The 57671-nt window shown below is 45.3% G+C and carries 54 protein-coding genes and 1 riboswitch (2 of these 55 cut by a window edge); of the genes, 28 read left to right on the top strand and 26 right to left on the bottom strand.

Going from position 1 to position 57671, the window contains the following annotated elements; genetic code table 11:
* The 4 genes from ACED42_RS04265 to radC all read right to left on the bottom strand — a co-directional run.
* Window positions 1–45, bottom strand: partial view of a hypothetical protein gene (locus ACED42_RS04265; RefSeq protein ID WP_371701532.1) — the beginning only. The gene continues 504 nt to the left of window position 1, outside the view; 45 of the gene's 549 nt are visible here — the first part of the coding sequence; the start codon lies at window positions 43–45; the stop codon falls past the left edge of the window.
* Between the two features lie 291 nt (window positions 46–336).
* Window positions 337–504: a 50S ribosomal protein L33 gene (gene rpmG, locus ACED42_RS04260; protein ID WP_002535344.1), complete on the bottom strand. Its 168-nt coding sequence runs from the start codon at window positions 502–504 to the stop codon at window positions 337–339.
* Window positions 505–517: 13 nt separating this feature from the next.
* Window positions 518–754, bottom strand: coding sequence for a 50S ribosomal protein L28 (gene rpmB, locus ACED42_RS04255; RefSeq protein ID WP_004728407.1), 237 nt, complete (start codon window positions 752–754; stop codon window positions 518–520).
* Window positions 755–1046: 292 nt separating this feature from the next.
* Window positions 1047–1721, bottom strand: coding sequence for a DNA repair protein RadC (radC, locus tag ACED42_RS04250; RefSeq protein WP_012603038.1), 675 nt, complete (start codon window positions 1719–1721; stop codon window positions 1047–1049).
* 223 nt (window positions 1722–1944) lie between these two features.
* Between radC and coaBC the strand changes: the two genes are divergently transcribed.
* From coaBC to lpxL, 3 genes are all read left to right on the top strand, one after another.
* Complete coding sequence (coaBC, locus tag ACED42_RS04245; protein ID WP_371701530.1) at window positions 1945–3186, top strand: bifunctional phosphopantothenoylcysteine decarboxylase/phosphopantothenate--cysteine ligase CoaBC; 1242 nt, start codon at window positions 1945–1947, stop codon at window positions 3184–3186.
* A gap of 138 nt (window positions 3187–3324) precedes the next feature.
* Entirely contained in the window at window positions 3325–3915 is a 591-nt protein-coding gene (slmA, locus tag ACED42_RS04240; protein WP_017100198.1) for a nucleoid occlusion factor SlmA, read from the top strand.
* A gap of 22 nt (window positions 3916–3937) precedes the next feature.
* A complete protein-coding gene (gene lpxL / locus ACED42_RS04235; protein ID WP_371701528.1) occupies window positions 3938–4888 on the top strand; it encodes an LpxL/LpxP family Kdo(2)-lipid IV(A) lauroyl/palmitoleoyl acyltransferase in 951 nt (316 codons plus the stop codon).
* A gap of 127 nt (window positions 4889–5015) precedes the next feature.
* Here lpxL and pyrE read toward each other — a convergent pair whose 3' ends face one another.
* Window positions 5016–5657 (bottom strand): orotate phosphoribosyltransferase, encoded by a 642-nt coding sequence (gene pyrE, locus ACED42_RS04230; protein WP_004735727.1) that lies wholly within the window; start codon window positions 5655–5657, stop codon window positions 5016–5018.
* Between the two features lie 105 nt (window positions 5658–5762).
* Window positions 5763–6479, bottom strand: coding sequence for a ribonuclease PH (rph, locus tag ACED42_RS04225; protein WP_019826449.1), 717 nt, complete (start codon window positions 6477–6479; stop codon window positions 5763–5765).
* Window positions 6480–6761: 282 nt separating this feature from the next.
* Between rph and ACED42_RS04220 the strand changes: the two genes are divergently transcribed.
* Window positions 6762–7628, top strand: a complete 867-nt coding sequence (locus ACED42_RS04220; RefSeq protein WP_009847984.1) for a YicC/YloC family endoribonuclease — start codon at window positions 6762–6764, stop codon at window positions 7626–7628.
* A 353-nt stretch (window positions 7629–7981) separates the two neighbouring features.
* Here the strand turns inward: ACED42_RS04220 and ACED42_RS04215 are convergent, their stop codons facing one another.
* Window positions 7982–8194, bottom strand: a complete 213-nt coding sequence (locus ACED42_RS04215) for a cold-shock protein (protein WP_004735656.1) — start codon at window positions 8192–8194, stop codon at window positions 7982–7984.
* A gap of 422 nt (window positions 8195–8616) precedes the next feature.
* Window positions 8617–9393, bottom strand: coding sequence for an HTH-type transcriptional regulator UlaR (ulaR, locus tag ACED42_RS04210; protein ID WP_009847985.1), 777 nt, complete (start codon window positions 9391–9393; stop codon window positions 8617–8619).
* A gap of 211 nt (window positions 9394–9604) precedes the next feature.
* Here ulaR and ACED42_RS04205 point away from each other — a divergent pair, with 211 nt between their 5' ends.
* From ACED42_RS04205 to ACED42_RS04160, 10 genes are all read left to right on the top strand, one after another.
* Complete coding sequence (locus ACED42_RS04205) at window positions 9605–10447, top strand: HAD family hydrolase (protein WP_371701526.1); 843 nt, start codon at window positions 9605–9607, stop codon at window positions 10445–10447.
* Between the two features lie 9 nt (window positions 10448–10456).
* The gene (locus tag ACED42_RS04200; protein ID WP_012603032.1) at window positions 10457–11188 is read left to right on the top strand and encodes a ribulose-phosphate 3-epimerase; all 732 of its coding nucleotides are present in this window, start codon (window positions 10457–10459) and stop codon (window positions 11186–11188) included.
* A 115-nt stretch (window positions 11189–11303) separates the two neighbouring features.
* A complete protein-coding gene (locus tag ACED42_RS04195; protein ID WP_371701524.1) occupies window positions 11304–12464 on the top strand; it encodes an iron-containing alcohol dehydrogenase in 1161 nt (386 codons plus the stop codon).
* Window positions 12465–12517: 53 nt separating this feature from the next.
* Window positions 12518–13261: an HAD family hydrolase gene (locus ACED42_RS04190; RefSeq protein WP_371701522.1), complete on the top strand. Its 744-nt coding sequence runs from the start codon at window positions 12518–12520 to the stop codon at window positions 13259–13261.
* Entirely contained in the window at window positions 13258–14211 is a 954-nt protein-coding gene (gene tal, locus ACED42_RS04185) for a transaldolase (RefSeq protein WP_017099278.1), read from the top strand. The genes ACED42_RS04190 and tal overlap by 4 nt, the downstream gene beginning before the upstream one ends.
* Window positions 14212–14220: 9 nt before the next feature.
* A complete protein-coding gene (gene tkt, locus ACED42_RS04180) occupies window positions 14221–16215 on the top strand; it encodes a transketolase (protein ID WP_371701520.1) in 1995 nt (664 codons plus the stop codon).
* Window position 16216: 1 nt separating this feature from the next.
* Window positions 16217–16930 (top strand): ribose-5-phosphate isomerase RpiA, encoded by a 714-nt coding sequence (gene rpiA, locus ACED42_RS04175; RefSeq protein ID WP_371701518.1) that lies wholly within the window; start codon window positions 16217–16219, stop codon window positions 16928–16930.
* Between the two features lie 80 nt (window positions 16931–17010).
* Window positions 17011–18441: a Sapep family Mn(2+)-dependent dipeptidase gene (locus ACED42_RS04170; protein ID WP_371701516.1), complete on the top strand. Its 1431-nt coding sequence runs from the start codon at window positions 17011–17013 to the stop codon at window positions 18439–18441.
* Window positions 18442–18450: 9 nt separating this feature from the next.
* Complete coding sequence (locus ACED42_RS04165) at window positions 18451–20034, top strand: PTS transporter subunit EIIC (protein WP_009847994.1); 1584 nt, start codon at window positions 18451–18453, stop codon at window positions 20032–20034.
* Between the two features lie 121 nt (window positions 20035–20155).
* Window positions 20156–21574, top strand: a complete 1419-nt coding sequence (locus tag ACED42_RS04160) for an alginate export family protein (protein ID WP_029222821.1) — start codon at window positions 20156–20158, stop codon at window positions 21572–21574.
* A gap of 89 nt (window positions 21575–21663) precedes the next feature.
* On the opposite strand, the gene ACED42_RS04155 is transcribed toward ACED42_RS04160, so the two are convergent.
* Together ACED42_RS04155 and ACED42_RS04150 are read right to left on the bottom strand one after the other, a co-directional pair.
* On the bottom strand, window positions 21664–22089 hold the full coding sequence (locus ACED42_RS04155) for a phosphate-starvation-inducible protein PsiE (RefSeq protein ID WP_009848000.1): 426 nt from the start codon (window positions 22087–22089) through the stop codon (window positions 21664–21666).
* A gap of 141 nt (window positions 22090–22230) precedes the next feature.
* Window positions 22231–23601 (bottom strand): NCS2 family permease, encoded by a 1371-nt coding sequence (locus ACED42_RS04150; RefSeq protein WP_135385224.1) that lies wholly within the window; start codon window positions 23599–23601, stop codon window positions 22231–22233.
* Between the two features lie 58 nt (window positions 23602–23659).
* Window positions 23660–23759, bottom strand: a riboswitch (purine riboswitch).
* Window positions 23760–24083: 324 nt separating this feature from the next.
* Between ACED42_RS04150 and gmk the strand changes: the two genes are divergently transcribed.
* From gmk to recG, 4 genes are all read left to right on the top strand, one after another.
* Complete coding sequence (gmk, locus tag ACED42_RS04145) at window positions 24084–24707, top strand: guanylate kinase (protein WP_009848002.1); 624 nt, start codon at window positions 24084–24086, stop codon at window positions 24705–24707.
* 279 nt (window positions 24708–24986) lie between these two features.
* A complete protein-coding gene (rpoZ, locus tag ACED42_RS04140; protein WP_009848003.1) occupies window positions 24987–25259 on the top strand; it encodes a DNA-directed RNA polymerase subunit omega in 273 nt (90 codons plus the stop codon).
* A 59-nt stretch (window positions 25260–25318) separates the two neighbouring features.
* A complete protein-coding gene (spoT, locus tag ACED42_RS04135; RefSeq protein WP_012603022.1) occupies window positions 25319–27445 on the top strand; it encodes a bifunctional GTP diphosphokinase/guanosine-3',5'-bis pyrophosphate 3'-pyrophosphohydrolase in 2127 nt (708 codons plus the stop codon).
* A gap of 276 nt (window positions 27446–27721) precedes the next feature.
* Complete coding sequence (recG, locus tag ACED42_RS04130) at window positions 27722–29800, top strand: ATP-dependent DNA helicase RecG (RefSeq protein ID WP_269336522.1); 2079 nt, start codon at window positions 27722–27724, stop codon at window positions 29798–29800.
* A gap of 67 nt (window positions 29801–29867) precedes the next feature.
* Here recG and envZ read toward each other — a convergent pair whose 3' ends face one another.
* On the bottom strand, window positions 29868–31163 hold the full coding sequence (gene envZ / locus ACED42_RS04125) for a two-component system sensor histidine kinase EnvZ (protein WP_012603020.1): 1296 nt from the start codon (window positions 31161–31163) through the stop codon (window positions 29868–29870).
* Between the two features lie 308 nt (window positions 31164–31471).
* Complete coding sequence (gene ompR, locus ACED42_RS04120; RefSeq protein WP_009848007.1) at window positions 31472–32191, bottom strand: two-component system response regulator OmpR; 720 nt, start codon at window positions 32189–32191, stop codon at window positions 31472–31474.
* 178 nt (window positions 32192–32369) lie between these two features.
* Here ompR and greB point away from each other — a divergent pair, with 178 nt between their 5' ends.
* Both greB and ACED42_RS04110 read left to right on the top strand, forming a co-directional pair.
* Window positions 32370–32852 (top strand): transcription elongation factor GreB, encoded by a 483-nt coding sequence (gene greB, locus ACED42_RS04115; protein ID WP_012603019.1) that lies wholly within the window; start codon window positions 32370–32372, stop codon window positions 32850–32852.
* Window positions 32853–33516: 664 nt separating this feature from the next.
* The gene (locus ACED42_RS04110) at window positions 33517–35847 is read left to right on the top strand and encodes a Tex family protein (protein ID WP_371701513.1); all 2331 of its coding nucleotides are present in this window, start codon (window positions 33517–33519) and stop codon (window positions 35845–35847) included.
* Window positions 35848–36114: 267 nt separating this feature from the next.
* On the opposite strand, the gene ACED42_RS04105 is transcribed toward ACED42_RS04110, so the two are convergent.
* Both ACED42_RS04105 and bioH read right to left on the bottom strand, forming a co-directional pair.
* Window positions 36115–36588: an ATP-dependent Lon protease gene (locus ACED42_RS04105; protein WP_371701511.1), complete on the bottom strand. Its 474-nt coding sequence runs from the start codon at window positions 36586–36588 to the stop codon at window positions 36115–36117.
* 354 nt (window positions 36589–36942) lie between these two features.
* On the bottom strand, window positions 36943–37719 hold the full coding sequence (gene bioH / locus ACED42_RS04100; protein ID WP_371701509.1) for a pimeloyl-ACP methyl ester esterase BioH: 777 nt from the start codon (window positions 37717–37719) through the stop codon (window positions 36943–36945).
* A gap of 93 nt (window positions 37720–37812) precedes the next feature.
* Here bioH and ACED42_RS04095 point away from each other — a divergent pair, with 93 nt between their 5' ends.
* The 4 genes from ACED42_RS04095 (at window position 37813) to cysQ (ending at window position 40981) form a co-directional block, all read left to right on the top strand.
* The gene (locus tag ACED42_RS04095) at window positions 37813–38526 is read left to right on the top strand and encodes a ComF family protein (RefSeq protein ID WP_371701507.1); all 714 of its coding nucleotides are present in this window, start codon (window positions 37813–37815) and stop codon (window positions 38524–38526) included.
* 109 nt (window positions 38527–38635) lie between these two features.
* On the top strand, window positions 38636–39220 hold the full coding sequence (nfuA, locus tag ACED42_RS04090) for a Fe-S biogenesis protein NfuA (RefSeq protein ID WP_004735612.1): 585 nt from the start codon (window positions 38636–38638) through the stop codon (window positions 39218–39220).
* Between the two features lie 345 nt (window positions 39221–39565).
* Window positions 39566–40117, top strand: coding sequence for an ADP compounds hydrolase NudE (gene nudE / locus ACED42_RS04085; RefSeq protein ID WP_009848014.1), 552 nt, complete (start codon window positions 39566–39568; stop codon window positions 40115–40117).
* Between the two features lie 36 nt (window positions 40118–40153).
* Entirely contained in the window at window positions 40154–40981 is an 828-nt protein-coding gene (gene cysQ, locus ACED42_RS04080; protein ID WP_009848015.1) for a 3'(2'),5'-bisphosphate nucleotidase CysQ, read from the top strand.
* 137 nt (window positions 40982–41118) lie between these two features.
* Here cysQ and ACED42_RS04075 read toward each other — a convergent pair whose 3' ends face one another.
* From ACED42_RS04075 to gspC, 12 genes are all read right to left on the bottom strand, one after another.
* Window positions 41119–41898 (bottom strand): type II secretion system protein N, encoded by a 780-nt coding sequence (locus tag ACED42_RS04075; protein ID WP_371701505.1) that lies wholly within the window; start codon window positions 41896–41898, stop codon window positions 41119–41121.
* A 7-nt stretch (window positions 41899–41905) separates the two neighbouring features.
* The gene (locus ACED42_RS04070; protein ID WP_009848017.1) at window positions 41906–42388 is read right to left on the bottom strand and encodes a type II secretion system protein M; all 483 of its coding nucleotides are present in this window, start codon (window positions 42386–42388) and stop codon (window positions 41906–41908) included.
* A 19-nt stretch (window positions 42389–42407) separates the two neighbouring features.
* Window positions 42408–43655, bottom strand: a complete 1248-nt coding sequence (gene gspL, locus ACED42_RS04065) for a type II secretion system protein GspL (RefSeq protein WP_371701504.1) — start codon at window positions 43653–43655, stop codon at window positions 42408–42410.
* Window positions 43624–44673 (bottom strand): type II secretion system minor pseudopilin GspK, encoded by a 1050-nt coding sequence (gene gspK, locus ACED42_RS04060; RefSeq protein ID WP_371701502.1) that lies wholly within the window; start codon window positions 44671–44673, stop codon window positions 43624–43626. Before gspK ends, gspL begins: the two co-directional genes overlap by 32 nt.
* Window positions 44657–45424: a type II secretion system minor pseudopilin GspJ gene (gspJ, locus tag ACED42_RS04055; protein WP_371701500.1), complete on the bottom strand. Its 768-nt coding sequence runs from the start codon at window positions 45422–45424 to the stop codon at window positions 44657–44659. The genes gspK and gspJ overlap by 17 nt, the downstream gene beginning before the upstream one ends.
* Complete coding sequence (gene gspI / locus ACED42_RS04050) at window positions 45411–45806, bottom strand: type II secretion system minor pseudopilin GspI (RefSeq protein ID WP_017099560.1); 396 nt, start codon at window positions 45804–45806, stop codon at window positions 45411–45413. Before gspI ends, gspJ begins: the two co-directional genes overlap by 14 nt.
* Window positions 45793–46386, bottom strand: a complete 594-nt coding sequence (gspH, locus tag ACED42_RS04045) for a type II secretion system minor pseudopilin GspH (RefSeq protein WP_009848022.1) — start codon at window positions 46384–46386, stop codon at window positions 45793–45795. The genes gspI and gspH overlap by 14 nt, the downstream gene beginning before the upstream one ends.
* A gap of 99 nt (window positions 46387–46485) precedes the next feature.
* The gene (gene gspG, locus ACED42_RS04040) at window positions 46486–46929 is read right to left on the bottom strand and encodes a type II secretion system major pseudopilin GspG (protein ID WP_009848023.1); all 444 of its coding nucleotides are present in this window, start codon (window positions 46927–46929) and stop codon (window positions 46486–46488) included.
* Between the two features lie 88 nt (window positions 46930–47017).
* Entirely contained in the window at window positions 47018–48238 is a 1221-nt protein-coding gene (gene gspF / locus ACED42_RS04035) for a type II secretion system inner membrane protein GspF (RefSeq protein WP_371701499.1), read from the bottom strand.
* Window position 48239: 1 nt separating this feature from the next.
* The gene (gene gspE / locus ACED42_RS04030; RefSeq protein ID WP_009848025.1) at window positions 48240–49742 is read right to left on the bottom strand and encodes a type II secretion system ATPase GspE; all 1503 of its coding nucleotides are present in this window, start codon (window positions 49740–49742) and stop codon (window positions 48240–48242) included.
* Entirely contained in the window at window positions 49742–51766 is a 2025-nt protein-coding gene (gene gspD / locus ACED42_RS04025) for a type II secretion system secretin GspD (protein WP_009848026.1), read from the bottom strand. Before gspD ends, gspE begins: the two co-directional genes overlap by 1 nt.
* Before the next feature lie 41 nt (window positions 51767–51807).
* Window positions 51808–52731, bottom strand: coding sequence for a type II secretion system protein GspC (gene gspC / locus ACED42_RS04020; protein ID WP_135445087.1), 924 nt, complete (start codon window positions 52729–52731; stop codon window positions 51808–51810).
* Between the two features lie 279 nt (window positions 52732–53010).
* Here gspC and hslR point away from each other — a divergent pair, with 279 nt between their 5' ends.
* The 4 genes from hslR to ACED42_RS04000 form a co-directional block, all read left to right on the top strand.
* Complete coding sequence (hslR, locus tag ACED42_RS04015) at window positions 53011–53397, top strand: ribosome-associated heat shock protein Hsp15 (RefSeq protein WP_012603005.1); 387 nt, start codon at window positions 53011–53013, stop codon at window positions 53395–53397.
* A gap of 18 nt (window positions 53398–53415) precedes the next feature.
* On the top strand, window positions 53416–54309 hold the full coding sequence (hslO, locus tag ACED42_RS04010; protein ID WP_009848029.1) for an Hsp33 family molecular chaperone HslO: 894 nt from the start codon (window positions 53416–53418) through the stop codon (window positions 54307–54309).
* A gap of 337 nt (window positions 54310–54646) precedes the next feature.
* On the top strand, window positions 54647–56272 hold the full coding sequence (pckA, locus tag ACED42_RS04005) for a phosphoenolpyruvate carboxykinase (ATP) (RefSeq protein WP_009848030.1): 1626 nt from the start codon (window positions 54647–54649) through the stop codon (window positions 56270–56272).
* A 154-nt stretch (window positions 56273–56426) separates the two neighbouring features.
* Window positions 56427–57671: the 5' portion of an AsmA family protein gene (locus tag ACED42_RS04000; protein ID WP_371701497.1), read on the top strand. 726 nt of this gene lie beyond the right edge of the window; the window shows 1245 of its 1971 coding nt (coding positions 1–1245); it begins with the start codon at window positions 56427–56429; its stop codon lies beyond the right edge, outside the window.

Here is a 57671-nt window from a genome sequence, read left to right as displayed (position 1 = left end):
TGTTGGAAGGTTTAGCACCCCAATAAAAGCGATCACGCTTAACATGAGTATGTTGTTCCATCGACGTCCACGATATCTCATCTGATTCTGCTCATCTAACCTATTGAGTGTTCAGTATATCGTGAAAATGGCGACACATTCTATCCTGAGTAATTTTCTATCACATAAGCTCATCGGCAAGTGTAACGTCTGTACGGTAGGTGCCAAATTGAGCCAATAATGCTTACCCTTATCAAAAACACTGGGGCTTCTCAAATTTTGGGCATAAAAAAACCCAGCTATAAGCTGGGTTTTTAATTTATTCTTCTATAAAAGAAGAGACAAAGGGGCTATCAATTACTTGATTTTAGCTTCTTTGTACATAACGTGCTGGCGAACTACTGGATCAAACTTTTTGATCTCAAATTTGCCTGGCATGTTACGCTTGTTCTTGTCAGTTGTGTAGAAGTGACCAGTTCCAGCAGAAGATACTAGACGGATTTTCTCACGAATGCCTTTAGCCATTGCTTAATTCCTCTTAAACGTTTTCGCCACGTGCACGGATATCAACAAGAACAGCATCGATGCCTTTCTTATCAATAATACGCATGCCTTTAGCAGTTAGACGTAGTTTAACAAAACGTTTTTCGCTCTCTACCCAGAAACGGTGAGTTTGTAGGTTCGGCAGAAAACGACGCTTGGTAGCATTGCGTGCGTGTGAACGGTTGTTACCCGTTACTGGACGCTTACCAGTTACTTGACATACTCGGGACATGAATGTCTCTCCAAATCGTTTCAGCTCGATATCAACCTTGGTGGCCGAACCTCTCTATCAATTCTGAAAATAGAGGTAAAAACCATAATGGAAAATCCATTCAAGGCTATCAAAGGTCGCGTATTATACTAACTTGACATGCATTGCTCAAGACCCGAACAGATCCTTTTTAAGGATTTCGTGATCTTTTTTTGAACAGGGCAGCTATTTGAGTAATCAGAGCTGATTTAAGGTTCTAAAATGTGGGCGGAATGATAGCAGATTTAACGCAACTAACAACCTAAAATGTGATTCAAATCCATCCGCGCTCTGCAAAAGAGATAACTTCGCCATCTCCAACGACAAAATGGTCGAGAATTCGGATGTCCACTAGTGCCAATGCGTCGGTTAATCTGCGTGTAATTCGCCTATCTGCTTGGCTTGGCTCTGCGACACCGGAAGGATGGTTGTGCGCTAGGATTAAAGCGGCAGCATTATGATGAAGTGCCCGTTTAACCACTTCTCTCGGGTAAACAGATGCTGCATCGATGGTTCCTTCAAACATCACTTCATCCTTTATGACTCTGTTTTGGTTATCTAGGAACAATATGTAGAAGGCTTCTCGCTGGCGATCACGCAATATACTCGAAAGATACAACTTGGTGTGACTTGGGCTAGTTAGTGCATCCCCTCGAGATAAAGTCTCGGCCAAATAACGTTGCGTCATCTCCAAAACAGCCTGCAACTGGACATATTTCGCCTGCCCCATCCCTTTATGGGCACAAAACTCAGCCTCCGTTGCAGAAAAAAGATGGCGAAGCGAACCAAAATCTTTGATCAACTTGTCTGATAGCTCTAAAACATTCATTCCTTGTGTGCCCGTTCGAAGAAATATAGCTAACAACTCCGCATCACTTAAGGAGTCGGGGCCTCTACTCAGTAACTTTTCTCTTGGCATCGACTCAACAGGCATTTTACTTATAGGCATATAAAGGCTATCTAGGGTGATGAATACGATCCATCAGCCTAATCCGTTTGTCTACGGAGAGCTTCCACAGCGTTATAAAGAAGACTAATGCCTAGCAAAACCGTGTAATTGATAAGTTTGATAACATCAACTTGATGAGTGTCAAACCTGTTCCAATTCTGCTTCTAGGCACTAATCCTTTGTTCTGATATCGTTAGTCTCAGAGAAATTAAGGAACAGAATCATGCAAACATTGGTTAATCAACTGGATAACGCTGACCAACAAGGCCTAGCTGGAAAAAAAATCCTACTTGGCATTAGTGGTGGTATCGCAGCTTATAAATGTGCCGAACTGACTCGACGCTTAATCGAACGTGGTGCGCAGGTACAAGTCGTCATGACTAATGCGGCTAAGGAGTTCATTACTCCTCTCACCATGCAAGCTGTCTCTGGAAGGCCAGTGTCTGATAGTTTGCTTGATCCTGCTGCTGAAGCTTCCATGGGGCACATCGAACTGGCGAAATGGGCTGACCTAGTCTTATTAGCACCCGCAACCGCAGACCTTATTGCGCGTATGACCGCAGGCATGGGTAACGACCTACTGACCACTTTGGTTTTAGCAACCGATGCGCCAGTTGCGGTATCCCCAGCAATGAACCAACAAATGTACAGCCACCCTGCAACTCAAGAGAACATCGCAACGCTAAAACGTCGTGGATGTGAAATCTGGGGTCCGGCAGCTGGTGAACAGGCCTGTGGCGATGTTGGTATGGGGCGTATGTTAGAGCCAATGCAACTGGTCCATCGTTGTGAAGACTTCTTCCAACCTAAACCTCTGACTGGCCGTTCGGTGTTAATTACTGCGGGTCCAACTCGCGAAGCGATCGACCCAGTTCGTTACATTACCAATCATAGCTCGGGCAAGATGGGCTATGCACTGGCTGAAGCGGCCGCGAAACAAGGTGCTACGGTAACTCTAATTAGTGGCCCTGTATCACTCGCGACACCAAATCAGGTTAATCGCATTGATGTAGACAGCGCACAACAGATGTTTGATGCCGTGAATGCCAATGCTGCTCAGCATGATATTTTCATCAGCTGCGCTGCGGTTGCTGATTACCGCCCAGAGACCATTGCAGACCAGAAGCTTAAAAAAGTCGATGGTAAAGATGACATGACCATTCAAATGGTTAAGAACCCAGACATTGTGGCTTCCGTTGCCTCAATGATCGAAGATCGTCCATTTACTGTCGGCTTCGCAGCAGAAACTCAAGATGTCGAGAAGTATGCGCGCGGAAAATTGGAAAGAAAGAACCTCGATATGATTTGCGCTAACGATGTCTCTGTCGAAGGCCAAGGCTTTAATAGTAGTAGTAATGAGTTGCACCTTTATTGGAAAGGTGGCGATAAATCTCTACCTCTAGACAGCAAAGACTCTCTTGGTTTCCAGATCCTTAATCAGATCCAACAGCTTATTGACGTATAAACGCACAATTTTACCCTGACAATACGCTGACACCTCTCGATTCTGTTGACCTAGGTCTTACAAAACTAGGAACAGAATTGAATGGTGTTTATAATCCTTCTTCACTCAATCCTCATCTTTAGGAAAGGAAGTAAATAGATGGCCGGTACTCGAAAATCAAACCGTCGTGAAGAAATCCTGCAAGCTCTAGCACAAATGTTGGAATCGACCGAAGGTGCTTCTCGTATCACAACGGTAAAGTTGGCCAAGCAAGTTGGTGTTTCTGAAGCTGCGTTATACCGCCACTTCCCAAGCAAAGCTCGCATGTTTGAAGGCTTGATCGAGTTCATTGAAGAAGCGTTGATGTCTCGAATCAACCGTATTCTAGATGAAGAGAAAGACACACTAGAGCGCATACGCCTAGTGCTACAACTTATCTTGGTTTTCTCAGAACGTAACCCAGGCCTGACTCGAATTTTATCTGGTCATGCTCTAATGTTTGAAAATGAACGCCTACGCGATCGCATCAATCAGCTTTTCGAACGTATTGAGACGCAACTTCGTCAAATTCTACGAGAAAGAAAGCTTCGCGAAGGGAAGTCATTCCCGGTTGATGAAAAAATCTTAGCGGCTCAATTGTTAGGTCAGGTTGAAGGAAGTTTAAATCGATTTGTTCGCTCGGACTTCAAATATCAACCGACAGCGAACTTTGAAGAGTATTGGGCACTTCTGAGTGCACAAATCGAATAGTAATCAGCATTAAGCCAAATATATGAACAAAACCACATATGATAAGCCTGAATTTTCACTCTTACTGCTTCACCCTAAATACTGGCCCGTATGGCTAGGCTTTGGGTTGTTGGCTCTAATTGTTAACCTGCTACCTTACCGTGTGTTGCTCTCCTTAGGGCAGCGACTTGGCTTACTAGGCGTGCGTTTTGGTAAAAAGCGGGTTGATATTGCAACTCGTAATATGGAGCTAGCCTTTCCTGAAAAGCCCATAGAAGAAATAAATCAATTAGTTAAAGAAAACTTCAAAAATACTGGATTAGCGTTGATTGAAACCGGCATTACTTGGTTTTGGCCTACGTGGCGATTTAAAATGTTGCTGGTTGATAAAGATACTGCAGTAATGAGATCGCATAGCAAAAACGGTAAAGGCGTTCTACTTTGTTGTGTGCACGCTCTCAACCTTGAAATTACCGCTCGCGCTTTTGCCGTACTCGGGCAGCATGGATATGGCGTGTATCGCCCACACAACAACGCTGTATATAACCTTATTCAGTTTTGGGGCCGAACCCACAATGGTAATCTGACTATTGATCGTAAAGATGTGAAAAAGATGATACGCGTTCTGCGTAACGGAGATCGCCTATTCTATCTCCCTGATCATGACTACGGTCGCAATAAATCTGTATTCGTGCCTTTCTTTGCAGTAGAGGATGCAAGTACCACCACAGGAACCAGCATTTTGGCTTACACCAGCCGATGCGCGATCGTTATTGGGTCTGGCTTTAGAAATGCCGACGGAAAATATGAAATCATGGCCGACGAATCAATCGAAGATAACTATCCGCAGAAAGATGAAAAAGCGGCAGCAGCGTATATGAACCGCTATCTTGAGAAGATTATCTTAAGAGCCCCAGAGCAATGGATGTGGCTACACAAACGCTTCAAAACCATGGAAGACCCAGAAATGGAGCGCGGTATTCGTTATAAATAGATAAGAAAGCAGCTCATCTCAATAGAAAAGTAAAAGGCCCGAAAGAGTTATCTCTCGGGCCTTTTTCTTTTTTAAGCTCTAAACCTAAGGCACTAAACCATTAGGTTCAACTTCTTCAGTTTACGAATTAGATTCCGTATTGAGCTCGGTACGCTTTTACTGACTCAAGATGTGCTGCGTCTGTGCCTTTCTCTTCAAGAAAAGTCACTAAGTCAGTCAGGCTAACGATTGAGATAATTGCACAACCGAAGTCACGCTCTACTTCCTGAATCGCAGACAACTCGCCTTTGCCCTTCTCTTGACGGTCGATAGCAACAAGCACACCCGCTAAGTCAGCGCCGTTTGCTTGGATGATTTCCATCGACTCACGAATCGCAGTACCTGCAGTGATCACGTCATCCACTAACATGATGCGACCTTCAAGTTCGCTACCGACTAGGTTGCCACCTTCACCGTGGTTCTTTGCTTCTTTACGGTTGAAGCAGTAAGGCGTGTCCACATCGTGGTGATCAGCAAGTGCAACCGCTGTTGTTGTTGCGATTGGGATACCTTTGTATGCAGGGCCAAATAGTACATCGAACTCAATACCTGAATCAGCCAATGCTGCTGCGTAGAAGCGACCTAAGCGTGCTAGGTCACGACCTGTATTAAACAATCCAGCATTGAAGAAGTAAGGGCTCTTACGGCCAGACTTTAAAGTAAACTCACCAAACTTAAGTACTTCTTTCTCTAGTGCAAATTCAATAAATTCACGTTGATATGCTTTCATGTTCTTCCTCTACGTTTATTCAATAAAACTTAACTTACGCTCTGCACTACCCTTTCGGGTTTTACAGACAAAAAAATAGCTCCTGTGAAAGGAGCTATCTAAAAACTATTCTGCTAACGCCGACTTCTGCGCTTCAACAATATCGGCAATGCCCTTATTCGCCAGGGCTAAAAGCTGCATCAGCTCTTCGTGGCTGAACGGTTCGCCTTCTGCGGTGCCTTGAATCTCAATCATCTTACCGTCTTCCGTCATTACAACGTTCATATCGGTATCGGCTGCTGAGTCTTCAACGTACTCAAGGTCACACAGTGCTTGTGCACCAACGATGCCCACTGAAACTGCCGCTACGTGGCCTTTCATTGGGTTCTTTTTCAATTTACCGCTTGCTAGTAAGCTGTTGATAGCATCAGCCATTGCAACGCTTGCACCTGAAATAGAAGCAGTACGAGTACCGCCGTCAGCTTGGATAACATCACAATCGACAGTGATCATGATTTCACCCATTACTTTTAAATCAACAACAGCACGTAGGCTACGCGCGATCAGACGTTGGATTTCCATCGTACGACCACCTTGCTTACCGCTCGCCGCTTCACGACGGTTACGAGTGTGCGTCGCACGTGGAAGCATGCCGTATTCAGCCGTTACCCAACCCTTTCCTTGGCCTTTCAACCAACGCGGTACGTTTTCTTCTACCGTCGCATTACATAGAACTTTAGTGTTGCCGAACTCAACTAATACAGAACCTTCAGCATAAGCAGTGTAGTTACGAGTAATTTTAATTGGACGAATTTGATCTACAGCGCGGTCATTTGGACGCATTGGTATCTACCTTATTAACAGTCTGAAGTGATTTACTATCGAAAGAGTGCATCACCTAAGAAAGGGGTGAGACAGTTTTGATTGGGGCAAGATTATATAGCAGTTTATCTTTCAAATCTATTTACCATTCAAAGTGGCCTACTACTTAAGGCGACTTACGACTCAAAGATACTTACCGTGAAGGCTATTTATAACGGAAAATCGACAAGCTTCGGGAGCACACCATATCGTGATACTATGCGTGCGCGTTATTTTCAGAATGATAAAAGACAGGAAAATTCGATGATTTATAGTATGACCGCGTACGCGCGCAAAGAAGTAAAAGGCGATTGGGGTACAGCAGTATGGGAAATCCGTAGTGTAAACCAACGCTACCTAGAAACTTACTTCCGTATGCCTGAACAGTTCCGTGGTTTAGAGCCAATCCTACGCGAGCGTTTCCGTAAGCGTCTAGCTCGCGGCAAGGTTGAATGCAACCTACGTTTTGAAGCAAACCCAGCAGCGAAAGGCGAGCTAAGCATTAACGAAGGTTTGGCTCAGCAAGTAATCAATGCTGCTAACCAAGTAATGACGATGACAGGTGAAGACAGCCGTTTGAACCCATTCCAAATCATGAACTGGCCTGGCGTAATGGAAACGCCAGAGCAAGACATGGATGCCATCAACAAAGATCTACTTGAAGCATTCAACGATGCAATCGCAGAGTTCATTGACGCTCGTGCTCGTGAAGGCGAAAACATGAAAGCGCTCATCGTTCAGCGTCTAGATGCAATCACTGAAGAAGTCGTTAAAGTTCGTGCACGCATGCCTGAGATCCTAGAATGGCAACGTGAGCGTCTTCTTACCAAATTTGAAGATGCGAAGATTGAACTTGAAGGTTCTCGCGTTGAGCAAGAGCTTATCCTACTGGCTCAGAAGTCAGACGTAGCAGAAGAACTAGACCGCCTAGACTCTCACGTGAAAGAAGCGAATGTAGTATTGAAGAAAGGTGGCGCTTGTGGCCGTAAACTTGACTTCATGATGCAAGAGTTCAACCGTGAATCAAACACGCTAGCATCTAAGTCTATCAGCACAGACATCACAGCATCGGGCGTTGAGCTTAAAGTTCTTATCGAACAGATGCGTGAGCAGATCCAGAACATTGAATAACAGTTCGTCAGTAACACACTGTGGGTAGCCACTAGCTGAATCAGTGTTGATTAGATCAAGATAAGCTCCTAGTTTTAGGGGCTTTTTTTTTATGGATACAATAATGACAATCAGGATGACTAAGTGAGCAGATTATTACGCCGGAGATGTACTTAGCACAAAAAATAGATACAGCGATAGATAGAACTGAGCAGGTGTACAAAAGGATTTTTAATATTAAGAGGAGGTGTTGCAAGTGGAGAAGAATGTTACGGTAAAACTGAGGGTAAAACTGAGGGTAAAACTGAGGGTAAAACTGATTTGAGAGAGAAAGTGACGCAAGTTGCTATTGCAACCTGCGCCGACTTAAAATCTTATAGAGCTACAACGTTTGCAGCTTGAAGACCTTTTTGGCCTTGCTCTACTTCGAAAGACACTTGTTGGCCTTCTTTAAGAGTCTTGAAACCTTCAGAAGCGATTGCACGGAAGTGTACGAATACGTCAGCGCCGCCGTTGTCTTGAGTTAGGAAACCGAAGCCTTTCTCTTCGTTAAACCATTTTACTACGCCGTTTGTTTTGTTAGACATGATGTGTCCCTTATATAAAAATAAAAAATTAATCGCCAAAAGTGCGATGCGCTGAAAGCTTGAATTATTTAATGTATCTATGAAGCCAAGGGAAACACTGAGAATAACAATGAAGCAATACTAAGGGTTTTACTTTACAACTGGATGTTTCATTTAATAACCCTGAAAACAGAGCAAGCACATTCTTGGTGATCCTGACCAGGTTGTAAAGCGTTATTTGAATAAAATGACTATTTTTTGTTCAATTAACTTCTATTCAGCCCCACAACATCACTGAACTTCATTTACAAAGCTATGATCTGAAGAAATTTACTCTTCCGCGGTTTGGTTCGGACAACACACACGGCCAGTAATAATGTTCTACTAGAATCAAGAGTACGACAAAAGCAAAAACAAACGCCGCAACAGCACTCTCCACGTAACTAAACTACCAGTATCTTCACACCAAGTTCTCGTAAAGCATCAAGCACCTTAGGGTCAGCGCCGTCATCTGTAATCAATGTGTCAATCTGAGAAGCGGTAGCGAGTAACTTCCCACCATGCTTACCTACTTTGCTGCTATCTATCAGAGCCACAATACGATCACCATACTCCAGCAGCTTTTTCTCTGCCATATAGACCAATAGATCAGAGGTATGCACACCAGCTGTCGTAACACCCGTACCCGTAAAGAAGACAAAACGACTTTTATGGTCATCTGCTGCTTCTTCATCTGGAGAAATAGTGATCTGACGTTCGGGTAGATATTGGCCACCAAGTATGATGATACTTTGATGATCTTGACTAATCAGCTGATAAGCCAATGGCATAAAATTCGTCACAACTTGCACATCACGATGCGCTAAATGCTCTCCCATCAAAAAAGTCGTATTGCTACCACTCACAATAATACTGTCGTGTTCTTCACACATATCTGCCGCAGCTTTAGCAATTCGCTTTTTCGCTACATAGCTTTCTATATCTGTTTCGCAGGGGATAAAGCTGCTTGGTGCATGAGTTGCGGCTAGGGACGAGTCAAAATTGATTACCTCTGCCCCATTACGGATTTTTTTCAGCCTCCCTTCTTCCGCCAACTTTGTAATGTCCCGACGAGCTGTAGATAAAGAGATATCTAACATCTTCACATAGTCATTTGTCGTTATAAACGTATGACTCGTTAGATGATCTAACAAGCTTCTATGACGCTGAGCTTCATTCATTGTTCATACCATTAAGTTCTTTTGAATTATTTTGACGCATTATGAACTTTTGAGCAATTAGATTCTCAAAATGAACTCTTTTGAATTAACCTGACTCAAAATATGTGATCAAAACCATTACTTTGTTCATAATAAATCAAAAATGACTTTACGTGACCGCATTTGACCACTTATAGTCAATTTGCGTCATGAGAAGTCACTGGAGAGTAAAATGAAATACCAAGCAGTAATGATTGATTTAGATGGAACACTGTTAAGTGATGCTGAGCAGATCTGCGTGACTAACAAACAAGCGATTTGTCTTGCCGTTAATAATGGATATCAGGTGAGCTTGGCGAGTGGTAGACCGCACCAGCTGATGATGCCATATGTTGACCAGCTTCAATTATCGCTACCAATCATCTGCTGCAATGGTGCCTATATTTATGACCCTAAAACACAACGTGTTCAACATCAGCACACAATTAGTCATGAATCACTAACGGGTCTGTTGAGCTTACTGAATGATGGACATTTCGCCTTCACCATCTATTCAAGTAAGGGCATCTTTGCTCAAAAAGAATCAACTCATACAAAGGGTTTAGAAAAAAAGGCTGAGGTTATTAATGCCGCAATGGAGCTGCAGATTATCCCAACGCTGACCGAACTCATCGCTCGCAGTGGCGATGTCTACAAAGTATTAGTGTCTAGCCAAGACAAAGAATCTCTAAACCAGTTACGAGATTCCTTAAGAATGCACTTCCAAGCTGACTTATCAACACCGAATAAATTGGACATTACGTCTAAAGCAGCCACCAAAGGCCACGCTCTTCAGCAGTGGCTAAATGACCAAAGAATTTCATCTCATAACACCATTGCTTTTGGGGATGGGGACAACGATGCCTCTATGTTCCGACTTGTCGGAGAACCTGTCGCAATGGCTAATGCCAGCCCTGCTTTAAAAGGCATGGCTAATCTAATTGTTACCAATAACAACGGCTGTGGAATTGGCCAGTACCTTCGCTTGATAGTGCAAGAAGGCCAACACACATGCCAAAACACTTTTAGTTACTAAGGATAAATCATGAAAAAAGTAAAAATTGCCGCAGGATTAGCACACGTAGATTACGGCCACATTGCAGACGTAGTGAAAGAAGTATCTGATGCTGGTGCCGATTACATCCACTGTGATGCAGCAGATATGCATGACCTGAAAAACCTGCAATTGATGGGGGGGCATCAAATTGTTGAAGGCATTCGTCCTTACACTGAAAAGCCAATTGAAGTTCACGCTTACTTCAAAGATTGCGACAAATTATTTATCGATAAAATCGCAGCTGCTGGTGCAGACATGCTGATTCTACCAGCTGAGCATTTTATCGGTGCTCCTCTGTGTTACATCATTAAGTACTGTCAAAACCACGGTATGAAATTTGGTTTAACCGTTGGTGCATTAACGCCAGTGTCATTTGTTAAAGAATCTATCTACTACCTAGACCGTTTACACATTGTTATTCACGGCATTACTGATGGCGATGATGAATGGTTATGGCGCAAATCTGCGATTGCAATGATCCGCGAAGCACGTGAACTCATCAACGAACGCAACCCTAACTGTGAGCTATGTGTAGATGGCGGTATCCGTAACCACAACATCGAAGAACTGCTTAATGAAGATATTGATGTGATGGTTGCATCGACAAATATCTTTGGCCACAAAGACGGCATCACAGCAGGCGTTCGTGACTTCCGCGCAGCAATCGACCAACTGGAAGATAAAGCAGCGGCAGACACAAAAGAAGTCGAAACCGTTTAAGTAATTGCCTAGCGCAGTTTCTATCGAATCGATGCGCCACAGCAATCTAGAAATAACGGTGCTAAACCTACCCCCCTCTATGCTCGGGTTTGGCACCACTACCAAGGATTAAACCATGACACAGTTTCAACACTATCAACCGACCAAGCTAACCTTTGGTGCGGGTGAGATTCAGAAAATAGGTCAACTTATCGCTCAATATGGCACACGTTGCCTAGTAGTATCCGAACCTATTTTTGATGCAGTAAAGCCAGCCTATGACCGTATTTTTACTTTGCTTTCAGAGCAAGGAATTGAAGTGACTCATTTTGATGGTGTCGTACCGAATCCGCCTACAACCGTCGTTGAACTTGGCCGCCAAGTGGCCATCGGAAATAACTGTGATGTGGTTTTGGCCATTGGTGGTGGTTCATCGATTGATACAGCAAAAATCATTTCGGCAACGATCAATACAGAGTCTCTAGATTGGGCTCATTGGTTTGCCACTTATGATTCACCGTTTGGGGACGTCAACCCACTACCCGCGAAAGTCGTACCTTTAATCGCAGTACCTACAACATCGGGAACTGGCTCTCAAGTGACGCAAGCGGCAGTGATTACCGACCTTGAGCAACATGCAAAGCTAACACTGTTTCACCCTGAATTTTTCCCTTGTGAAGCGTTAATCGATCCAGAGCTCATGCTGACACTGCCTCCACGTATGACAGCTATGACAGGGTTTGATGCTTTTTCACATGCGTTTGAATCATTTACGGGTACTCGACCATCTCCATTTGTTGATGGTATGGCGTTAGAAGCAATGAAGCTTGTCATTGATCACCTACCGAGTGTTGTCGACAACGGCGCAGATTTACATGGCCGTTGCCAACTCGCGAAAGCAGACACACTTGGCGGGATCTCGCTAGCTAATGGCGGTGCGGGGGCACCACACCCTTTAGGCGAAATCTTAGGTAGTAGCAAAACAAACCTACCACATGGGTTAACACTCGCAGTGGTTTATCCAGCTTATGTACAACTTCAATGGCGCAAGCAACCAGAGAGATTTGCTCAAGTGGCTGAATTATTTGGTGCTGTGGGAAGTACCGAAGAAAAAGCTCAATCATTAGCGGCTGCTCTTGTGAAATTCCTTGAACGTATCGGTCTTGAATCGAACTTAACTCAAGTAGGTGTCACCAAAGAAGATGTTCAAAAGTTGGAGCCGGCTTTTTGCTTTGATCTACCACTAACCAGTGGTGAAGAAATGAAAAAAGTATTGCAGGCCAGTTTGGTTGAATAAGCGACAGTCACGAATTCACGTTTGTCATAATTAAAGAAAATGGAGATTGAAACATGGAATGCAAGAACAACACTTTAGGTCATACAGCTTTGAAATTGGAAAGAGAGGAATTCATTGCCAGTAACCTAAAAGCGTTGGTCTTTGACTTCGATGGCCTTCTCGTCGATACCGAAACCTGTATGTTCAAAGCCTGGGAAGCTTTGTTAAAACCATACGGAGTTGAAGTTTCGCCACTCCAGGTTGCTGGCCTAGTTGGGAGCTCAGCGCCAGCAACCTACCTTTATCAACTATTCAACAAAGCGTCGAATCAAAAGCTGTCCGATTCACAAATTCGCGATCGAGTGATCGCTCATGCCTACCAATTAATTGCTTCAATAACAGAACGAGAAGGTGTCCGTCAGTATCTAGACTTTGCTAAATCACACTCATTGAGCATTGCACTGGCCACCAGCTCAGAGGCTGATCATTACATGCCAATTCTGAATCGTTTGAACCTTACACACTATTTCGACTGCTTTATCGGAGCAGAAGACATTGTCTCGGATAGACGGAAACCACATCCCGATGTGTATTTAGCGGCATTAGCACAACTCGGTGTATCTGCCCATCAAGCCATCGCTTTCGAAGATTCCCCTCCTGGAATTATGGCGGCTCGATCGGCAGGAATACCAACAGTTGCAGTCACCAATTTGCTCACTCATCACCTCGATGTCTCGCTAGCCAACGTGGTGCTGAGTTCGATGAATGATCAAACGCTACTGCAATTGATAAACCAACTTACCGAGAATGAACAATGAATAAATTAGAACAACTGAAAAAGCACACCACTGTCGTTGCCGACACAGGTGATATTGATGCTATTGCAGCATTTCAACCTGAAGACGCCACAACTAACCCATCTCTAGTACTAAAAGCCGCAGAAATGCCGCAATACGATCACTTAATCGCCGATGCGATCACTTGGGCAAAAGCACAAAGCAACGACAAATCACAACAGTTGATCGACGCTGGAGACAAACTGGCGGTCAACATTGGTTTAGAAATTCTGAAAACGGTACCGGGGCGCATCTCAACAGAAGTCGACGCTCGTATGTCATTCGACAGAGTCGCAAGCTTGGCAAAAGCTCGTAAGCTTATCGGCATGTATAACGAAGCTGGCATCAGTAACGACCGAATCCTAATTAAGTTAGCGTCAACTTGGGAAGGCATTCGAGCAGCTCAAGAGCTAGAGAAAGAAGGCATCAATTGCAACCTAACGCTGCTGTTCAACTTTGCACAAGCCAAAGCCTGTGCAGAAGCTGGTGTATTCTTAATCTCACCTTTTGTCGGTCGTATCCTAGATTGGTACAAAACCAATACCGATAAAAAAGAGTACCTTCCTCATGAAGATCCTGGTGTCGTTTCAGTCTCTGAAATTTACAACTACTACAAAGATCATGGCTACAACACGGTTGTGATGGGCGCGAGCTTCCGCAATGCCGATGAAGTCCTAGCATTAGCGGGCTGTGACCGTTTGACCATAGGCCCTGCAATTTTAGACCAACTTGCAGCACAAGAAGGCTCTGTTGAGCGCCTACTCTTTGCCGACCGTGACACCATCAAAGAGACACCAACAGCCATGACTGAAGCACAGTTCCGCTGGGAGATGAACCAAGACCCGATGGCAACAGAAAAGCTCGCCGAAGGCATCCGTAACTTTGCCGTCGATCAAGGCAAGTTAGAAACCATGATCGAAGCACGCCTGTAGGAGAAGATGATGATTACACGAACTAAATTAGCCGACGCTATTCGCGTTCTAAGCATGGACGCAGTACAAAAAGCAGGCTCGGGCCACCCCGGAGCACCGATGGGCATGGCCGATATCGCTGAAGTTCTATGGCGTGATTTTCTAAAACACAATCCGAGCAACCCTAACTGGGCCGACCGCGACCGTTTTATCTTGTCGAATGGCCATGGCTCAATGCTTATCTATAGCTTGTTACACCTATCTGGTTACGAGCTATCAATGGATGACATCAAATCTTTTCGTCAATTACACAGTAAAACCGCAGGTCACCCTGAATACGGTTACGCTCCAGGTATTGAAACCACTACCGGCCCATTAGGACAAGGCATCACCAACGGTGTCGGCATGGCTTTGGCTGAAAAAGTGCTGGCTGAACAGTTCAACCGTGAAGGCCACGACATTGTTGATCACCGCACCTACGTGTTCATGGGCGACGGCTGCATGATGGAAGGTATTTCTCATGAAGCATGTTCACTTGCCGGTACGCTTGGACTAGGGAAACTGGTCGCTTTTTGGGATGACAATGGCATTTCGATTGATGGCGAAGTCGACGGCTGGTTCTCTGATGACACACCAAAACGTTTTGAAGCCTACGGTTGGCATGTTATTGCTGATGTTGATGGTCATAACGCTGATGATATTCACAAAGCGATTACTGAAGCTAAAGCCGTAACAGATAAACCAACCTTAATTTGCTGCAAAACCGTGATTGGTTTTGGCTCACCAAACAAGTCAGCCAGTCATGACTGTCACGGTGCTCCGTTAGGTGCTGATGAAGTCGCATTGGTTCGACTCAACCTCGGCTGGGACCATCCTGAATTTGAAATTCCTCAAGATGTATACCAAGCATGGGATGGGAAAGAGAAAGGACAAAGCAATGAAGATGATTGGCAAACACGTTTCAATGCTTATCAAGAGGCGCATCCAGAATTAGCCGCTGAGTTTTTACGTCGTAGCCAGAACCTATTACCTGAAAATTGGGATCAGCACACTCAAGACCTAATCCAGACTTTGCAAGCGAATCCACAAACCATCGCGACTCGCAAAGCATCACAAAATACTATTGAAGCATTCGGACCATTACTGCCAGAGTTTTTGGGAGGTTCTGCCGATTTAACCCCTTCAAACTTAACTAACTGGTCAGGCTCAAAAGCAATTACCGCTCAAGATGCGTCAGGAAACTACTTGAGTTACGGCGTTCGTGAATTTGCGATGTCTGCAATGATGAATGGCGTGGCGTTGCATGGAGGCTTTATCCCATACGGCGGTACGTTCTTGATGTTCATGGAGTACGCTCGTAACGCGCTTCGTATGGCAGCACTAATGAAGCAACGCAGTATCTTCGTTTATACCCATGACTCTATCGGTTTGGGGGAAGATGGTCCGACACACCAACCGGTTGAACAAATCGCATCGCTTCGACTTACCCCAAACATGAGCACTTGGCGTCCTTGCGACCAAGTAGAAACCGCGGTGGCTTGGAAGTCTGCTATCGAACGTTTTGATGGCCCAACGTCATTGATTTTCTCTCGCCAGAACCTTGTTCAATTCAAACGTGATCAAGACACGCTTTCCAATGTAGCGAAAGGTGGATACATCCTTTCTGACTGTGAAGGCGAACCACAACTTATTTTGATTGCAACCGGCTCTGAAGTGGCACTTGCCATGGAAGCAAAAGCACAACTCAGCCATGTTCGCTGCCGCGTAGTTTCAATGCCGGCCACCGATATTTTTGACGCACAAAGCGCGGAATACAAGGAACAGGTTTTACCAAGCCATGTTACAGCACGAGTTGCCATAGAGGCTGGTATCCGTGACTACTGGTTCAAGTATGTCGGGCTACACGGCGACATTGTGGGAATGACAAGCTTTGGTGAATCAGCACCAGCAGAACAACTCTTCGAAATGTTTGGATTTACGGTTGAAAATATCGTTGAAAAATCCCTATCGGTTCTGGAGAAGTAATATGAGCATGGCACAACGCTTTATTGAAAACCAAAGCCAAGACTGCCTGCGAACTAAGGCTGCAAAAGTAGCCTTAGAGCAAGTCCTAAAAACGCTAACACCTTCTAGCGTGATTGGTATCGGCACTGGTGCAACAGTTGAAGTTTTCATTCAACTATTGAAAGAAAGTGGCGCTGAGTTTGCTCATTGCGTATCCAGTTCGGTTCGCTCAAGTCGAGCTTTATCCTCTGCAGGGCTGAATGAGATATCCATATCTGAATGTGGCCGTGTTGATTTCTACATTGATGGCATTGATGAAGGTCTTACAACCGGCATGACCGTGAAAGGTGGTGGTGCAGCACTGGCTCGTGAAAAAGTACTCGCGACGCTTGCTCTAAGCTTCATCACCATCGCAGATAGCGGTCGATTGGTCACTCAACTCGGAAAGTTTCCACTCCCTGTAGAGGTTTTACCTGCCGCACAAACCGCTGTGTTTAATGCCTTACAAAGCCTTGGTGGACACCCGACGTTGCGCCAAGACTGCACCACTGATAACGGCAATATCATTCTCGATGTTGCTCATTTGGACATCGCTGAACCAAAGCAATTAGAACTCCAAATTAACGCTATTCCTGGCGTCGTCGAGAACGGTATTTTCGCGCAAAGAACGGCCGATTTCATGGCTTTTTCGAATGCAGAAGGTACGTATTTATTATCAAAGCAACACGTTCAATAGCTGGGATTTATAATCAAAATGAGACCTCGCTTGCAAGTCTATTTACAAGCATGTCAGTAAGGATAATTTAGGAATAAAACATGACGGAAAGCAATTTTTTAGCTCAAACACTGCGCTATTTTGATTCAAATATTGAAACGTTTACGCGTGATCTATCTGAGCTAATTGCTATTCCGTCTGTACGAGATATCAGCAGCTGTTCACCCAATGCTCCTTTTGGTTTACCGATTAGAAACGCATTCGACTTTCTCATTAACTGGGCGAAACGAGAAGGGTTTGAAGCCCGTGATCATGATGGTTATGCCTTGGACATCAGCTTTGGCGAAGGCTTACAAGAAATCGGCATATTGCATCATGTAGATGTGGTAGAAGCAGGTAATTTGGACTCATGGTTAACCCCTGCATTTGAGATGCACCAACAAGGTGATGACTTATTGGGGCGAGGCGTTACCGACAACAAAGGCCCGTTAATGGCCAGTCTGTATATTCTCAAGATGTTTAAAGCGCTTGATGTAACACTCGACAAAAAAATAAGAGTGATCATCGGCGGCGCAGAAGAGACAACTTGGGAATGTGTAGAGCATTATTTTAATCATAACCCTCAACCGGATTATGGTTTCTCTCCAGATGGCGACTTCCCAATCGTTAATGGAGAAAAAGGCATCCTATATGCGTCATTGCAACGAGAATTCCCAACTCACAATGGCCTAGGAACTTGTCAGATCGTAAGCATTGAAAGTGAGCGTGACAGAACATCCACCTGCTATCAATTATCGATTTATCTGACAGGAGAAAAAGCGGCTGAAGTAGCAGCAACATTTGAAACTTCAGCAACGGTCACTCTTGCCAATGTGGCACAAAGTGACAACCACCAACAAAAGGAGTTGTACTGCGTTGAGTTGTCAACGCCGTGGGAGAAATCTCGCAACCCGCATAAGGTCGATAACTGTATGGATCAGTTTGTTCGTCACATGCGACATGTTGAAGGGTTAGACACTAACTCTCGAAATTTAATTGATTTACTAGACGCATGTTTTAGTGATTCCAATGATGCTTCGAAATTAGGGCTAGCACACCAAGATAATGAAATGGGGCCGACTACATGCTGTGTCTCCTCCATCAATTTGAATCAACATGGCTACAACTTGGATTTTGATTTTCGGTTTCCTAAAGGACTGACTATCGATCAAGCTCGTACCCAACTCCAGTATGTATCCCAACAATACGGAGTGAGATTGATTGAACACCAGTACTTACCTCTATCTTACCTCTCACCCGAAAGTGAACTTATCCAAGCAATGGGAAAAGCTTATTCCGAAGTTACCAAAATGGACGCTCAGTGCTTTAGTAAAAGTGCGGCTTCTTACGCGCGCGCGCTAAACAATGGTGTGGCATTCGGACCTACTTTTCCTGGTGATGTGACTCGTGTCCATGAGCCTAATGAAAGGCTCAGCCTCGAGTCATTAAAAAGAGCAATAACAATATACGTGAAAGTTCTCATATCACTTTAGGAGTAAATTATGAGAGATAAGGTTCAAGCACTTGCTGGAGGTATGATGGTATCCATCATCGTACTGGTTATCGCAGGTATATTTATTGGTGTAGGCGCTGGTGTTGTAAACCAAATGTCTGCTACCGACTCTGTTATTTGGGCATTCTTTAAGCTGATGTTAGATCTTGGCTTGATGGTCATGCGCAATCTACCGCCTTTCTTTGCGATTGGTCTAGCGTTCGCGCTGGCGAAATCTGAAAAAGGTTGGGCAGCCTTCACTGGCTTTACCATGTTCATGTGTTTCAACGTCGCTATCGGATCGATCGCTGCATTTCACGGATGGACTCAAGAAACTACAAGCGTTGCGTCATTAATGAATGATGCTGGCTACGACAAAGTAGCAGCGCAAAACTTCAACTCTTTATGGGGTGAGTCTTTAGGTATCTTCGCTTACAACATGGGGATCTTTAGCGGTATTCTTGTTGGTTGTATTACGGCTTGGATCCACAACCGTTACTACAAATTCGAAATGCCTGCACTCTTGAGCTTCTTCTCTGGCCCTCGTGCCGTAGTGATTTTTGCTTACTTCGCTATCATGCCTATCGCGCTGTTTGTTTACTACGCTTGGCCGCCGATCGCTGGGGCACTGCAGTCCATCACTACCTTGATTACTAGCTCAGGTATTTTTGGCTCTTTCCTATTTGGCGTATTTGACAAAGGCTTATTGCCATTTGGCTTACATCACCTTATCGCCTTCCCTATTGAATACACTCGTGTTGGTGGCGTAATGGAGATTGATGGTGTTGTTTACGAAGGTGTTCGTAACATCATGAATGGCCAAATGAGTTCACCAGAGGCAACGAGCTACATTACACATAACTTTACCAGCGGTCGTATTCCAATCCAAATTGGTGGCCTAACGGGTGCTGCTTATGCAATGTACGTAACAGCAAAAACAGCCAATCGTAAGAAGGTAGCCGCTATCATGGTGCCTGCGGTATTTACGGCTGCTGTTATCGGTATTACCGAGCCACTAGAATATACCTTCCTATTCGTCCAACCATTCCTATTCTTTGCAGTGCATGTTCCGCTAAATGGTCTTGCTTATGTGATCACCGAAATGATGGGTGTTTCAATTCACGGAAATCAGCTGCTATTTATGGTGCCTAACCTACTACAACCTGAAAAGGTTCATGCTTGGGCTCTATTGTGGATTATCCCACTATACTTCGCGATTTACTTCTACACATTCAAGTTCTTCATCCTAAAGTTTGATTCAAAAACTCCAGGTCGCGAAGAAGAAGATGGTGATATCGCCCTGTATTCAAAAGAAGACTTTAAAAAGAAAAAGGATCAGACCTCAAAAGGACTGCCTGTTGAAATCATTAAGGCGCTGGGTGGAGCTGACAACATTGAGAACGTGACAAACTGTGCAACTCGACTGCGTGTTTCGCTGCATGACGAATCACTAACGGCAAGCGATAAAGTTTGGAAACAACAGCTCAACGCAATTGGTGTCGTCAGAATGAATAAAGGCATTCAAGTGATATATGGAGCCAACGTTATTACGATTGCCTCTGGTATCAAAGAAGCCCTTGGTGTCGACTCTTAGCTAAGCGCAACTTCCGTAACCCTACTGTTACGAATCTATAGAAACCAATAACTGACAATTCCTCCTGTGACTACAAGTCACAGGAAGGGATTCGTGCACCTGAAATATGGGAAATATAAAAATGAAAGCAATGACAAAACATGCAGTTACTTTACTTGCTCTTTGTGTTTCTGGCGTCCTACACGCAAACGAAAATACAACATCAAGCTGGTCTGAGCGCAACCCTATCGTCTTCTGGGGAGATAGAGCCAATGAGGACTGGAGCTATGTCGATGGTCTAGACGAAAGTCAAAAAAGCTTTTCAGAAAAACTCAAACGCTTGGATATTGATGACAGTGGTGACTGGAAAGTCTCATTTAGCGGTAATGTAAAAGCCGCAGTCGATAACCGTTGGAATCACATGTACGACGGAGAAAACCGCAAGAAAAATGAACTGCGTACTCGCATGCAATTCTCCACCGATGTGACTTACCAAGACTGGATGCGTGTATTTGGTGAAATTCGAACCAATTACACTAACCTCGATAGTCCGGGTCCAGTAGACGATGCCGGTACTGACTTCCACCAGTTGTTTACCGAATTCAAATTACTCGATGACGGTGAGCAATACCTAAGTACCCGCCTTGGTCGCCAAGAAATATACTTAAATGAATGGCAAATGATGAACCGTGAACCAACGCCAGTTCAATCAAGTTGGAATGCAGCCAGCGCAAAATACAGCGTAGCAGGCATCAATTTTGACGCATACTACGGCGAGGAAGTATTCCCTCTCTACAAAGATGGCAGCTTCGGTGGCAACTGGGATGATAAAACCAATGGCAAAAAATCGACCGGCTTATTCGCTAATTGGAGAACTGACTTCGGGGCAATGCAAGCCTACATAATGAGTAATAAACTCACCAATGAAAGCTTTGTTAATGCACCAGACGGTGACGTCGACATTCAAGTTTTAGGCTTACATGCCCATGACTTTGTGAGTGAAGGGTTTGGTTACATGCTCGACGGTGTTTATCAATTTGGTGATCATGCAGGTAAAGATATCTCAGCCTACATGGCTTATGCCGATTTGAACTACAACTGGAAAGCAGACTGGAACTATCGCTTAGGTCTGAACCTACATTACGCATCAGGTTCAGATAAAAACAGCGACAAAGTGAACACGTTTAACCCTTTGTGGACAGGTGACCCACTGGGTTTCGCGCATGATGGCGCTTACGGTAACGCAATGCAGGTCGGTTCTTACACTGTGATTGAGTATCAGCCGAAACAATCCATCATCGCTGGCTTTATGTCGACATGGCGTGCCAACACAGATGATGCAATCTACACACTCAACCAAGATGTATTATTTGGTGCAGAGTCTGACGAAAAATACGCTTACACCCAGTTCTATCTGCAATTCCATAATTACATCACAGGCAACTTAAAGTCTGAGTTAAATATGTACTACGCATTAGATAGCGACTACACACGTGACGTAGTCGGCAGTAGCAGTGATGACATTTCCCGTGTTGAAATCGCACTGATCTATAACTTCTAACACTGCTTATCAGGTTAGTATGTTACTAAATGAATTCGCCCAGCAGTGCTGGGCGAATTTTTTAGATCATCATATTTCAGTTAATTGAATTACTCATCCGGCTGCTTGGTTCGAAGATCCACATATGGCCAGTAATGGTGCCCTACTCGAATCAAAAGTGTTGCTGCTGCTAAGATAAACGCTGCAACAGACAACCAAACGATGAGTACTGCATCCAACTCTTTCATGCCCAGAGTAATGTAACGAGCAATCGCCATCATCGCGATGTAAATCGGATATCGAACCGGGATCTTACCGTTCATCACAAACTGCTGAACCATCGCCAACACTTCTAAATAGATGAACATCAGTAGAATATCGGTCAATTGCACTCGACGTTCAGCAAAAACATGCATGAACTCTTCGACCATCGCAAACAAGGTCGCGAGCGTGATCGCTACCAGTAATACCGCTTCCATAATGTGAAATACTTTTAAAAACGGCTTACTAAAAGATTTAGGTAAGTGAGAAGGCATAGTCACTCTTCAAAAAATAATTAATCCAGTCTCTACATTAGCATGCGCTCTAGAGAAGCGACGAATACAAAAATGGCCCCACATTCACTGCAGAGCCATTTGTTTGTCTTTTACTTAACGACTTCTAGTGACTAATTAGCCTTACAACAGAATCAGGTACGTTAAGAACACCACACACAGCCCGTAGATCAATGGGTGCACTTCTTTGCGCTTACCTGCAACAACCATTGTGAATGCGTAGCTGATGAAACCCATCGCCATACCGTTCGCTGGTGAGAAGCTTAGCACTGTGAACATGATGGTGAAGAAAGCTGCAATGCGTGACTCTTTCTTTTCCCAGTTAATCTGACCAAGACGACCCACCATGTAGATGCCTACCACAACCATCGCAGGCGCGACCATTGCCGCTGAGAAGATAGAGAAGATTGGGTATAGGAATAGAGACACTAGGAATAGGCCAGCCACCATGACTGCCGCTAAACCTGTTTTCGCACCTTGAGAAGAGGCAATACCCGATTCAGAGAAAGCAGTAATCGATGTGGTACCTAGAATTGAACCAATCACAGTACCGCCCGCATCAGCCACTAGCGCCGATTTTGCATTCGGCACTTTGCCGTCTTTGTCGATGATACCTGCATCACGGCCAACACCCACAATCGTGCTCAATCCATCGAAGAAATCGACAATCAAGAAGATAAGTACGATGAACAACAAATCGAACATTTTCTCAGGCGTAAAAGCTGAGAAGTCAAAGATAGCGCCAAAGCTGCCTGCCATACTTGGTGGCATTGAAAAGAATTGGTCAGGGATTGGGGCGTTTGATGTGCCCATGAATACATCAGCAAGAATGGTCAACACGATAGCGGAAACAAACGAGATAAACGTGGCCAACTTAATGTCACGAACCATACAGCCCAATGCAATGAAGATACTCACATAAGCGATAATCACTTTCGGATCGGAAATGTCACCTAAGCCAACCAGTACGAACGGGTTAGAAACGATGATACCCGCATTCTTAAGGCCTAAGAAAGCAATGAACAAGCCGAGAGAGACAGTAATCGCCAACTTCAAATCTTCAGGAATCGATTCAATCATCGACTTACGGATATTGGTCAATGAGAAAGCAAGATAAAGAATACCCGATAGGAAGATGCCAAATAATGCTTCATTCCAAAGTACCGCCACTGAACCACTTAACAATAAACCTTTGAAGAAGCCATTCATGCTCATGCCAGGTGCTAGCATGACTGGATAGTTACCCCAAATGCCCATGATAAGCGTTGCAATAGCAGCAGAAAGAGCGGTCGCCGTAAAGACTGCACCTTTGTCCATTCCCGGAATGCCACCCAAAATTGCTGGATTAACCGCCAAGATATAACTCATCGCTAAGAAGGTAATAAAACCTGCGTATAGCTCAGTGCTGATCGTGGTCTTTCTCTCTGAGAGTTTGAACATGGTGTCAAGTGAGCCAGATGTCTTCTGGGCTTTCAGGGTGGAGTCGGTATTCACAACAAAACCTATGTATTAAATTAAGAAATTTGAGATTCAAATGCTGTGAGAATAGAGGGATCTCTACACTAAAAACTGTAGTCACCAAGGTAGGCTCGGTAGTAGAAACATCCAGTCCATATCACTAGATATATACAGCATTTAATCGTTTGCGCGGATTGTAAGGATTGAGATTAAAACTTCAACAAATTTTGTTCAGATCACATAAAAAACTGAACATGATCAGTCATTACATTTATAGGAAGATCAGACAAAGGATCATTTAAGAATAAATAACGATCAAGCCAGTTGTTCTCAATCATCTAAATATGCTACTCTTCGCCTCCATTTTTCTGACCTAATTTTCACCAGTTGTCTCTATTAGTTTTACTTGTTATCCCTTTATAGATGCAACCATCGGAACAAAAATTAGAGTCAGTGCTATCTTTTATAGTGTCGGTTTATCACCCTCACTCAATCCAACCAACAGTGGAAATATACAGATGGGCAAAGGTACTCTTTACATCGTATCTGCACCTAGTGGCGCAGGTAAGTCGAGCTTGATCTCAGCAATGCTAGAAACCAATCCAACCTACGCAATGAAGGTATCTGTTTCACACACCACTCGCGGTATGCGCCCTGGTGAAGAAAATGGTGTTCACTACCACTTCGTAGAGAAGCATCATTTTGAAGACCTTATTAATAAAGGTGAATTCCTAGAGTACGCTGAAGTTTTCGGCAACTACTACGGTACTTCACGCGTTTGGATTGAAGAAAACCTAGACCGCGGTATCGATGTATTCCTAGATATCGACTGGCAAGGTGCTCGTCAGATCCGTGAACAAATGCCTCAAGCGAAGAGTGTATTCATTCTTCCACCATCAAATGGTGAGCTAGAGCGTCGTTTGAATGTTCGCGGCCAAGATAGCGACGAAGTTATTGCGAAACGCATGAGCGAAGCAAAATCAGAAATTTCTCACTATGCAGAATACGATTATGTGATCGTGAATGATGACTTTGATGCAGCCCTAATGGACTTCAGAGCTATCATTCGTGCGGAGCGCTTAAAAGAAGATAAGCAAGCAGCTAAATACAGCGGCATGCTTACAGCACTACTAGCGGAATAATCTCTGATACCAATCGTAGTAAACAACTGGTCATTCTAGCTTGTGAAAAAGCCTGATAACGTCGTTAGAATTTTTGATTGTAGGGTCACTGCTTATCGAAAAATCCTGCCTTGTTCTCAAACTTTTGTTCGGCGCTATCTCTGAACACTTATTTACTGTGATTGGTATAACTGGATTTTCCATTGAGATAAGTATACGGTGAACTAGAAAGTCTCTAGTTAAACTTGTATACTTTCTCGTCATCAAAAATTTATTAGTTAATTACTATTTGGAGTCCTCATGGCACGCGTAACTGTTCAAGACGCTGTTGAAAAAGTTGGCAACCGTTTCGACCTAGTTCTTATTGCGGCTCGCCGCGCACGTCAAATGCAAACTGGCGGCAAAGATTCACTAGTGCCTGAAGAAAACGATAAGCCAACGGTTATCGCTCTTCGCGAAATCGAAGAAGGTCTTATCACTAAAGACGTACTAGATGCTCGTGAGCGTCAAGAGCAACAAGAGCAAGAAGCGGCTGAGCTTGCAGCAGTAAGCAGCATCGCTCACACTCGATAGCTCATATTCGCTGATAGAATCAACGTCATTCGAACTAATTAACCTTCCGGGCCTTTAATTTGTATCTATTCGATAGCCTCAAAGACGTTGCCCAAGAATACCTAACAGAGCCTCAAGTTGAGGCTCTGCGTCAATCTTATGTGGTAGCGAGAGACGCCCATGAAGGGCAAACCCGTTCAACGGGTGAACCATACATTATCCACCCTGTAGCTGTTTCAAGAATCCTGGCAGAAATGCGTCTGGATATCGAAACTCTGCAAGCAGCCTTACTCCACGATGTAATTGAAGATACTGAAGTTACAAAAGAGGAGCTAGAAGCTCAATTCGGCAATACCGTTGCTGAACTGGTTGATGGTGTATCTAAGCTGGATAAGCTTAAATTTCGTGATCGCAAAGAAGCGCAAGCAGAGAACTTCCGTAAGATGGTTCTCGCGATGGTGCAAGACATCCGCGTTATCTTGATCAAATTAGCTGACCGTACTCACAACATGCGTACGCTTGGGGCACTTCGTCCTGATAAGAAGCGTCGTATTGCTCGTGAAACCCTAGAGATTTATTCTCCGCTAGCTCACCGTCTTGGTATTCATAACATCAAGACAGAACTAGAAGAACTGGGCTTCGAAGCCCTTTATCCTAACCGTTATCGCGTCCTGAAAAACGTAGTGAAAGCTGCGCGTGGTAACCGTAAGGAGATGATTCAACGTATCCATAGCGAAATCGAAGGCCGCCTTGAAGAAGTCGGTTTGCCTGCTCGCGTACTTGGTCGTGAAAAGAACCTGTTCTCCATCTATAACAAGATGAAAACCAAAGAACAGCGCTTCCACACCATTATGGACATCTACGCTTTCCGCGTGGTGGTTGATACACCAGATACTTGCTATCGCGTACTTGGTCAGGCCCACAGCCTGTACAAGCCTCGTCCTGGCCGCATGAAAGACTATATTGCGGTACCGAAAGCCAACGGCTACCAATCTCTGCACACGTCAATGATCGGCCCTCACGGGGTGCCAGTTGAGGTCCAGATCCGTACTGAAGATATGGAGCAGATGGCAGATAAAGGTGTCGCGGCGCACTGGTCTTACAAAGGCAATGGCTCACGCAGTAGCAACGGAACAACCGCACAGGTTAAAGCACAACGTTGGATGCAGAGCTTACTTGAGCTGCAACAAAGCGCAGGTAACTCATTCGAATTCATTGAAAATGTTAAATCTGATCTGTTCCCAGATGAGATCTTCGTATTCACGCCGAAAGGTCGCATTGTCGAACTTCCAGCAGGCGCAACAGCAGTCGATTTTGCTTACGCGGTACATACCGACGTCGGCAACATGTGTGTCGGTGCTCGTGTAGACATGAACCCTTACCCACTCAGCAAATCGCTGAAGAATGGCCAAACTATTGAGATCATCAGTGCTCCGGGCGCACGTCCGAATGCAGCATGGCTCAACTACGTAGTGACCTCACGTGCGCGTACGAAGATCCGTCAGGTCCTGAAAACGATGCGTCGTGAAGAGTCGATTACCCTTGGCCGTCGCCTACTGAACCATGCACTTGGTGAACACTCTATTGCCGATGTCGGTCAAGAGAATATCGAACATGTATTGTCTGATCTACGTCTCGATAACATTGAAGACTTGCTAGCATCGATTGGTCTTGGTGAACTGATGAGTATCGTTATTGCTCGTCGTTTATTGGGCGATGCTGACGAACTGACTGAAGTGGCAAACAACAGCGATACGCCTAGGAAGAAATTACCTATCCGTGGTGCTGAAGGCCTATTACTGACGTTCGCTAACTGTTGTCACCCGATTCCAGATGATCACATTATTGCTCATGTATCTCCAGGTCGTGGTCTTGTGGTACACCGAGAAACGTGTCCAAACGTTCGTGGTTACCAGAAAGAACCGGATAAATACATGGCGGTTGAATGGTCTGACGATTACAACCAAGAGTTCACAGCTGAACTTCAGGTCGAATTGCAGAACCATCAAGGTGCGCTGGCTGAGCTAACTAACGTTATCTCGAAAACAGGCTCGAACATTCACGGTATCTCAACCGAAGAACGTGACGGACGCTTGTACACAGTGACTATCTTGTTGACCACGAAAGATCGTGTTCATTTAGCGAGTATTATGAAGAAGCTACGTGTGATGCCACACGCGCTCAAAGTAAGACGTCGCAAGAACTAGATCTAAAAGCAGACAAATAAAGCAGATGAGAGATACGAGTCTCGAGATACGAAGAGCAAAAGCTTTTCACCACTCAACCTTTCGTATTTCGAGTCTGCTTTAATTTTTTGTACTGCCCTATTCTTTCACCCCCCGATAAATCCAAGCTCCTATTTACTCTTAATCTCTTCGAATTTCGTTTACCCGCATCACGAATCTGCTCTTGAGCTTTATCCTGTACAAAAATCCAGTAAAATGCTTGAATAGATTATCTCTCTTACGTTTATGAGCCTTGTTATGTCACAGCTTTTATCTGCTATCCCTCTCAACTCTTTATCTGGAGTCGGCGCAAAAGTCGCAGAGAAACTGGAAAAGGTTGGGCTTAACAATGTACAAGACCTGCTATTTCACCTACCTCTGCGCTATGAAGATAGAACTCGTATCTATCCCATCGTAAAGCTGCATGCCGGGCTGTGGGCTGCTGTACAAGGCAAGGTGATGCATGTTGATACCATTTTCGGTAAACGTAAGATGCTCGCAGTAAAGATCAGCGATGGTAACGGCACGATTACTCTGCGCTTTTTCAACTTTACTGCAGGAATGAAGAATAACTTTGCCGAAGGCAAACAAGTGCATGCTTATGGTGAGATCAAGCGCGGCAATATGGGGCTTGAGATTGTCCATCCGGATTACAAATTCTTTGCTCCTAGGCAACAACCAGACGTTGAAGCCAACCTGACTCCGGTGTATCCAACCACTGAAGGGCTAAGACAAGTCACGCTACGTAACCTCACAGACCAAGCTCTAGAGTTAATCGATAAAGCAGCCGTCAATGAGCTGCTACCGTCTGGTCTATACGACCACCAAATTACCCTCGCACAAGCACTGCATACCATTCACAGGCCGCCCCCGGGCATTGACCTAGAGCTGTTTGATGAAGGCAAGCACCCTGCGCAACTGCGTCTGATTATGGAAGAGTTGCTGGCTCAAAACCTGTCGATGTTGTCTGTTCGTAGCAAAGGGCAGCAAGACAAGGCAATGCCTTTTCCTCCGGTGAACACCCTCAAAGATAAGCTGTTAGATCAGCTACCGTTCTCGCCAACTAATGCACAGGCACGAGTGACCAAAGAGATCGAAGCTGACTTGGAAAAGCCGCACCCTATGATGCGTTTAGTGCAAGGTGATGTGGGCTCTGGTAAAACCTTAGTCGCTGCACTCGCGGCTGTTCGCGCATTGGAACATGGTCAGCAAGTGGCATTGATGGCACCAACCGAACTATTGGCAGAACAGCACGCGATTAACTTTGCTAACTGGTTTGAGGCAATGGGTATTCAAGTTGGATGGCTAGCAGGTAAACTCAAAGGCAAGGCTCGTGAAACTGAACTAACACGAATTGCCAGCGGCGAAGCGCAAATGGTGGTCGGTACTCATGCGCTATTTCAAGAGCATGTCGAGTTCAACAACCTTGGTTTAGTGATCATTGATGAGCAGCACCGATTTGGCGTCCACCAGCGACTAGAGCTACGTGAAAAAGGCGCGAAGCAAGGTTATTACCCTCACCAACTGGTGATGACGGCAACACCAATTCCACGAACGCTGGCGATGACGGCCTATGCCGATCTCGAAACCTCGATTATTGATGAGTTACCACCGGGGCGAACCCCAATTCAAACCGTCGCGATTCCTGATACCAAGCGCGATGACATTGTTGAACGTGTGAAAAATGCGTGTCTCAATGAAGGCAAACAAGCTTACTGGGTGTGTACGTTGATCGATGAATCAGAAGTACTGGAAGCTCAAGCTGCAGCGGATACGGCAGAAGAGCTGCAACGCAAACTGCCCGACGTAAAAATTGGTTTGGTTCATGGCCGAATGAAACCCGCAGAGAAACAAGCGGTGATGCAGGAATTCAAAGAGAACAAACTGCACCTGTTAGTTGCTACAACCGTGATTGAAGTCGGTGTAGATGTACCGAATTCAAGCTTAATGATCATCGAGAACCCAGAGCGTCTTGGTCTAGCGCAACTGCACCAACTGCGTGGCCGTGTTGGCCGTGGTTCGGTCGCAAGCCATTGTGTACTGTTGTACCACTCCCCACTATCTAAAACCGCTCAGAAACGCTTAGGGGTACTTCGTGAAAGTAACGATGGCTTTGTGATAGCTCAGCGCGACTTAGAGATTCGTGGGCCCGGTGAGTTACTTGGTACCAAGCAGACAGGCTTGGCTGATTTTAAGATTGCCGACTTAGTCCGTGACCAACGTTTGATACCTGAAGTGCAGCGTATCGCGCGTCATATTCACGATAGCTACCCAGACAACGCCAAGGCGATCATCAACCGCTGGCTGGGTGAACGCGATGTGTATTCTAAGGCGTAATTCGCCCTCATATCTTGCTTAAAACGTAAAAAGGCTTCTACAAGGAAGCCTTTTTCGTGCGTATAGCCTAAGGTTTCACAGGGAAACTGATCTGCGCTTTCAAACCGCCTTCACTGCGGTTATTCACCACCACCGCACCTTGATGCTGACTAACAATACGTTTCACGATCGCTAAACCTAAACCTGTCCCTTCACTACCACGAGCCGTGTCACCACGAGTAAACGGTTCAAACAACTTACCAATTTGGTCTTGTGGAATACCCGGACCATTGTCTTCTACCGTTACCCAAGCTAGCTTGTTATCTGCCGTCATGCCAGTCGATACTTTGACCCAGCCATTACCGTAGCGCAGCGCATTTACCACCAAATTACTCACTGCACGCTTCATCGCGATCGGGTTACCCAACGCAGGTTTCATGGTTTCTGGAATATCGGTTTCAATCTGAACCTCATAGCCTCCTTCAGAGCTAGAGACCTCGCGCGCAATATCATCGACAAATACCGCCTGGAATGAGTCTCGGTCAACAGGCTTTAGGTAATCCATAAACTGACTGATGATCTCATTACACTCTTCAGTATCACTGATGATCCCTTCCGCTAGATAACTGTCTTCTGGCGACATCATCTCAGTCGCCAAGCGAATACGCGTGAGTGGTGTACGCAGATCATGGCTGATACCCGCCATCAGCAGGGCTCTATCTTCTTCGAGTTCTTGAATGCCTTTCGACATCTGATTAAAGGCTCGAGTTACCGAGCGAATCTCTTGCGCCCCTTGCACTGGAAGTGGAGGTGGAATATCACCACGCCCAACACCTTGCGCGGCTTTCTCTAGGGCTATCAACGGCCGATTTTGCAAGCGGATAAACAGCCACCCACCAGCAACAATCAACAACGCCATGATCAGACTGTTACGAAATAGAGGCGCAAAGTCTTCTTCTTGCAGCTCAGACAGGGGAATACGAATCAAGGAGTTAGGCAACTGGGCAATGTCCATCCACAACACGTAACTTTCTTTGCCCAAAACCAATCGCACTTCGGTCTCAGAGCCGAGCTCTTTGGTCATCTCCTCACTCATCAGGTCTATCGCGACCGCATGGTAGTACTCGCCCGACGCTTCACTGTCCTTGGCATGAACCGTAACCCCGAGCTGCTCAAGTACACGCTGACGCAGTGGCGCATCAATCTCGATATCACTGCCTTGGTCCAATACTAGGTTTAGTTCGTGAGCCAAAATCTTATTAAACTGCTGCAAACTCGGCATCAATGCATAATTGAACACCGCGTAATAAGAAAAGATTTGGCTAGCAACCAACAGGGTTAAGAAGAGCACTATCGACTGAGTAAAGGAGCTACGTATGCGCATAGAAGACCTAAAGTGAGGGATGATAAAGGAATATAGTGGGAACTATAGCTGTAATACCAATCACAGTAAGTAAATGATCATAAATAGCGCCGGAAAAAGGCTTGAGAACAAGGCTGCAATTTTTGATAAGTAGTTATTCTACAATCAAAATTTCTAACGAAGTTATCGAGCGTTTTAACAAGCTAGGATGAGCAGTTATTTACTACGATTGGTATCTCTCATTGTGCTGAATACAAAACGGGCCATCGCATATTAATGAGATGACCCGTAAATAAAGAATTCTGAATCACAGAACGAGCAAAGCTAGATTACACAGCTTTGCCATCTGGAACGAATACATAACCCAAGCCCCACACCGTTTGGATATAACGAGGTTTACTTGGATCTTCTTCTACTAGACGACGCAAACGCGAAATCTGGACATCGATAGAACGTTCCATCGCTGAATACTCACGGCCACGCGCCATGTTCATCAGCTTATCGCGAGACATTGGCTCACGAGCGTTAGTGACCAGCGACTTCAGAACCGCAAATTCACCTGAGGTAAGAGGCATAGGCTCTTCACCGCGGAACATTTCACGTGTACCTAGGTTTAGGCGGAACTCACCAAACTCAACCACAGACTCTTCTGTGCTTGGCGCGCCCGGTGCTTCAATCACTTGGCGACGCATTACCGCTTTGATACGAGCAAGCAGTTCACGTGGGTTAAATGGTTTTGGCAGGTAATCATCAGCACCCACTTCCAAACCCACAATGCGATCCACTTCGTCACCCTTTGCTGTAAGCATCAGGATTGGTAGCGAGTTGTTTGCGTTTCGTAGACGACGACAGATCGAAAGACCGTCTTCGCCCGGCAACATTAAATCCAATACCATCAAGTGAAAGTTTTCACGGGTTAACAGGCGGTCCATCTGCTCACTGTTTGCCACGCTACGCACTTGAAAGCCTTGCTCTGACAGATAGCGTTCTAGCAGTGCACGTAAACGAGCATCGTCATCGACCACTAAAATTTTGTAGTTTTCTTGCATGTAATGGTTCCACCTATTAAAGCTTAAACCTAAGGTTAAGCATTCTTGGTAAATTGTATATTGGTATAAGACATTAAAAATGTAACATTATTGGGGAAAAAGTCGCCTAAATAATTGTTAACGTATGTTGCCTTTCTATATATTCTATCTTAGATCATCATTTCATTAAGTCAGATTTATGAAAACCAAACTTATCACCCGCGAAGGTTATAACAAGCTCAAAGCAGAACATGACCACTTATGGCACGAGAAGCGTCCAGAAATAACCAAAATAGTCACATGGGCTGCAAGCCTTGGAGATCGTTCAGAAAACGCAGATTACACCTTCAATAAGCGTTTGCTTCGTCAGATTGATCGCCGAGTGCGTTTCTTAAGAAAGTTCCTACCGGATGTCACAATCGTTGATTACTCGCCACAACAAGAAGGTAAGGTATTTTTCGGTGCTTGGGTCGAAATTGAGAATGATGATGGGGAAATTAAGAAGTTTCGAATTGTCGGCCCAGAAGAGATCTACGGCGATGCTAAAGGCTATATCTCTATCGACTCACCCATGGCTAGAGCTCTGCTCAAGAAAGAAGTGGATGACGAGTTTACGGTAACCACACCGGAAGGCGACAAAGAGTGGTTCATTAACTCGATTCGCTACGCAGACGACGAATAATCAAACCTAATAAACACTTAGCGATGAGCTGAGTGTTCAAGCAAACCCAAACGCCAGATAAAAGAAAACCCCGCTAGGCTTTCGCCTGACGGGGTTAAGTCTCTATCGCAGCAATCCGGCTACTGTTTATCTCTTCGAGATAAGGTGCTCCCTGCATCTGTCCTTGATAGTGGCTAAATCCTTTAACCAATTTCCTTTTTGTTCATCGCCATCCTAGCGGTGTCCATTCTAGCCTGTCATCCTGACTGGCGAATCTCATCCAGAGATTATCACTTCCTTGCTGACCACTCATCCTAAGTAATCAAATCTTCATCCTGAAGATACCTAATCCGTTAGGCTTTTTCCTGTTCCTGCCAACTCCCTGTCGACAAGTTAAATATTACGGTATTTGGGCAAGTTTCCTAGACAGTCCCAAAAAACATTTCAGGTGAGAAATACGCCCACAAACACACAAACAAATAAAATCAGTAACTTAGATTTATTTTAAGACGATTTCATCGATTTAAAATGACTTAGTCGCACACCACGTGTGAGAGATCTCGCACAAAGTGGGTATCAGAAACGGAAATTGGACTTCTGACAGGATAATTACACAGTCAAAGCTAGAAAAAGCGTACGCTCACCCCCATGTATTTGTCATGATATTAAATAAGAGATTCATCGGATGAGCCAAGCTATCTGTCGACTGATCGCTGAAGAACTGAATGTTCGTTCAGAGCAAGTCATCGCCGCAGTAAACCTAATTGACGACGGTAACACCGTTCCCTTTATTGCCCGCTACCGTAAAGAAGTCACGGGTGGCTTAGACGATACCCAACTACGTAACCTTGATAGCCGCCTTTCATACCTTCGCGAACTTGACGATCGTCGCCAAACGATTCTTAAGTCGATTCAAGACCAAGGTAAACTCACGCCAGAATTAGAGCGTGATATCACTCAAGCCGACAGCAAGACTCGCCTAGAAGATTTATATCTGCCATACAAACCTAAGCGTCGTACCAAAGGTCAAATCGCGATTGAAGCAGGCTTAGAGCCACTTGCTGATACTCTTTGGAATGAACCACAGCACGATCCTGAAACCGAAGCCGCTAACTTCATCAGTAGCGATAAAGGCATTGCTGATACCAAAGCGGCACTGGATGGTGCACGAGCGATCATCATGGAGCGCATTGCTGAAGACGCCAACCTACTTGAAAAGATTCGCCAACATCTCACGCGTAACTCTGAGCTCGTTTCACGTGTCGTGGCAGGCAAAGAGCAAGCCGGCGAGAAATTCAAAGACTACTTCGAACACAACGAAACACTCAACAAAGTACCTTCACACCGTGCGCTTGCGATGTTGCGAGGCCGAAATGAAGGCTTCCTAACGCTGGCAATGAATGCTGACCCTGAGCAAGAAGAAGGTGTACGCGGTTCATACTGCGAAAACATCATCTCTGATCACTACGGTATTACCCTAAGCAGCGCACCTGCAGATGCATGGCGTAAGCAAGTGATTAGCTGGGCGTGGCGTATCAAGGTTTCTATGCACATGGAAACTGAGCTGATGGGCGCGATGAAAGAACGCGGTGAAATTGAAGCGATTGAAGTGTTCGCAACCAACCTTAAAGACTTGTTGATGGCGGCGCCTGCTGGCCCTCGAGCAACTTTGGGCTTAGATCCGGGTTTACGTACTGGTTCGAAAATCGCCGTGGTGGATTCAACCGGTAAGGTTCTAGCAACAGAAACCATTTACCCTCACCCACCACAGAAGCAATACGACAAATCTGCACACGTGGTTGAGCAGATGGTTCGCCAGTTCAATGTTGATTTGATTGCGATTGGTAATGGTACCGCTTCACGCGAAACAGACAGCTTTGTTGCTGATGTGATTAAGCGTGGCAACCTAACAGCACAGAAAATCATTGTTAGCGAAGCGGGTGCGTCGGTTTATTCTGCTTCTGAGCTAGCGGCAAAAGAATTCCCGAATATGGATGTATCGATTCGTGGTGCGGTATCTATTGCTCGTCGTCTACAAGATCCATTGGCAGAGCTAGTGAAGATTGACCCAAAATCGATCGGTGTGGGCCAATACCAACACGACGTTAGCCAAACTCTGCTCGCTAAGCGCCTAGATGCGATTGTCGAAGACTGTGTAAACGCGGTTGGTGTTGATGTGAATACCGCTTCTGCAGCGCTTCTGACTCGTGTCGCTGGTCTTTCTAGCACCATCGCTCAAAACATCGTCGACTTCCGTGATGAGAATGGTCGTTTCGAAGCGCGTACTACCTTGAAAAAAGTCGCTCGTTTAGGGCCAAAAGCCTTTGAACAATGTGCTGGCTTCCTGCGTATCATGGATGGTAAGAACCCGCTAGATGCATCATCGGTTCACCCAGAAGCTTACCCATTGGTGAAAACCATCGCCGAGAAAAACCACAAAGACATCAAATCTCTGGTAGGTAACACAGACTTCTTACGTGGCTTACATGCGGTTGATTACACGAATGAAAATTTTGGTGTACCGACAGTAACCGACATCATCAAAGAGCTGGATAAACCGGGTCGAGATCCTCGTCCTGAGTTCAAGACGGCAACGTTCGCCGATGGCGTAAATAGCATGTCTGACTTAGAACCCGGTATGATCTTAGAAGGCGTGGTTTCAAACGTGGCTAACTTCGGTGCGTTCGTAGATATTGGTGTTCACCAAGACGGCTTGGTACACATTTCAGCACTGACCGATCGCTTTGTCTCTGACCCACGAGAAGTGGTGAAAGCGGGTGATATCGTGAAAGTGAAGGTGATGGAGGTGGATGTTCAGCGTAAACGTATTGCACTAAGCATGCGCATGAAAGATGAGCCTGGACAAGATAACCGCGCACAACGTTCAAGTGCACCTCGCACACAAAACCGCCCGAACCAAAACTCACAAGGTGGACAACGCCGTCGTGAGGAACCGCAACAAAACGCTGCGATGGGCGGTGCTTTCGCCGCTGCCTTCGCTAAAGCGAAAAAGTAATCCGTTAGCTCGTCTGTAAAACGGATGTGTTTAAAACAGAAAACCTGCATCCCTTAGGGTATGCAGGTTTTTTTATTATGTGTTCAAAAAAGACATCGAAGCTTGGTTGTATTCTTCGTGCTTATACTCAAAATAATTGGAGTTGCAGCTAGGCAACCTTTTCCCTACAAAGGAATGAAGTTCATCCCTATGAGCATAGAGGTTCTATGTGATTAGGGTGAACTTACGCAGTTAACAACGCTGCAGCTTCAAGTATGAAGAGTATAACTATAATACGACTAACATCTCTGACGGAGCATGAGGCGCAACAGCATGACCATAATGATATTTTATGACCTTACGTCGTTTCTCCATCTGTCCCTCCTGAATCGCCGCATCTAAAATATGCTTTGGCAGGCGGAAACGCATGGTATAGCCCTTTCCTTGATCAGCACTGTATGTTCTCAGAGCCAATAAGCTGAACAGCCTGTCAAAAGGATCTTGTGGCTTTTCATGGCTAACCGAATTGGCCTCTGACTCGTTCTCCATTTCATAACCTGGATGGTCTGAAGGATCCCAAGCCGACTGCTGCCTTCGTTTATCGTCCGGTTTTACCTTACGCTCTGCATTGGTTCTCGCCAATGCTACTGCGGGAGCAACAGGTTCTCGGACTCTATTATCACGCGCAACTTGCTCTGTTTGCACATTAACGGACGGGGCGATTAGTGGCACACTTACTGCAGTTGCAGGTGACACAATCATCGCGAACTCTCCTCAAGAATCGCCCATCACTGTTGCCATAACGCTGTCGTACTGACTCAGCACAACAGGCATAGCCCAACTTACCGCAATCAACTCATGAGAGAGTTAGGTCTGAGTATCATGCAATGCCTTGGTGTTATACCAATCGTAGTAAATAACTGCTCATCCTAGCTTGTTAAAATGCTTGATAACGGAGTTAGAAATTTTGATTGTAGAATAACTACTTATCAAAACTACTTGTCAAAAAAAAAGCAGCCTTGTTCTCAAGCCTTTTTCCTACGCTATTTTTGAACACTTACTTACTGTGATTGGTATTAGGTTATATATCGACCAATCCAGCAATAAATTTAGTGATTATTTTTGCGCGAAGCTAACTAGTTCACTGCAAAAGGCATCGGCTTCTGTCATAAACGGCGCATGTGAAGACTGCGTGAATATATATTGCTCGGTATGAGGCAGCGCTCTACCCAGATCTTTTGCTACCTTGATTGGCACTAATCCATCCAGTCGCCCGTATAAACGCAGCATAGGCACTGAAATCTCCGGCAGTTGTTCTCGCAAGTCAACATCCGACAGCATCTTTAAGCCGGCCAATAAAGAATTAGGATTCGGAAGCGGACGAGACAGTACCGCTTGCTTGAGTTGTTTTACATCTTGCCTTGCAGAAGGGCTGCCCATGGCTTGCAGTGCCATAAAGCGTTCGATAGTAGTTTGGAAATCTTCAACCAGCTGTTCGGTAAATGCGCTTAATACGTTTGGCTGAATGCCTCGCCATAACACGGGTTCTTTTGCAGCGGCGAATTTAGGAGAGCTGGCAACAGTTACCAATTTGCTTACGTAATCTGAGTGATACAAAGCCATGTGTGTTGCGACCAAGCCACCCAGTGACCAACCGACCCAAATAGCCTGCTTTGGAGCTTCGGCCAACAATTGCTGAGCTATCTCTTCAAGATCTTGAGCGTGGCAATGCGCGCTGTGTCCATACCCAGGAAGGTCAACAACATGCACTCGAAAATCAGCTTCTAACGCATCAACGGTTTGTTGCCATACCGCACCGTTCATTCCCCAGCCATGAACCAACACTAAATCAGGCCCTTGCCCAGAAACATGCCAATATAACGTGTCACTCATTCTCGATATTCCCTACTTTTTCCATCAGCGATAATCCGCGCTTTTCAGTATTGTGAGTAAAAGGAACACCATAACCCAAAAGCATCACGAGCTATGTTATCCGATTGGCTACAAAAACACACACCACGTCTGGTCACACCTCAATGCGACCTGTGTAAGCTAGATAAGTCGCACAGCGATACTCACCCGAGATGGTGTAATTCTTGTCTCAAACTCTTTGATCCAGTTCCTCGCTGCCAACGATGTGGTTTAAAAACGCTGCTCACAGTAGAGCAGTGCGGGCAATGTTTATCACAGCCTCCACCTTGGCATCGTCTCTATTGTGTTGGGGACTACACCTTTCCAACAGCACGTTACATTCAGCAAATGAAGTACGCCGATAAGTTTTGGTTTGCACGCGATCTGTCAAAGCTATTAGCTTCACGTATCGAACATCCTGCTTCGATGATCACCAGTGTCCCTCTGCATTGGCGTCGATATATTCATCGTGGCTTTAATCAAAGTCAGCTGCTCGCTAATTACACAGCTCAAGAACTTGGCGTTAAAGATGAGGTGCTGTTCCGTCGAATTCGCTCAACAGCTTCTCAGCAAGGGCTAACTAAATCCGCGCGATTACACAATCTAAAGAATGCTTTTACGCTTAGAAAACAAGACTTTCATGGAAATATCCCCTCTCACGTCGCGATAATTGATGATGTTGTAACCACCGGCAGTACTGTGTATCAATTATGCCAATTACTACTTGAAGTAGGTGTGAAAAGGATTGATATTTACTGCATCTGCCGCACTCCTGAGCCCTCTGGATAGAAGCTGTGAATCGCTACTTGTACAGCAATCCAACAAAAAAGGGCTGAATTACAAGTCTGACAGGAGTAGAATGGCGCTAATAACCTACAAATCTACTCAGGTATTCGTCGTGTCAAATATTACTATTACAGAAACAGCTCAAACTCACTTTGCCAATCTGCTGTCACAGCAGCCTGAAGGTACAAACATTCGTGTGTTCGTGGTAAACCCAGGCACACAAAACGCTGAGTGTGGTGTTTCTTACTGCCCAACAGATGCTATCGAAGCGTCTGACACTAAGCTTTCTTTCGACGCTTTCTCGGCATACGTCGATGAGTTAAGCCTACCATTCCTAGACGAAGCTGAGATTGACTTCGTGACTGACAAAATGGGATCTCAACTAACGCTTAAAGCACCAAACGCTAAAATGCGTAAAGTATCAGACGACGCAACTCTGATAGAGCGTGTTGAGTATGCAATCCAAACCCAAGTGAACCCACAGCTTGCTGGCCACGGCGGTCACGTTAGCCTAGTAGAGATCACTGAAGAAGGTGCTGCTATCGTTGCATTCGGCGGTGGTTGTAACGGTTGTTCAATGGTTGATGTAACGCTAAAAGAAGGCATCGAGAAAGAACTTCTTCAACAATTCGAAGGTGAATTGACAGCTGTTCGTGATGCAACTGAACACGATCGTGGTGAGCACTCTTACTACTAATCATTTTTACTACTAGGCACTTTACAACTAAGTGCTCCTACAACTAAGCACTCATACAGTCTTAGCCAGTAGATAGTTAAAGATTCAATCAAAAGGTTGATGCGCAAGCATCAACCTTTTTTTGTGTTTAAAACAGCAGAAGCACTCCTGAACCGTATATTTCTCGTTCAATGCTAACAATAGTGAGGCGTTACCATTTGCAGTAAGGTATTCAAGTGATCGCAATCGGTTCCTGCTCCAATAATTCTAGGATATGAAAGCTAGGATCTAGGAACTCACCGTCATTTCCCCTATATTAGAATGACTTTATAAGAAAGAATTCCAATGAGTTAAGGAGTGAGCGCAATGACAAAAAGGACCAAACCAGAAATTTTGGCTCAGCAAACTGTCGCTCAATCAAAACTGTTCTCTATCGAGTCTCTCGATTTACGCTTTTCAAACGGTGAAGAGCGCACTTACGAACGTATGAAGCCCAGCGGCCGAAACGCAGTCATGATGGTTCCGATTACTGAACAAGGCGATATTCTGTTAGTACGTGAATACGCTGCGGGCACAGAGCGCTATGAACTCGGCTTCCCAAAAGGTCTAATTGATCCAGGCGAACAACCAAATGAAGCCGCCGTTCGTGAACTAAAAGAAGAGATTGGCTTTGGTGCCAACAAGCTTACTCCTCTAAAAGAAGTGATCCTTGCACCCTCTTATTTCTCTAGCAAAATGACGCTGTTTATCGCAGAAGAGCTCTACCCAGAGAAACTAGAAGGTGATGAACCAGAGCCACTAGACATTGTGCGCTGGCCACTTGCTCAAGCCGAAGAACTGTTAACGCATCTCGACTTCTGTGAGGCTCGCAGTATTACCGCCCTACTATTAGCCCTTCGCGTATTAAACAATAATTAAAACAGTCAGAATCACTCGAAGAGTAAGAGAATATTTATGCCAATAACAAAAGATTTGTCTCACCTGCTGCCCTCTGTCATTGAGATTGCTCGCTCTGCTGGGCAACTGATCTTAGAGATCTACGAGAAAAAAGATTACGAAGAGTTTACCAAGAGTGATGATACGCCCGTCACTAGTGCTGATCTCGCCGCTCATAAACTGATCTCGAAAAAACTTAGCGAACTGACACCTGATATTCCGGTGTTATCGGAAGAAGCCGCTGATATCAGCCTAGAGCAACGTTCTCAATGGGATCGCTACTGGTTGGTTGACCCGCTGGACGGTACACAGGAGTTCATCGCACGAAGTGGCGATTTCGCGACAATCATTGCCCTAATCGAACACAACAAGCCGGTAATGGGCGTCGTGTACGCACCGGTTTCAGGTGTGAGCTATTACGCTTACAGTGGTAAAGGCGCTTGGAAAATTCCAGACCTTAATGACAGCGTTAAAATCAAAACGCATCGTCACGAGCTACCAAACCAATCGATCGCGATGGCAATCAGTCGTCGCCAAGACATCAATCGAATCACTAACCGTATGAGCTCTGCTTGGAACTACGACTTAGTTCCTCTTGGCTCTGCTGCGCTTAAGGCATGTTTAGTCGCAGAAGGTGCTGTGGACTGTTATCTACGTATTGGACCAACCGGAGAGTGGGATACCGCAGCAACCCAGTGCATTGTTGAAGAAGCTGGCGGACGAATCTTAAGTACCCAGTTAGAGCCGCTTTCGTACAATGAAAGAGAGACGCTTGAGAACCCGAACTTCATTGTGCTTGGTGATGCTGACTTACCGTGGGCAGAAATCTTACAAGGTAAAGACTAGGCTTGTTTGCTCTCTTTAACCGTCAGATATCCTCTAGATTCTCAGAACAAATAAAATGGGCACCTCATTGAGGTGCCCATTTTTTATATCTCGTTATTTGATAACCAACGGATGCTAGTTCAGAAGTAGATACCGGATTAAAAACGACCTTGGTAGGTAAACTGGTACTTACCTTGGCTGTCAGGGTTGCCCAACCACTTAAGCTGACTCTGCATCGCAGGTGGGAATTCAGCGCCCGGCTTAAACCATGCGGCCGAGGTGTAGCTTTGATTTGGCGTTACGCTCGCAGAAAACTCACTATCAACTTGAGCACTCTCCTGATTACCTTTCGCTGAAACAGTGCTGTTTTCACAACTGATGTCAGCAATCACAGGGCCAAAATCTAACGAGCCAACCGGAGAATCAACCGCAGCGCCCGACCAAGCAAGCGTACCTTCACCCGATTGGCACCAAGGTTGAGCATGAACCGCATGTTTGATAGTCAGTTCAACTTGTCCTGCAATAGACACTGGCTCTGGGATAGCAGGCGCATACTTCATCACGTTACTAGCTGGCATTGATGCCACTAAGTTTTCCGCGTAAGCACCGCTCATGCTATACCCGACAAGCCCTTTACCAGATAAGTTCATGTCGCTGTTACGTCCAAAGCGAACCGCAAGTTCTGCTTTGGCTTGGAATAGCTTAGAGAACTGGAAGTCCCACTGCACTGAGCCGTAATTGACACGCTGCCACGCAATATTGTTAGCGCGACCTTGCCAAACCGTGCCCTCAACACCTTCAATGCTTAAACCACGTACAACGGGCGCATGTTTGAGAACAAAAGAAGCCGGCAAGTGCAGCAACAAACTTACCGAGAAAAAAACGATAAAGATGCTGCTAAATAACAAACCATACTTAAAAGATAAACCGCGTTTCACATTAACCTCATTTAAACTGTAGTCGGTTGACGTCAATAACCCCAAGGCTATCAGAGCGATCAATATCCATAAACTCAACCTCAACACCCTGCTTTTCTTTCAGGTATGTCAGCCAATCAACAAATTGATTAAATGGCAAAGGTTTAATCCACACTTGCAGCATCTCGCCACGTGGTTGCACTCGTATCAATTCAATCTTGAAGCGACGCATAGATGCAGGCACGGATTGATTCAAAGGCTGACTAGCACTAATGCCACCATTGCCTCTTAGTTCAACCACTTCATTGGCTTTATTGGTAACCCAAGCCAGTAGTTGCTTTTCACTTTGAATGCGACTCTGTGCCAGTTCAGCTCGCTGACTGAGGGGCTGTATTAGCCCCCAATAAATGATACCTACTACCAATAAAATTGAGCAACCAACGACTAATCGTTGCTCTCTTTGACTTATTGAAGTCCACCACGCTTGGAGTGGCTCAATTATATTTCTCATCACTGATCTCCTTGCGCAGTTACTGACGGGGCTTAAGGGTAAAACTACCAAATACGGCATCGCCATTACGGTTCAATGGCCCTTGTTCAACGGAAAACTTCTCTTCAAGTTTCACTTTAGCCGTCTCAAAATGTTGAAAATCAGCGCTTTTAGCTTGTAATCGAACTTCAGAGCGATTGCCATCATAGCGAATGCTTTCGACTTCGATCGATTTCACTTGTCCTAACGTTTCTGGCAGCAATGCTAACCAACCAAGTAAGGAGTCACCATCGCCTGAGCCACCGTATTTCTTAGCTTCATCATTCATCTGACGCTTAAGGTAGCTTACTGTAGGAATTCGTTGTTTGCCTGGCAGAACGGCTCTAAAGATACGCTCACTCTCCATGCGATAGGCTTGTGCTTGTGCTTCGTATTGCTGCACCTTCAACACTTGTTGAGTCACAATCACGGCCACCAACAAGCAAGCAGCGATCGCCACCTTCTGCCATACACGCCAATATTTACTGAAAGAAGATTTGGTTTTAAAGGTGCCCGTCAGTAAATTTACGCCGCTTGTGATCGCTTGTTGGCTCAATAAGGACATCACCAATTCCGCAGGCTTTGCTTGCCATTCCATACCGCTTTGCTGCTGTACATCATCGCTCGGCATTGTGGTGTAGCTGAAGATAGTCGTAGGTTGCTCTTCGTCGTCAGCTACAACCCAATCACTTTGCAAAAACATCGCTAACCATGCTTCGCTGATTGATACGGCTTGATAGTTACCTTGACGTTGAGAGTGACCTTGGCGCAATAGCCAATGCTGGTCGATTTGCAACGCACTGATGCCTTGTTCTTCAACAGGCACGGATAGTGTATCTGGGAGCACCTTACGGAAAATAATATTGGCTTTGCGAAACTGGTCTAAAGCTTGTTTTAACCATTCGCGATCTACACCACACACAGTAGCGTGCGTTGCATCTTTATCTAAAATGGTTAGATGTAAGTCTTCGATATCTTGTGCCACTTCGTCTTCTAACAAAAATGGCAGCATAGAGTCGAACTGGCGAGCAGCACCTTTCGGAATTTCAACACGCTTAATTAAGCACTCATTTCCCGGCAATAAAGCGATACAGCTACGCTTTTCAGCGTAAGGCGTTAACTCATCAAGCTGATCCCAGCTAGACAGCTCACCACTTGCTATCACTTCTTGTTGGCTTGTCGACCAAACCAACCACTGCACTGGGCTTTGTGGCTCGCTACTCAGTCGAACGGTCAGAAACTCGCTCACGGATTCCTCCAAAACGACGGCGTACTACCGTCACTGTTTCTCTATTACTACTATAGAAAAGCGTTCGTATACGTACACGAGACTGCTCAACTAATACCTCTGCATCTAGCTCAAAATAGGCGCTATCTACAGTTAAATATGCTTTCGCTTGTTTGCTGACTTCTGCACTCACACCAACAATAGCAGGCTCAGCCATAAACGCATCCACCGAATCCCAGCCATCAAATGGGCGCTTGTCTATCAGCTGTTTGGCGTCCGATTCACTTAGACCGGGTGCAAACATTGCTTCCAGTAAAGATGCCTGCTTTTCCGAGATGGTATTCACGTTTAATCGGAAATCATCAGTGGGCAAAGCGCAAATAAATGGATGTACCTTTTCCATTGCCTCACCAGAGACCTGATAAACGGCTCGCAGCTCCGATTCATCTGCTATTAAGCCATTCGCCGCCAAATAAGCTGGCTTCATCGCCTCATAAGTGCTGTCTTCTACACCCGTAGAAGAGGTGGCTCGAGTATCAGAGTCCAGAAATTCCCAACTTGAATTTGCGATAACCTCAGCCTGATAAGGATCCACATCTTGGTTTTCCAGTAAGGTTTGCCAAACCTTCACTAAATAAGGGGTTTGGTTACTTGATGTCGTCGTAATCCCAGCGAGCGCATTAAGATTGAAACAAGCCTGCGCATCAACGATACGCCCTTTAACTTGGCCATAATCCAATGGGTATACCTGCTCTTCTAACGCCCATGGCTGGCTTAAGTTCACCGTATCACTATCTTTATAACTTTGCCTAATACCGTCTTGGACAAGCGCTTCTACACCAATGCTATACCAGTAAGCCTGTTGGTAATTCAGTTGATTGCCAACGCGCTTGAATTGCGTAAACAGACGCTCCGACATACTGCCAGCTATGGTTGCCATGATCGCCAAAAGCATCAGAATAATGATCAGCGCGACACCACGCTGCTTACGCCCCACAGCAGATCTTGTCAGTGCAGGCTTATTAGTTTGATGAATCATTATTCCCCTCATTACTGCCTGAAGAGTCACTATTTGCAGAATCATCGACCTGATCTAAGGCGCCACTTGGTGTGAGATAAACACGTTCTATCTCACCGTAATCTTTCAGTATCAGCTTAAGTCTCACCGCTTTAGGCAGTGATTTATCGGTTTGCCACTCTTTGCCCCAGCGGCTTTCGTCATAAAACTCGAACTCCAGGTTCTCAACATCATCAAGCAGAGGAGTAATCACACCTTGTTGGCCGGCAGGTGTATCGGGGTAACGCCACCATACACGCTCAAGCGTTTCCTCTTTTATGCGGTAGCCTACTTTGGTGACTTCTCCGCGAGGGAACTGCTGCTGTGGGTTGTGCCAACCAAGGCGAGTAAACATGATGCCAACACTGTCGGAATCCAGTAAATACTCTTTCATTAGGATCAGCTTAGATGATGCTTCTTCACCATTGGTACGAAATTGTCGTACCGCCATCTGGCGAAAATCATTATCTAAAATGACTAAACTGCGTTGCAGTTGATTTAAACGAGCACTGCGCTCAATAGAGAGTTCATTGCTTCGTTGGACCTGATTTACCACCTGATAAGCCGCCATGCTTAACGTGGAAAAGATGGCAATCGAGACCAAAACTTCGATTAAAGTAAAGCCTCTCCCTTTTGAAGATAGACCTTGTTTACGAGGCTCTCGCTTATTGGCGGACATGCTCTCGCTTGGCGACTTGCTCTTAGCTAACGACACGCTTTTAATTGACCACATAACTGCGCACCGTGACCACTGGAGACGCTTTCTTACTGGTTGCTGCACTCACATCAAACGCCTTTAATAAATTATCGCTGGTATCGATGGGAGTCACCTTCCAGAACCACTCTCTTCCCGCTAACTCTTGCGTGCCCTGCGCTTTTTTAAGCTTCTCAGGATGCAGCATGACTAAGGCCATCTGGTTATCAACAACCATCGCCGCGAAGGTTTTTTCTTCTAAATAACTGAGGGTATTAATGTGTTGGGTGACAGCACGAATCACACTGATCGCCGCCGTAGCGAAGATAGCGAGCGCAACTAATACTTCAAGCAGAGTCATTCCTCTAGAACCAAAAGGCATACCACGAGAACGATAAGGAGAACGGTTATTCCTCTTCATCTTCTTCTCCCGGCTCTAGCAGTCGAATCACACCATTATCCAACACCCGAATACGCCAACCATCTTGTATGGTGTCTCCGGTATTTGGATAAAACGACAATACAAATGGCGTCATTTCAGCACTCGACAAAATGTATATCTGAGGTGGCTTGGGCTTTTTTTCCTCTTCAAGATCCGCAAACATATCTTCATCAAACAAGCTTCCGGGATTGAACAAACGATCATCGTCTTCCCATGCGCCACCACCTAAAGTCAGTGACAACGCGAGTTCTTCCGGTAATTCAGTTGAAGAGGGGATTTTTTCAAATTCGACTTCTTGCCAACCTTCTGACTTAAGCGCCATCAAAACGTAAGTCGATTTCTTTTCATCGACACGAACGCCAAAATCCAAGCCACTCAAAATAGCCTCTTCATTGAGTAATTGAACTCGTTGATAGAAGCTTTGAGCGTATTTTTTAGCGACATCTTTGCTATTGGTCGGAATGGTCGCGATCACCGCGACCGCAGTTACTGACAGTAATACCAACACCAAAAGAATCTCAATCAAGGTGAAACCTGGCTGTGTTTGCTTAGTTTTCACCTTGGAGACTCCATCTGTATACGTCTTACCATCAATAACGTATCAACTAACACGAACTGTTCACCAACAGGAACTTATCAAGCGACAATAAACCGAAGCTTATTGGAAATCTTGCATGTTCCAGTTACCGATATCCGCAGCGATACCTTCACCGCCTTCTTGGCCGTCAGCACCAAGCGTAAAGATATCGATAGTACCGTTATCACCTGGGCTTAGGTATTGATACTCATTGCCCCATGGGTCGTTAGGCAGACGCTTAATGTAGCCACCGTCACGGTAGTTACGAGGCTCTGGACTGCTTGGCTTAGAAACCAATCCATCAAGGCCTTGATCCGTTGTTGGGTAAACACTGTTATCCAGTTTGTACATATCTAGCGCGTTCTCTAGCGCCACGATATCCGTGATGGCTTTCTGTTGATCCGCCTTCTCTTTGTTACCCAAAAGGTTAGGAACAACAAAGCTGGCTAAAACACCAAGAATAACCACAACAACCATCACTTCCAATAGAGTAAAGCCTGACTGTTTTTTCATTTTATTTTTCATTATTTTCTCCAAATTACAGATAGCGAGTTAAGGGGAATGGTGTCCTTCTTCTCGATAATCCAAAAACTAACGTCTGATGAGCAGTAGGTTATCCACTCATTAAATTGTTCATTTCAAGCATCGGCATCAGTGTCGCCATCACGATAAACAGCACCAAACCGGCCATCAACGCGATAAGCGCTGGGGTGAAAATGCCTAACGCGATATTGACCGTCGACTCAAAGCTTTGGTCTTGGTTGTCTGCCGCTCTTGTCAGCATCTGTTCCAACTGACCACTCTGCTCACCACTGGCAATCATATGCAGCATCATCGGTGGAAAGAGTTTGGTTTGATCCAACGCTTTACGTAGGCTTGCGCCTTCTCTAACACTGTCTGAAGCCTGTAATACTTGTTGTTTCACATGTTGATTCGACATCACATCAACCGCGACCTTCATCCCTTCAAGGATTGGAATCGCACTCGAGGTACAAATTGAGAGTGTTCGTGCAAAACGAGAGGTATTGATCCCTTTCGCAATCTTGCCGATCAGCGGAATACTCAATAGTTTGCGATCCCAACTCATGCGAACACCCGGCTTTTTTAGCGCGGTCTTAATCAACACAATCACACCAATGATCAACAACAGTAATTGGATGCCCCAATTCTGGATAAATTCACTCGATGCCAATAAAAATTGTGTCGACTGAGGAAGCTCTTGGCCCATTTGGATAATAGGCTCGACGATCTTAGGTACCACGGTTGCCAACAGGAACGAAACAATCGTCACCGCAAACACCACCAGCACCACAGGGTAGATCATCGCTTGTAGCAGCTTAGAGCGCATCTTCTGACGATTTTCTGCGTAATCGGCCAGTCGCTCCAATACCGCATCTAAGTGACCAGACTTCTCACCCGCCGCAACCATGGCCCTAAACAGTTCATCGAAGATGTGTGGATAATCAGACAAGCTATCCGCTAGCGAATAACCTTCTGTCACTTTAGATCGGACTGCCAGTAACATAGTTCGAATACGTGGCTTTTCAGACTGCTCAGCTACCGCTTTCAAGCACTCTTCTAGCGGCATACCTGATTGAACGAGCGTGGATATTTGACGAGTAGTCAACGCAAGATCTGGCGTACTGATACCACGCTTAAAGCTGGTCGAAGGCTGAGTACCTTTCGCATTTTTCGCCTTAGCTTCGGTCATCTCAACCGGCATTAAACCTTGTTCTTTTAAACGTTGGCGAGCCTGACGAGCATTATCCGCTTCAATCGAACCCTTTTTGCTCTTACCTTTGGCATCCAGCGCTTTGTATTCAAATGCCGCCATACTAGACTTCCTTAGTCACTCGCATCACTTCTTCTAAGGAAGTTACCCCTTTCAGAACTTTGCTCAAGCCATCATCTCGAATACTTGGTGTTGTGCCACGAATTGCTTTTTCAATCGCCTGTTCACCCGCTTCACTGTGAATCAGCTCTTGTACCGAATCGTCAATCATCAGTAGCTCATGAATACCGGTACGACCTCGATAACCTTTATGGCCACACTCTTCACAACCTTTTGCATGGTAAAGTGTGAGGCTCTCTTTCTTCTTCATACCAAACAGCTTTTTCTGTTCTTTATCGGCTTCGTAAGGTTCTTTACAGTCGTTACACAGAGTACGAACCAAGCGCTGAGCCAAAACACCCAGCAGAGAAGAAGAGATCAAGAAAGGTTCAATGCCCATATCACGCAGACGCGTGATCGCACCGATTGCCGTATTGGTGTGAAGAGTCGACATGACTAAGTGACCCGTCAAAGAGGCTTGAACAGCGATCTCAGCAGTCTCTAAATCACGGATCTCACCAATCATTACCACATCCGGGTCTTGACGAAGAATCGCACGTAAGCCGCGCGCAAAGGTCATATCAACCTTAGGGTTTACCTGTGTTTGACCAATACCATCAATATCAAATTCGATTGGATCTTCAACGGTAAGGATGTTGCGTTCGTTACTGTTGAGTTCTTGCAGGCCAGCGTACAAGGTCGTTGATTTACCCGAACCCGTAGGACCGGTAACCAAGATAATACCGTGTGGGCGCTGAATAAGTTTACGGAAGTTCTCGTGGTTCTCTGCCGTCATACCCAAACTGTGTAGATCTAGACGAGTGGCGTTTTTATCCAACAGACGCATTACCACACGTTCACCGTGTGAAGAAGGCATGGTAGATACACGCACATCAACCGCTCGGCCACCGATACGCAGAGAAATACGACCATCTTGTGGCACGCGTTTTTCCGCAATATCCAATTTAGCCATAACCTTTACACGCGAAACCAACAGCGGAGCCAGTTTACGGCTCGGCGCCAACACATCACGTAACACGCCATCAATACGGAAACGGATAGACAGTGATTTCTCAAAGGTTTCGATATGAATATCCGAAGCGCCTTCTTTAATCGCCTCACCCAACATCGCATTAATTAACTTGATGATCGGTGCGTCGTCTTCTGATTCAAGCAAGTCTTCGTCTTGTGGCAACTCTTCCGCTAACGAGAAAAAGTCGTCATTGTCGGCACCAATATCTTCCATTAACTGTCGAGCTTCCGACGAGTCACGCTGATACGCGTCCGTCAGTTTTTTATCAAATTCGTCTGCGCTGATCGCTTGTGGCGTGAAGCCATTTTTCACAACACGGCTCACTTCAATGATCGCCGCCGATTTCAGAGGTTCAACATAATAAAGCACCGGCGCGCGCTCCGGGTGCTGATATTCCAACACCATCTTGTAGCGATTCGCAAAGCTAAACGGCAAGCGCTGATAAGTACGTGCCGCCCCTACCAATTCAGCCATTATTCTGCTTCCATTTGATCGATGAAGGCTTGGATTTCAGCAGGATGATTCATGCTATCGCCAAACTTAGGAAGTACTGGAATATTATCGTTATCCATCAGTTTCAAGCCTTGCTCTGCCTTGTACAGTTGCTCAGCACGAATAAAGTTGTATTTGCGCTGCGTGATACCATCTGCAGTCATGCCATCACGAATAATGGTTGGCTTGATGAATACCATTAGGTTCTTTTTCTCAACCTGAGTACTGGTTGATTTGAACAGGTGTCCAAGGACAGGAATATCACCCAAGAATGGGACCTTAGACTCACTCTCCAATGCGCGCTCATCAATCAGGCCACCCAACACCAGCATTTGACCATCTTGAACAATCACTGACGTATTTAGCTGACGCTTAGCAAAACGAACATCTACTGCTCCGTTTGCCCCTAATACGTTCGATACTTCTTGTTCTATTTGCAGTTGAACCGAGTCACCTTCATTGATTTGCGGCACGACTTTTAGCTTAATACCCACTTCTTTACGTTCAACCGTTTGGAATGGATTATCGTTGCTTGAACCTGCTGTAGAACCGGTTAGAACGGGCACCTCTTCACCCACAATGAATGAAGCCTCGCCGTTATCCATTACCGTAATACTTGGAGAAGACAGAATGTTTGAGTTTGAATCGGTTGCTACCGCACTGATCAACGCTGTCCAGTCGCCCATAACCACACTCATTGCAGCACCATTAACGCCAGAAAGAGCAGATGCTAACGTTGAATAGTCACCCTTTTCTGTCGTGGTTTCATTACGTAGGAAATTATTATCCTTATCGTAAACCGCTTTAGTTGTTGTCGAGTCTTTTGCTTCTTCTAGACCCACCATCACACCGCCAATCGATGCACCGGTATTGCTGTACTGAATCATGGCACCCGTTTCTAGGTTGCCCCACTGCACACCCAGGTTAACGCCGTCACCTTCTGCCATTTCAACAATTAAGGCTTCAATCAAAACTTGAGCACGACGGATATCGAGTTGAGCGATCACGTCTTGCAGCGCGTTCATGATGTCTGGCTGTGCGGTAATCACCAACGAGTTAGTATCGCTGTGAGCCGAAATCATCACTTGGTTGCGCTGCGATGAACTGCCTTTGGTTGATGTTTGTTTCTCTGATTGCAGGTTGTCAGACACGCCTTTCAGCACATCGACTAAGTCTTCCGCTTTTGCGTATTTAAGGTAGATAACTTGGTTGTTACCCTTAGTCGCCATTTCAACATCAAGCTGTTCAATCAACTTTCTTAAACGACTGCGTACTTTAGGGTCGCCTGAGATAAGAATTGCATTAGTACGCTCATCGGCAACTAATTTAGGCTGCAGGAAGGCAGGGGTGTTTTTAGCATCTGTGGTTTTACTTAGTGCATCGACTATACGCACCATCTCCGCGGCGGAAGCATTCTTTAGTTCAACGACCTCAATCTCTTTATCACCCGCTTGGTCTACACGCTTGATGATCTCTGCTAAACGGTTTACAACCGCCGCACGGCCGGTAATCAAGATGATATTTGCAGGATCGTAGTGCACCACGTTGCCCGCGCCCGCGTTGTCATTCAGTTGACGAAGCAGAGGAGATAGCTCACGAACCGAGACATTACGAACCGTCACAACACGTGTTACAACGCTGTCGCCTGTGATCGAATCACGGTCGCCAACAACTGGGATTGCCGAGGTTTTAGAATCTTTCGCTTTGATGATCTTAAGAACACCCGAGTCCATTTCAACGACTGCATAGCCGTACACTTCTAATACGTTTAAGAAGAAGCTGTAATATTGCTCTTCATTGAGTACGTCGTAGCTGCGTACATCGATTTTTCCGCGCACCGAAGGGTCGACGATGATCGTCTTCTCTAGATTACGACCAACAATATTAATAAACTCTTGAATATCAGTGCCTTTAAAGCTGGCACTAAAATCACTCGCGATGGCGGCGGGTGTACAGATTAAGCTTCCTGCCAATAACCATGCACTTTTCTTAAACCAATGCTTCACGTACTTCTCCTACACTTTCGTCCTTCGTTAGACGCAAAGTTTTAAAATTCAATAAACACTTCATGTTGTTGACCATCTCTCTCGACGACGAGGTTTAGCTCTGTCAGCTCTGAGATAGAACGGAATATGTTGCCCATAGCAGCGGGGTCTGTCAGGTCTTGCCCATTTAACTGAGTCGCGATATCTCCGTTTTGGAGCCCTACTGAGTTAAAAAGTTCTGAATCTTTGCCTGGACTCACTCGATAACCAATCACTTTATCGTCGCGCTTGACCTGGGACAGTCGAACATATTGGAAGATTTGTTGCGGATCTTTCATTATCTTCGCTTTAATTTCATCTAGTTTTTGCTCTGCCGAAGCAGGGTTATTACCACGAACCGAAGAAGAAGCGCGAGGTGGCGCAGGGGCTGAGACAGCTAAACGCTTGTACTCAATACCTTCAAGCATCAAGGTTTCGTCTCGACCTGAGTTATCAATAATCACACGGTCGACTAATACGGCTTTAAGCTTAGCTCTAGTGCCTTCTATCTCTTCATTAATTCCGTAGGTCGCCTGCGTACCGCGATTGGCAATCACCGCTAAGCTCCGCTTTGGATTAGAACTGGCAACAGCACCGACCAAAACTAGATTTAATCGTGTCTTTGGCGCATCTTGGATAACTTGCTGTTCAACCACAACTGGCGTTGTTGGGTTATAGGCACCAAAAAGGTTGCTCCGCTGCAAAGAAGAGATATCCAGGGTCGATTGAGGAGTAGAAGACGATGAAGCTGTTGCTTTCCAAGGCACGACGGTTTGCTCAGCAGGTTCAATAAACCATGCAAGCTGTCCTAAAATCCATGCGGAAGCTGCAATCAACATACAACACATCGCTAGGCTTAGTTTCTGCTGAAGTACAAATCCATTTTCTAATAAGCGGCTCAACACAGGAGAATTTCCTGCGCGATTCTTGAGCTCTAAAAAGTTCACTTTCCTTGCCCCTTTTCATGACGACAAATGCTGCAAATCATTAAACTTTCAGCTTTTTTATTCATTCGTTCGATACCAAGCTTATTTAAGCATAAGATCCTGAACTATATCATAGCAAATCTATAAAGCGGCATTACATGGCTATTTTGTATTATGACTTGAAAAAAATGCCAACCGCCTCCACTTTAAGCTTCTACTTAATGTAATTAAAAGCATGTTGCGCACTGTTCATTACAGTTAAACCGCATTCATTTCTCACTTAATAAGGCACAGCCCTATATGAAAACTACTAATGAAGCTGTCAGACTCGATAAATGGTTGTGGGCAGCTCGTTTTTACAAAACCCGGTCTATTGCTCGCAATATGGTCGATGGTGGCAAAGTCCACTATAATGGTCAGCGCAGCAAGCCAAGTAAAATTGTCGAACTTGGAGCAGTGATTACCCTGCGCCAAGGTAATGAAGAAAAGACGGTGACAATCGAGAAAATCTCGGCCCATCGTGGTGGAGCTCCTATAGCTCAAACCCTCTATGAAGAAACCACCGAGAGCTTGGCAAAGAGAGAAGAGTTTGCAACACAACGTAAACTGAACGCTCATAGCCCAGCACCAGAACGTCGCCCAGATAAAAAGCAACGTCGTGACATCATCAAGTTCAAGACTCAATAAGCTAGAAGGAATAGCCAAATGGCCAACCCAATGTCTACAAGTAATGTTTTAAATCGCTACCTATTTGAAGACCTATCAGTTCGTGGTGAATTGGTACAGATGGACGAAGCGTACCAACAGATTATTTCTAGCAAGGAATACCCAGCGCCAGTACAAAAGCTGTTGGGTGAGCTACTGGTTTCAACGACGCTACTAACAGCGACTCTAAAGTTTGAAGGCTCTATCACGATGCAACTGCAAGGTGATGGCCCTGTATCTCTAGCTGTTATCAATGGCGATAACGATCAGAAGATCCGTGGCGTTGCTCGCTTTGATGGCGACATTGCCGACGACGCTGGCCTGCACGATCTAATAGGTAAAGGTCACCTAGTGATCACTATCGATCCTAAGAAAGGTGAGCGTTACCAAGGTATCGTTGGTCTTGAAGGTGACACTTTAGCTGAAGTCCTTGAAGGTTACTTCGCGAACTCTGAACAGCTAAAGACACGCCTATGGTTGCGCACGGGCGAGCATGAAGGTAAAGCACACGCTGCGGGTATGTTGCTACAAGTGATGCCAGACGGCACCGGTACGCCAGACGACTTCGAGCACCTAGAGCAGCTAACTGACACAGTTAAAAATGAAGAGCTATTCACTCTAGAAGCAAACGAACTGCTTTACCGTTTGTACAACCAAGAGAAAGTACAACTGTTCACACCACAACCGGTTGAATTCTTCTGTGGTTGTTCACGTGACCGAAGCGGTGCCGCTATCATTACTGTCGCTCAAGAAGAGATCTACGACATTCTTAGCACGGAAGGTAGCGTTGCTCTACACTGCGATTACTGTGGCACGAACTACTCGTTCGACAAGAATGATGTTGACGCTCTGTATGCAGAAGCAGCAGATAAAGGCAGCAATACGGTTCATTAATTTACGGCGTACCAAAAACACGTAATTTACCCCAAAAAGGTCAGCACAACGCTGGCCTTTTTTGTGATCAAAATAGCGCAAACTCCGTAACATCTCGTAATAAAATCACCTCTTAATTTTAATCAATTAATAATGTTCTCTCCTCTAGCGCAAAGGTTTGCGTACAGGATAGACTAGTCAGGCCAATATGTGATGAGGCGCTTAAAACCCCATGGTTAATATGGATATTTTTTGAGCTATATCCCTGTTTCCCCCGAGCCTCGTTGCTAGCATGGTGAGCAGATAACAATAAAAAATTAATACAAAATCCCTACAAAATATCCTACAAGGAGCACCTATGACCGTTATGGAACATACTAAGGCTGCACAAATTGATCTAACTAAGCACGGACTGACTGGCGTTACTGAAGTTCTTCGTAACCCTAGCTACGAGCAGTTATTCGTTGAAGAGACACTGCCAGGTTTGGAAGGCTACGAAAAAGGCGTAGTAACGGAACTAGGCTCTGTTGCGGTTGACACTGGTATCTTTACTGGCCGCTCACCAAAAGATAAGTACATTGTTAAAGATGACACCACGCGCGATACCATGTGGTGGTCAGATCAAGGCAAAAACGACAACAAACCGATTACAACTGAAGTATGGGATGAGCTTAAAGAGCTTGTGACAACTCAGCTATCTGGCAAGCGCCTGTTTGTCATCGACGGTTACTGTGGTGCTAACCCTGATACGCGCTTAAGTGTACGTATTATTACTGAAGTAGCGTGGCAAGCGCACTTCGTTAAGAACATGTTCATTCGTCCAACAGACGAAGAGCTAGCAACGTTCGAACCTGATTTCGTGGTAATGAACGGTGCTAAAACAACTAACCCTAACTGGGAAAAGCAGGGGCTAAACTCTGAAAACTTCGTTGCTTTCAACCTAACAGAGCGCGTTCAAATCATCGGTGGTACTTGGTACGGCGGTGAAATGAAGAAAGGCATGTTCGCAATGATGAACTACTTACTTCCTCTGCAAGGCATTGCTTCAATGCACTGTAGTGCTAACGTCGGTGAAGAAGGCGATGTAGCGATTTTCTTCGGCCTATCAGGTACCGGTAAAACAACCCTATCAACCGATCCTAAACGTGAGCTAATCGGTGATGATGAGCACGGTTGGGATGACGATGGTATCTTCAACTTCGAAGGTGGTTGTTACGCCAAGACCATTCGCCTATCTAAAGAAGCAGAACCTGAAATCTACAATGCTATCCGTCGCGATGCGCTACTAGAAAACGTAACGGTTCGTGGCGATGGTTCTATCGATTTTGATGACGGCTCAAAAACCGAGAACACTCGTGTTTCTTACCCGATTCACCATATCGACAACATCGTTAAGCCAGTATCAAAAGCCGGTCACGCTCAAAAGGTTATCTTCCTGACTGCTGATGCATTTGGTGTGTTACCACCTGTTTCTAAACTGACTCCAGAGCAAACGAAGTACCACTTCCTATCTGGCTTCACTGCGAAACTAGCAGGTACAGAGCGTGGTATTACTGAACCAACACCAACGTTCTCTGCGGCATTTGGGGCGGCATTCCTAACTCTTCATCCAACTCAGTACGCTGAAGTACTTGTGAAGCGTATGGAAGCAGCTGGCGCTGAAGCTTACCTTGTGAACACTGGTTGGAATGGCACTGGCAAACGTATCTCAATCCAAGATACTCGTGGCATCATCGACGCTATCCTAGATGGCTCAATCGACCAAGCTGAGACTAAGGTTATCCCTATGTTTAACCTAGAAGTACCACTAGCGTTGCACGATGTTGACCCAGCGATTCTTGATCCACGTGACACGTACACTGACCCTCTACAATGGGAAAGCAAAGCGAAAGATCTAGCAGAGCGCTTCATCAACAACTTTGATAAGTACACAGACAACGCTGAAGGTAAGTCACTGGTTGCGGCTGGCCCTCAACTGGACTAACCCAATCATCTGCTCGGGCCAAGCCAAAAGCGAACGCCCAATTTAAAATGATATTTTTGTAGCAAGCCCCTCTTTTGAGGGGCTTTTTTGTTGCTGCTTGACCCTTTTTGTTCCACTCTGTTTTAAGACGATTGAAATTTAAGGCTTTCAGGGAATGAAAAAGGTATTCATGGTGTTCGGCATTGCGTTGGCTATCGCCGTTGCAACTATCGCAGCATTGCTATTAAGCCTGCAAACCCAATACCGTACGGATATTACTAACTTTTTTATCAAACATGCGATTGAACAACCTGTGCTCATTGAAGATGTTGAGTACCAGTCGCCTTATCACATCACCTTAATGGGCATTACCCAAAGCCAACCTGAAAAACAAACACCGCTGTATATCGACAAGATTGACCTTTGGTTCAGCTCCAGCTCGATTACGGAGGCCAAACTGGTCTTTGAATCTGTTTTGATCAGCGGACTGCAGTTAGAAGCCGACGACCTAGAAACGCTCGCCTCTTTATTTACCCAGCCAAGCATTAAGATCCACCAGCTGGCCATCAACAATCTCGACTTTTCAACCCCAGACTTTAACGCGCGAGGCATCGATCTTCAGATCTCCGACCCAACGTGGAACAACGACAACTCACTTCTACCTTATGGAAAAACCCAACTTTCTGCCTCACAGCTGTATTGGCAAGGCGAAGCGTTCGATAACCTGTTGATTGACCTAGATCTTAAACCAAGTGATAGCACCCTGTATGGCGCTTCGTTTGACTGGCGTGGTGCCAAAATTTCTGGTCAAGCAGAGCAGTATCAGCAAGATTGGTCGTTGGTGAATGTGACCGTCGATGGCTTACGACTCAATCAGAAACAGACCCAAAGCCTACTAAGCAAAGAGTGGGATGTGCCAGGTATTCAGATCAATCACATCAATAGCTTAGATATTCTGCGTAGCGATGTAGAGTGGCAAGATGGCCACCTCGCAGCTTTTGATGCCTCGTTAGAAAATATCCAACTGCCTTTTGAGCTGTGGAAGCAACAGAGAGCCATTTTCTCTCTGCAAGCAGAGGGAGTGAGCATTGATGATGACATGTTCATAGAGCCAAGTATCAAGCTCAATTTAGATCCGAACCAGATTCTGATTGAAGACTTCTATACTCAATTCCTACAGGGCACTGTTCAACTTAATGGCAAAGTAACCCCTAACAGCATTCTATTAGCACAGCTCGACCTGCAAGGTATAAAGTGGATTACGGAAAGCCAAGATAGCCCTCTACCCGCCACTCGCTTGATACCTTGGCTCACGCAGCTCCAGAATGTCGAAATCAGCCGAATTAACATAGAACGCAGCCAACTTATCCAACTCGCACAAAAGCCTTACTGGCAGGTCTCAGGATTACATATCGAGGGG

Origin of the sequence: Vibrio sp. FF145 (genome assembly GCF_041439075.1) — a bacterium.
Classification (GTDB): domain Bacteria; phylum Pseudomonadota; class Gammaproteobacteria; order Enterobacterales; family Vibrionaceae; genus Vibrio; species Vibrio tasmaniensis_A.
Note: the sequence above shows the minus strand (reverse complement) of the source record. Positions and strands in the feature narration are given on the sequence as shown.

Coding starts and splice junctions, on each gene's coding strand:
- rpmG (WP_002535344.1), bottom strand. CDS start 504: ATGGCTAAAGGCATTCGTGAGAAAATCCGTCTAGTATCTTCTGCTGGA.
- rpmB (WP_004728407.1), bottom strand. CDS start 754: ATGTCCCGAGTATGTCAAGTAACTGGTAAGCGTCCAGTAACGGGTAAC.
- radC (WP_012603038.1), bottom strand. CDS start 1,721: ATGCCTATAAGTAAAATGCCTGTTGAGTCGATGCCAAGAGAAAAGTTA.
- coaBC (WP_371701530.1), top strand. CDS start 1,945: ATGCAAACATTGGTTAATCAACTGGATAACGCTGACCAACAAGGCCTA.
- slmA (WP_017100198.1), top strand. CDS start 3,325: ATGGCCGGTACTCGAAAATCAAACCGTCGTGAAGAAATCCTGCAAGCT.
- lpxL (WP_371701528.1), top strand. CDS start 3,938: ATGAACAAAACCACATATGATAAGCCTGAATTTTCACTCTTACTGCTT.
- pyrE (WP_004735727.1), bottom strand. CDS start 5,657: ATGAAAGCATATCAACGTGAATTTATTGAATTTGCACTAGAGAAAGAA.
- rph (WP_019826449.1), bottom strand. CDS start 6,479: ATGCGTCCAAATGACCGCGCTGTAGATCAAATTCGTCCAATTAAAATT.
- ACED42_RS04220 (WP_009847984.1), top strand. CDS start 6,762: ATGATTTATAGTATGACCGCGTACGCGCGCAAAGAAGTAAAAGGCGAT.
- ACED42_RS04215 (WP_004735656.1), bottom strand. CDS start 8,194: ATGTCTAACAAAACAAACGGCGTAGTAAAATGGTTTAACGAAGAGAAA.
- ulaR (WP_009847985.1), bottom strand. CDS start 9,393: ATGAATGAAGCTCAGCGTCATAGAAGCTTGTTAGATCATCTAACGAGT.
- ACED42_RS04205 (WP_371701526.1), top strand. CDS start 9,605: ATGAAATACCAAGCAGTAATGATTGATTTAGATGGAACACTGTTAAGT.
- ACED42_RS04200 (WP_012603032.1), top strand. CDS start 10,457: ATGAAAAAAGTAAAAATTGCCGCAGGATTAGCACACGTAGATTACGGC.
- ACED42_RS04195 (WP_371701524.1), top strand. CDS start 11,304: ATGACACAGTTTCAACACTATCAACCGACCAAGCTAACCTTTGGTGCG.
- ACED42_RS04190 (WP_371701522.1), top strand. CDS start 12,518: ATGGAATGCAAGAACAACACTTTAGGTCATACAGCTTTGAAATTGGAA.
- tal (WP_017099278.1), top strand. CDS start 13,258: ATGAATAAATTAGAACAACTGAAAAAGCACACCACTGTCGTTGCCGAC.
- tkt (WP_371701520.1), top strand. CDS start 14,221: ATGATTACACGAACTAAATTAGCCGACGCTATTCGCGTTCTAAGCATG.
- rpiA (WP_371701518.1), top strand. CDS start 16,217: ATGAGCATGGCACAACGCTTTATTGAAAACCAAAGCCAAGACTGCCTG.
- ACED42_RS04170 (WP_371701516.1), top strand. CDS start 17,011: ATGACGGAAAGCAATTTTTTAGCTCAAACACTGCGCTATTTTGATTCA.
- ACED42_RS04165 (WP_009847994.1), top strand. CDS start 18,451: ATGAGAGATAAGGTTCAAGCACTTGCTGGAGGTATGATGGTATCCATC.
- ACED42_RS04160 (WP_029222821.1), top strand. CDS start 20,156: ATGAAAGCAATGACAAAACATGCAGTTACTTTACTTGCTCTTTGTGTT.
- ACED42_RS04155 (WP_009848000.1), bottom strand. CDS start 22,089: ATGCCTTCTCACTTACCTAAATCTTTTAGTAAGCCGTTTTTAAAAGTA.
- gmk (WP_009848002.1), top strand. CDS start 24,084: ATGGGCAAAGGTACTCTTTACATCGTATCTGCACCTAGTGGCGCAGGT.
- rpoZ (WP_009848003.1), top strand. CDS start 24,987: ATGGCACGCGTAACTGTTCAAGACGCTGTTGAAAAAGTTGGCAACCGT.
- recG (WP_269336522.1), top strand. CDS start 27,722: ATGTCACAGCTTTTATCTGCTATCCCTCTCAACTCTTTATCTGGAGTC.
- envZ (WP_012603020.1), bottom strand. CDS start 31,163: ATGCGCATACGTAGCTCCTTTACTCAGTCGATAGTGCTCTTCTTAACC.
- ompR (WP_009848007.1), bottom strand. CDS start 32,191: ATGCAAGAAAACTACAAAATTTTAGTGGTCGATGACGATGCTCGTTTA.
- greB (WP_012603019.1), top strand. CDS start 32,370: ATGAAAACCAAACTTATCACCCGCGAAGGTTATAACAAGCTCAAAGCA.
- ACED42_RS04110 (WP_371701513.1), top strand. CDS start 33,517: ATGAGCCAAGCTATCTGTCGACTGATCGCTGAAGAACTGAATGTTCGT.
- ACED42_RS04105 (WP_371701511.1), bottom strand. CDS start 36,588: ATGATTGTGTCACCTGCAACTGCAGTAAGTGTGCCACTAATCGCCCCG.
- bioH (WP_371701509.1), bottom strand. CDS start 37,719: ATGAGTGACACGTTATATTGGCATGTTTCTGGGCAAGGGCCTGATTTA.
- ACED42_RS04095 (WP_371701507.1), top strand. CDS start 37,813: ATGTTATCCGATTGGCTACAAAAACACACACCACGTCTGGTCACACCT.
- nudE (WP_009848014.1), top strand. CDS start 39,566: ATGACAAAAAGGACCAAACCAGAAATTTTGGCTCAGCAAACTGTCGCT.
- cysQ (WP_009848015.1), top strand. CDS start 40,154: ATGCCAATAACAAAAGATTTGTCTCACCTGCTGCCCTCTGTCATTGAG.
- ACED42_RS04070 (WP_009848017.1), bottom strand. CDS start 42,388: ATGAGAAATATAATTGAGCCACTCCAAGCGTGGTGGACTTCAATAAGT.
- gspK (WP_371701502.1), bottom strand. CDS start 44,673: ATGATTCATCAAACTAATAAGCCTGCACTGACAAGATCTGCTGTGGGG.
- gspJ (WP_371701500.1), bottom strand. CDS start 45,424: ATGTGGTCAATTAAAAGCGTGTCGTTAGCTAAGAGCAAGTCGCCAAGC.
- gspI (WP_017099560.1), bottom strand. CDS start 45,806: ATGAAGAGGAATAACCGTTCTCCTTATCGTTCTCGTGGTATGCCTTTT.
- gspG (WP_009848023.1), bottom strand. CDS start 46,929: ATGAAAAATAAAATGAAAAAACAGTCAGGCTTTACTCTATTGGAAGTG.
- gspF (WP_371701499.1), bottom strand. CDS start 48,238: ATGGCGGCATTTGAATACAAAGCGCTGGATGCCAAAGGTAAGAGCAAA.
- gspE (WP_009848025.1), bottom strand. CDS start 49,742: ATGGCTGAATTGGTAGGGGCGGCACGTACTTATCAGCGCTTGCCGTTT.
- hslR (WP_012603005.1), top strand. CDS start 53,011: ATGAAAACTACTAATGAAGCTGTCAGACTCGATAAATGGTTGTGGGCA.
- hslO (WP_009848029.1), top strand. CDS start 53,416: ATGGCCAACCCAATGTCTACAAGTAATGTTTTAAATCGCTACCTATTT.
- pckA (WP_009848030.1), top strand. CDS start 54,647: ATGACCGTTATGGAACATACTAAGGCTGCACAAATTGATCTAACTAAG.